Raw genomic sequence first — 56,623 nt, 5'->3', positions numbered from 1 at the left:
GGTGGTCGCTGGTGGTGGTACAGCCGCTCAGCAGCAGCTCTGCCATCGCGATCTGCGTGGACACGCGCACCATCTCGGGCGTGAGCCCGGCCCAGATGGGGTAGAGGCCACGCAGCCAGCTGAAGAGTTCGGCGTCCTGCACGCCGGGAATCGCTCGGGTCAGCGATTGGTACATATGGTGGTGCGTGTTCACCAGGCCCGGCGTCACCAGGTGGCCGCGCGCATCCATCACTTCGTTCGCTTCGTCGCGCAGTTCAGGGGCAAGGTCTGCATCGGCACCGATCCATTCAATGCGGTTGCCGCGCACGAAGATCGAGGCGTCCCTCAGCTCGCGGCCTTGCGCCGGGTCTGCGTGGTCGATGGTGGCGATGCAGGTGGCGTTCTGGATCAGCAGGGTGTTTGCATTCATGTTGAATCACATTGGCATACCGTTCGGGCGGAGCCTGTCGAAGCCTAGACCAGAAATTGGTGAGCCCTTCGACAGGCTCAGGCCCTTCGACAGGCTCAGGACAATCGGAATACGGCCCTTCGACAGGCTCAGGCCCTTCGACAGGCTCAGGATGATCGGAAGTCGGCCCTTCGACAGGCTCAGGACAATCGGAAGTCGGCCCTTCGACGGGCTCAGGGCCAACGGGGGTTGGGGTCGGGGAAACCGGAGGAGTCAACCTCCAAGCCAGTAATTCTGCCGGGCGTACACCTTCTTCAGGTGATCAATGAAGAAACGCACCTTGGCGGGCAGGTGGCGCTGTTGCGGGTACACCGCCAGGATGTCGTAGGCGGGCAGGGCGAATTCGTCGAGCACGGTGACCAGTTCGCCGCGCTGCAGCTGCGCCTGAATCTCCCAGGTGGACCGCCAGCCCAGGCCCAGGCCCTCACTCACCCAGCGGTGCAGCAGCTCGCCGTCGTTGCAGTCCAGGTTGCCTTCGGCGCGAACGGTCACGGTCCTTCCGTCCTGCTGGAAATACCAGCCGCGTTGCTGCCCGCCCTGCAGGTTGAAGGCCAGGCAGTTGTGGTGCTTGAGGTCGTCCAGCGTTCTGGGCTTGCCATGCCGGCGAAAGTAGGCCGGGGTGCCGCACACCACGCGCTGGTTGGTCGCCAGATGCACGGCCACGAAATTCGGGTCGATGGCGCCACCGATGCGCAGGCCCATGTCGTAGCCCTCGCGCACCAGGTCCACCACCCGGTCGGTGAGGTTGAAGGAAACCTTCACCTCAGGATTCGCCTTGAGGAAGGCGCTGGCGTGTGGCGCCACGTGCAACCGACCGAACGCCGCCGGTGCCGACACCACCAGATGACCGCTGGCGCGGTGCTTCTGTGCCGACACCGTGGCCTCGGCCGCTGACCACTGAGCCAGCAGCGTGCGGCACTCGTCCAGGAAGCGCGTTCCATGCTCAGTGAGCGCCAGGCGCCGCGTGGAGCGGTGGATGAGCTGCGTGCCCAGCCGGCGTTCCAGTGCGTCGATGCGCCGTCCCATCATCACCGGCGTGATGCCCGCGTGCGGCGCGGCTGCGGCCAGGCTGCCGTGTTCCATCACCATCACGAAGGCTTCAATTTCCTTGAATCGGTCCATGGCGCCATGGTACTGCGACCGGGTGACGATTGCATACCTGGAGTACCGAATCAAAGTACCTCCATTGGCATTCTCAAGAGTGCGGCTTCTCTCCAGAATGACCACCAGCCCATCAACCTGGTAAGGAATCGAAACATGGCCCGAATGACTGCGGCGCAAGCCGCCATCTGTGTGCTGGAGAAGGAAGGCGTCTCGCAAGCGTTTGGCGTGCCCGGCGCTGCCATCAATCCTTTCTACGCCGCCATGCGCGAGCGCGGCAGCATCGCCCACATCCTGGCGCGTCACGTGGAAGCCGCATCCCACATGGCCGAGGGCTACACACGCGCCAAGGCAGGGAACATCGGCCTGTGCATCGGCACCAGCGGTCCGGCTGGCACCGACATGATCACCGGCCTGTACTCCGCGCAGGCCGACAGCATCCCCATCCTCTGCGTCACCGGCCAGGCGCCACGCTCGCGGCTCTACAAGGAGGACTTCCAGGCGGTGGACATCGAGAGCATTGCCAAGCCGGTGACCAAATGGGCCGTGACGGTGCGTGAGCCCGCGCTGGTGCCGCGCGTGTTCCAGCAGGCTTTTCACCTCATGCGCTCGGGCCGCCCCGGGCCGGTGCTTATCGACCTGCCGTTCGACGTGCAGATGGCGCAGATCGAGTTCGATCCCGACACCTACGAACCGTTGCCGGTCTACAAGCCGCAGGCCAGCCGCAAGCAGGTCGAGAAGGCGCTGGACATGCTGGTGGCCAGCACCAAGCCGCTCATCGTGGCCGGAGGCGGCATCGTCAACGCCGATGCGGCCGACCTGCTGGTGGAATTCGCCGAGATCACCGGTGTACCGGTGATCCCCACGCTCATGGGCTGGGGCACCATCCCCGACGACCACCCGCTCATGGCCGGCATGGTGGGCCTGCAGACCAGCCACCGCTATGGCAACGCGACGATGCTGGCCAGCGATTTCGTGCTGGGCATCGGCAACCGCTGGGCCAACCGCCACACCGGCTCGGTCGAGACCTACACCCAAGGCCGCAAGTTCGTGCACGTGGACATCGAGCCCACGCAGATTGGCCGCGTGTTCGAGCCCGACTTCGGCATCGTCTCGGACGCGAAGTCTGCGCTGGAGCTCTTCGTGCAGGTGGCGCGCGAGCGCAAGGCTGCCGGCCACTGGCCGAGCTACGCCAACTGGGCCGGCCGCTGCGCCGAGCGCAAGCGCCTCATGCTGCGCCAGACGCACTTCGAGCAGATTCCCATGAAGCCACACCGCGTGTACGAAGAGATGAACCAGGTGTTCGGGCGCGACACGGTGTACGTGAGCACCATCGGCCTTTCGCAGATCGCCGGGGCGCAGTTCCTGCACGTGTATGGGCCGCGCCAGTGGATCAACTGTGGCCAGGCCGGGCCGCTGGGCTGGACGCTGCCGGCAGCGCTGGGCGTGGTCGCTTCGGATCCAGCGAAAAACGTGGTGGCGCTCTCGGGCGACTACGACTTCCAGTTCCTGATCGAAGAACTCGCCGTGGGTGCGCAGTTCCGCCTGCCGTATGTGCATGTGCTGGTGAACAACTCTTACCTCGGCCTCATCCGCCAGAGCCAGCGCGGTTTCGACATGGACTACTGCGTGCAACTCGCCTTCGAGAACCAGAACATGGACGACGAAGCCGGCGAACTGCGCGGCTACGGGGTGGACCACGTGGCGGTGGTCGAAGGCCTTGGCTGCAAGGCCTTGCGCGTGACCGATCCCGAGAAGCTGCAAGACGCGTTCCGCCAGGCGCAACATTTGGCCGCGCACCACCGTGTGCCGGTGGTCGTGGAATGCATACTCGAACGCGTCACCAACATCGCCATGGGTACGGAGATCGACAAGATCAACGAGTTCGAAGCGATCGACTGTCGCGCGCCACAAGGCCTCGAGACCGTCGGACTGCTCGATTGAACGACAAGGAGCCGAAGACATGCCGAAGTTCGCCGCCAACCTCTCCATGCTCTGGAACGAGCTGCCGTTCCTGGACCGCTTCGAAGCCGCCGCGCGCGCCGGATTCAAGGCCGTGGAGTTTCTGTTTCCCTACGACTTCATGGCTGAGGAGATTGGCCAACGCCTGAAACAGCACCGCCTGAAACTGGTGCTGCACAACATGCCGCCTGGCAACTGGGCTGCGGGCGAACGCGGCAGGGCTTGCTGGCCGGGCCATGAGGAGGAGTTCATCGCCAACGTGACGATGGCGCTGAAGTACGCCACCGCCCTCGGCACGCCGAATCTGCACTGCATGGCCGGCATCGCGCCCTCGGGCGTGAGCGAAAGCCAGGCACGCGCCACGCTGGTGAGCAATCTGCGTTTTGCAGCCCAAGCCGCGAAGCAGCAGGGTGTGCGTCTGCTGCTCGAGCCCATCAACCACTTCGATATGCCCGGCTTCGTCGTGAACCGGCCGCGCCAGGCCATTGACCTCATGGACGAAGTCGGCTCGGACAACCTCTTCCTGCAGTACGACATCTACCACGCGCAGCGCATGGAAGGCGAGCTGGCCAACACCATCCGGGAGCTGCTGCCGCGCATCGCCCACATGCAACTGGCCGACACGCCCGGTCGCCACGAACCAGGCACGGGCGAGATCCACTACCGCTACCTGTTCGACCACATCGACGCGCTGGGATACACCGGCCACATCGGCTGCGAATACAAGCCGCGCGATGCGGGACCGGGAGGCACGGACAAAGGCCTGGCCTGGCTGGCTGCGCACGGACAAACGCTGTAAGGACCCACACGCATGACATCCACCAACGGACTCAAGGTCGGCTTCATCGGCCTGGGCATCATGGGCGCGCCCATGGCGCTGAACCTGATCAAGGCCGGACACACGCTCTTCGTGGCGAGCCGGGGCAAGATTCCCGCTGATTTCGCGGAGGCTGGCGCCACCCTCTGCACCAACGCCACCGAAGTCGCCAGGCGTGCCGACTTCGTCATCTGCATGGTGCCCGACACGCCGCACGTGGAGGACGTGCTGTTCGGCGAAAACGGGGTGGCCAGGGGCCTGAGCGCGGGCAAGCTCGTGATCGACATGAGCTCCATCAGCCCGATGGCCACCAAGCAGTTTGCGCAGAAGATCAACGCGCTCGGCTGCGAGTATCTGGATGCACCGGTCAGCGGTGGGGAAGTGGGTGCCAGGGCCGCGAGCCTGACCATCATGGTCGGTGGGACGAAGGCCGCCTTCGAGCGCGCGAAGCCGTTATTTGAATCCATGGGCAAGAACATCACCCTCGTGGGCGGCAACGGCGACGGCCAGACCACCAAGGTGGCCAACCAGATCATCGTGGCGCTCAACATCGAGGCGGTGGCCGAAGCCCTGCTGTTCGCCAGCAAGGCAGGCGCCGACCCGGCCAAGGTGCGCGAGGCGCTGATGGGCGGCTTCGCGGCCAGCCGCATCCTGGAGGTGCATGGTGAACGCATGGTCAGGCGCACCTTCAACCCGGGTTTCCGCATCGAGCTTCACCAGAAAGATCTGAACCTGGCACTGCAAGGGGCGAAGGAACTCGGCGTGAGCCTGCCGCACACGGCGAGTGCGGCCCAACTGATGCAAAGCTGCGCAGCCAACGGCATGGCCGCCCTGGATCACTCGGCTCTTTGCCGAAGCCTCGAGTTGATGGCCAAGCACCAGATCGCGTAGCCCGGCCCAGCAACCCCCCCTTCGCCCTGAGCCTGTCGAAGGGCCGTATTCCGATCGTCCTGAGCTTGTCGAAGGGCCTGAGCCTGTCGAAGGGCCGTATTCCGATCGTCCTGAGCTTGTCGAAGGGCCTGAGCTTGTCGAAGGGCCGTATTCCGATCGTCCTGAGCTTGTCGAAGGGCCTGAGCTTGTCGAAGGGCCTGAGCCCGTCGAAGGGCATCCCGCCCAGGTTTCGACAGGTTCAGCCCGAACGGGGGCGGGCACACCGGTCCAGGCGATGGCATGCCAGCACTAAACTTGCCCCATGTCTCAGCCAACCATCCCCAGCCTGACCGACCCACGCGCCCTGCTGCGCCACCTGTACGACGTGGCCGTGAAGCGCGCATTGCCCCTGCACAACACGGCAGACCACCTGCCCAGGCCCCCCAAGGGCCGTACCCTCGTGCTGGGTGCCGGCAAGGCCGGTGGCGCCATGGCGCAGGCCGTGGAAGCGCTCTGGCCCACCGATGCCCCCCTCGGTGGCCTGGTCGTCACCCGTTATCACCACACGCCGCCGCGCCCGGCGGGTGTGCCGCAGCGCATCGAAGTGGTGGAGGCCTCACACCCGGTGCCCGACGCCGCGGGACTCGCAGCCGCCCAGCGCATCCTGCAACTCACCGAAGGCCTCACCGCCGACGACCTTGTGCTCTGCCTCATCTCCGGCGGCGGCTCGGCCTTGCTCACGCTGCCTTGCGATGGCCTCACGCTGGAAGACAAGCAGCGCATCAACCGTCAGCTGCTGGAGAGCGGCGCGCACATTGGCGAGATGAACACCGTGCGCAAGCACCTTTCGCGCATCAAGGGCGGGCGGCTCGCCGCGGCTTGCGCGCCGGCGCGCGTGGTCACGCTCACCATCAGCGACGTGCCCGGCGACGACGTGAGCGTGATCGCCAGCGGCCCCACCGTGGCCGACGCTTCCACCTGCGCCGAGGCACTGGAGATCCTGCGCCGGTATGGCATCGACGTGCCAGCCTCGGTGCGCCTGCAACTGGAGAACGGCGCGCTCGAAACCCCCAAGCCCGGCGACCCGCGCCTGCAAGGCCACGAGGTGCAACTGATTGCCACACCGCAGCAAAGCCTGGAAGCGGCCGCCGAGGCGGCACGCGCCCTGGGGCTGAATGTGCTGCTGCTCAGCGACGAAATCGAAGGTGAGTCGCGCGAGGTGGGCAAGGTGCATGCCGCCCTGGCGCGCTCCACCGCTCTGGGGCGCAGCAGCTTTCAGACACCCTGCGTCATCCTCAGCGGTGGCGAAACCACGGTCACGGTGCGCCCGCGCGCCGAGGGCCAGGCCAGGGGCCGGGGCGGGCGTGCCGGCGAGTTCTGCCTGGGCCTGGCGCAAGCGCTGGGTGGGCAGGCCGGGGTGTGGGCCCTGGCGGCCGATACCGATGGCATCGACGGGGTGGAAGATAATGCGGGCGCGCTGGTCACGCCCGACACGCTCGCTCGGGCCAGCGCACAGGGCCTCAAGGTCACCGACCACCTGGCTCGCAACGACGCTTACGGCTTCTTCCAGCCGATCGGCGATCTGGTCATCACCGGGCCCACGCACACCAACGTGAACGACTTTCGAGCCGTGCTGGTGGTCTGAGCGACCCCGGCCTGCCCCGGGCCGGCGGCGGTGTCCAGCGGCCGGGCGAAGTGTTCCAAAGGAAAAGTGTTTGCGTTTCAGCCATTTCAACCGTTCTCCGCTGGTGCGACAGCTCGCCGCGTGGTGGCCTGTCGAAGCCGATGACTTCCCTCACAGGCGGGACATCGGGGAGCGCCTGGGCGAGTGGCTGAACGTGGCCGATGCGATTGCGCTGCATTCGGCGCACCAGAGCCTGCCCGCGATCAGGACGCTGCGCCGCGCGGGCCCGCCCCCGCATTCGGATGCCGCCCAGGCCGAGTTGCAGCGCGTGCGCGCCACGCTGGCCAAGGCCATCCAAGCCCCGCCCATCCATCCGGTGGAGGCGGCCGACGCCGAATTCGCTCCCCACCACCAGCGCTACCTGGATCAGCAGCGCCGCATGGAAATGGCCATCGACGCCTTTCGTGGCCATCTGCGCCAGATGCTGGCCCAGGCCACGCCCCGGCTGGCGCAGCTCGCGGCACTCGACGCGGTGCTGGACCAGATGCTTGGCGGGCGCGAGCAGAAGTTGCTCGCGGGCGTGCCCGCCTTCCTGAAAGCCCGCTTTCAGCTACTGCGCCAGTCCGATCCCGACGGCTGGCCACCCCATTTCGAACACGACTTCCAGCAGACCCTGCGCGCCGAACTGGAGCTGCGTCTCCAGCCCGTGACGGGTCTGGTCGAAGCGTTGAACCACGACACGAACTGAACACGCACCCATGAGCAGCCCCACCTTGAACCGTTCGTTTCTGATCCTTGCCTTCGTCCTCGGCCTCGTCGCCATCGCCTGGGTGGGCTCGGGTTTTGTGGGCACCAGCGCCATCGCCCTGGCCATGACCGTGCTCATCGGTGCGGTCTACCTGCTCGGCGCACAGGAGATCCGGCGCTTTCGCGCGGTCACCGCATCGCTCGCCCAGGCGCTGAACCATGTACCCCAGCCGCTGGAGCGCCTGGACGACTGGCTTGCAAGCGTGCCGACCGCCTTGCAGAACGCCGTGCGCCAGCGGGTCCAAGGCGAGCGGGGTGTACTGCCTGGCCTTGCACTCACGCCCTACCTGATTGGCCTGCTGGTGATGCTCGGCATGCTCGGCACCTTTCTGGGCATGGTGGTCACCTTCAAGGGCGTGGTGTTCACGCTCGAAGGTTCGGCCGACCTGCAGGCCATCCGCTCGGCGCTGGCCACGCCCATCAAGGGCCTGGGCCTGGCCTTCGGCACCTCGGTGGTGGGCGTGGCGACCTCGGCCATGCTCGGCCTGATGTCTGCCCTGAGCCGGCGCGAACGGCAAGAGGTGGCCCGGCAACTGGACACGCTCACCGCCACCACCTTGCACCCCTTCTCGCTCGCGCACCAGCGGCTGGAAACCTTCAAGGCCTTGCAGCAACAGGCCGGCGCGCTGCCCGCGGTGGTGAACCAGCTGGGCGCGCTGATGGAGCAGATGGAACGCCGTAGCCAGCAACAGGACGAACAACTGCTGGCGCGGCAGGCGCACTTCCACCGCGAAGCGAGCGAGGCGTTCAGCGGCCTGGCCCGTTCGGTGGAGCAATCGCTCAAAGAGAGCCTGGCCGCCAGCGCCCGCGCGGCCGGCGAAAGCCTGCAGCCCGTGGTGACCAGCGCCATGAACGCCATCACGCAGGACACCACCCGCCAGCACCAGCGCGTGAACGACGCGGTGCAGGCACAGATGGCAAGCCTGACCGAGCGTCTGGAGGAGCGACAGGCCGCCTGGGCCGCCTCCCTTCAGACCCTGGCCACCACGCTGCAAGGCGAATGGAAACAGGCTGGCGCGCAGACCTTGCAGCAACAACAGGCGGCCAACGACCAGTTGGCCCAGACCGCCACCCTCTGGCGCAACGAACTCGCCACCTTGCGCAGCGAAGAATCCGCACGCGGCGAAGCGGTCATGCAACGCCTGCTGCACACCGCCGCAGAAGCGCCCCGGGCCGCCGCCCAGGTGATGACGCAACTGCGCAGCGAGATGAGCGCGCTCACCGAGCGCGACAACCGCGCGCTGCAGGAACGCACCGCGCTGATGAGCGAGATCGACGGCCTGCTCAAGAGCGTGGAGCAGGCCACCGGCGAGCAACGCCTGGCCATCGAATCGCTCGTCACATCGGCCGGCGCCGTGCTCGAACAGGTGGGCCGCCAGTTTGCCGAAACCGTGGGCGCGCAGGCCGTGCGGGCTGAAGACATGGCTGCGCAGGTCAAGGGCAGCACCATCGAGCTTGCCAGCCTGGGCGAAGCGTTTGGGCACGGCGTGCAAGGCTTCAGCTCCACCAACGAAAAACTCATTGCGAGCCTGCAAGGCATCGAGGCCGCCGTGAGCCAGTCGATCGCCCGCAGCGACGAACAGCTCGCCTACTACGTGGCCCAGGCCCGCGAAGTGATTGACCTCAGCATCACCTCGCAGCAAGGGATTCTGGAAGACCTGCGGCGCCTGCGCAGTGCCGAACCCGTGGCCAGGGCCGAGAAGAAAGCCGTCGCATGATGACCGGCCTGGACGACCGCCTCCTCGACGACGACGAAGCTACCGACCGCACCGCGCCGGTGTGGGCCGTGTTCGGCGATCTCATGTCCGGCCTGGTCGGCGCCTTCGTGCTCATCCTGGTGGGGGTGCTCGTGGTGCAGATGGACCTGGTGGCCAGCCTGCAGGCCGAGGTGCAGAAACGCCAGCAGGAAGAACAGCGCCGCATGGCGCTGGAAAAAGCGCTCGCCATTCCCCTGCAGAACGGCCGCGTGACGCTGGACAACGGGCGCATCGGGATCAGCGGGAGCGTGCTGTTCGCCTTGAACTCCGACGAACTCCGCCCCGAAGGCCGGCTGATTCTGCAGAGCCTGGTGCCGCCGCTGCAGGTGTACCTGGGCGAACGCGACGAGATGCTGATGGTCAGCGGCTTCACCGACGACCGCCCTGTGCAGGCCACCAACCAGCGCTTTGCCGACAACCTCGAACTCTCCGCCCAGCGCGCCCTCACCGTCACCCGCGCCCTGATCCAGGAAGGCATGCCACCCCAGCGCGTCTTCAGCGCCGCGTTCGGCGCCGAACAACCCGTGGCCTCCAACACCGATGAAAAAGGCCGTGCGCTCAACCGAAGGGTGGAAATGGCACCGGTGCCCAAGGCCACCCCATCGAAGGCCCCGCCCCGTGAGTGACGTTCGCCCTGAGCCCAGACCCCGTTCTCCCCTCGCCGAGCTCAACCATCACATCGCCCAGGTCGCACCCGCACGAAGCGAGCTCAAGAGCGTCCAGGCCTTCCGTGAATCCTGGGCCCGCTTCGCCACCGAAGACCAGGTGACCGAAGCCGTGCAGCGCGGCCCCGAGAACGCAGGCCCGCTCAATTCGCACATGCTGGTGCTGCGCACGCTGGGGCTGCTGCGCGAACTCTCGCCGGACTACCTGCGGCGTTTTGTGGCGCACGCCGACGCATTGCTGTGGCTGGATCAGGCGGGGAGCAGGCTCAAGCAGCCATCGGGAAACCCCAGGGCAGCGCGCAGGAAGCGATGAGCGTGGCCCGCCCTGCTCGACGCGGGCGATGAAGCGTTCCAGGGTTTCGGTGAAGGGCATGGCGTACCTCGCCCATCGTCGTCCGGATCGCCGTGCCCAACGGCCCCCGGTTGACGAATCCCCTGAGCGTGCATCGCCGCGGCGAGCGGTAGATACTCCCGGCCATGAGCAAATATTTCGCAGCGTACGCTGGCACCCTGATCGTCATGATCGTGCTGGACCTGATCTGGCTCGGCGTGATTGCCAAACCGATGTACCAGCAGGGCATCGGGCATCTGATGTCGGAGCGGCCCAACATCGCGGTGGCGGTGGCCTTCTATGCGCTGTATGCCGCTGGTGTGGTGCTGTTTGGCGTGTCGCCGCAGTCCGGCGGCCACGAATGGGGCCACACGCTGCTCATGGCCGCGCTGTTCGGCTTTTTTGCCTACGCGACCTACGACCTCACCAACCTCGCCACACTGCGCGACTGGCCTTGGCAGCTTTCGCTGATCGACATCGCCTGGGGCACTTTCGTGAGCGGGGCGGCGGCGGCGGGCGGCAAGCTGGTCATGGACTGGGTGCCCGCGGCTTGACGCCACCGCGCATGCCGCGCCGCCCGCGATGGTTCGAGCCAGCGGTGCGTTGATCCGTGACACCCGCGACGCCTCATTGGGCGCCCAGCAGGGGGGGACCGCGCCGGCCTTCTGCACCATCGAAAGGCCCCTGTGCCGCGCTCGGCCTTCAGCGTCTCGGGCGGCGCACCGCGCGCACCTTGCCGCTGGGCCCCCCGCCGGCATAGAACAGGTCGGCCCCATCGGACTCGAGCCCGCTCACACCCGCTCCTGCCGGCATCTCCAGCCGTTCGAGCAGCTCGCCGCTGATCGGGTCGATGCGGCGGATGTCGCTTTCGTCGCCTTCCCAGGTGCCATGCCAGAGTTCGCCGTCGACCCAGGTCACGCCAGTGACGAAGCGGTTGGACTCGATGGTGCGCCGGATCGCACCGGTGGCTGGGTCGATCTGGTGAATGGTGCGGTTGCGGTACTGGCCCACCCACAGGCTGCCTTCGGCCCAGGCGAGTCCGGAGTCAGCGCCCTGGCCTGGGGCAGGAATGGTGGCGAGGATCTGGCCCGTCGAGGGGTCGATCTTGTCGATGCGCTGCTCGGCAATCTGGTAGAGGTGCGTGCCGTCAAAGGCGGTGCCGGCGTCGCCCACGCAGGTCAGCGTGCGCGTGGGCTGGCCGCTGGCGGGATCGAAGGCGACGAGGGTGGTGCCCGTGGCGACCCAGACGCGCTGGCCGTCGAAGGTGACGCCATGGGCGAGTTCCGTGTCGGCGAAGGGGCCGTACTCCCGGACGATTTCGGCGGCGCGTGCCTTGGCGCGCGGATTGGCTTGGAGGGTGGTGCTGGTGGTGTCGGGCATGTGGGCTCCTGTGGGTTGGCCTCGGAACGAAGCCATGGCGCCACTCTAGGCAATCGGTGGCACAGCGGGGAGTAACAAGATCGTCGTGAATTCCGTGAAGGGTGGCGCCTGCCAGCGGCGCGCCCTGGCCTGCCCGATGGCGCGAACCCGGCCGGCGGCTTCGAGTTCGGCCAGCGCGCGCTGCACCGTGCGTTGACTGGAACCCAGCGCGAGGGCCAGGGCGGAGGTCGACCAGGCCGCGCCGTCCGAGAGCAGCGCCACCACCGACGCCTGTTCACCGTCGATGGGTGGGGCGAGCACGACCACAGGGCGCTCATCGAGAGGCCTCAACGCGAAGCCGCGCGCCGTGGCCTCGATGCCTGCGAGCGTGGCGATGAGCGCACGCAGGCGACCGATCTCGACCCGCAGCCTCGCGCGGTGGGTCTCGTCGGGGCGGCGGGTGCGGAAGGCCTGTGCAATGAGGCTTTCCCGGTCCACATCGCCGGGCCAGGCTTCGGCCAGCGCGCGCGCCAGCGTGAAAAGGACGGGACGGCGGGCCAGTGGCTGCCATTCGGCGCCAGCAGCCAGCCCGCGACGACAGGCATCGACCACCAGCGCATCCGAGGCCATGAGCGCAGCGACCTCATCGAGCAACAGCGTCTGCTCGCCGCCGGTGCCCAGGCACCGGGCGGCCGGGCGGTCAAGGGTGGCACGCGCCTGCGCCACCTCGACCTGCAGCGCAGGCACACCGGCACGCTCGGCGGCCTCGTGGGCCCGGATGAGGGCTGCGCGCGCCGCGCCCACGCGCAGCGATCGCAGCGCGAGTTCGGCCGCGGTGAGTTCGGCCACCGCCGCCAGCAGCGGCAAAAGGCCCTGCGTGTCGATCCGCTCCAGCAAGTTTGCGGCTTCGTCCAGCCGGCCGAGCAACACCAGCCGGCGTGCCGCGATCAGGCGCGCCTGGAGCGCATTGCGGCGATCGCCGTGCGACGCCAGCGTCTGCGCCGCGGCGGCCAGGGTGTTGACGGAGCCCCGAAAGTCGCGCATGGCCATGGCCACCTCGGCTTCGGCGACCGCGCATCGCGCGCGCGCCAGGGTTTCGTGGCTGCCAAACCGGCGGGCCGCGCGCTGCAGCAGTTCGCGAGCACGTGCGTGCTCGCCCAGCTGCGCCATGGCGATGCCACGCAGCGCCAGCGCCGGTGGATCTTCGCGCAGCGCCACATGTTTCAGGGCAGCCAATGCATCGCCAGCGGCCAGTGCGCGGGCAGAGGCGGCGATGAGCGAATCCATGGCCGGCCTTCAGCGCCGCAGCTTGTACCCCGTCTTGAACACCCACCAGATGAAGCCCAGGCAGGTTGCCATGAAGACCAGCGTCATGCCCGTGCTCACGGCAATATGCACGTCGGCCACGCCATAGAAGGCCCAGCGGAAGCCGCTGATGAGGTAGACCACCGGGTTGACCAGCGACACGGTCTGCCACATCGGAGGCAGCATGCTGATGGAGTAGAACGCACCGCCCAGGAATGTGAGCGGTGTGACCACCAGCAGCGGAATCACCTGCAGCTTCTGGAAGCTGTCGGCCCACAGGCCAATGATGAAGCCGAACAGGCTGAAGGTGACGGCGGTGAGCAGCAGGAAACCGACCATCCAGCCCGGGTGGGCGATGTGGTAGGGCACGAACACGCGGGCGGTGATCAGGATGAGCAGGCCCAGCATGACCGACTTGGTTGCCGCCGCCCCCACATAGCCCAGCAGCACCTCGATCCATGAGACCGGCGCCGACAGCAGCTCGTAGATGGTGCCGGACCACTTGGGCATGTAGATGCCGAAGGACGCATTGGAGATGCTCTCGCTCAGGAGCGAGAGCATGACCAGGCCGGGGATGATGAAAGCGCCGTAGGTGACACCGTCAATGTTGCCCATGCGCGAGCCGATGGCGGTGCCAAAGACGATGAAATACAGCGAGGTGGTGAGCACCGGCGCCATGATGCTCTGGGAGATCGTGCGAAAGGTGCGCGCCATCTCGAAACGGTAGATGGCCTTGATGCCGTGGATGTTGAGGCTCATGCCGGGGTCTCCTGCTTCTTGTGGACCAGGCTGACAAAGATATCTTCGAGCGAACTCTCGCTGGATTGCAGGTCCTTGAAATCAATGCCTTGGCCGGCGAGTGTGCGCAGCAGATCGGCGATGCCGGTTTCTTCCTTCTGCGTGTCGAAGGTGTAGGTGAGCGTAAGCCCGTTGCCCGAGAGTTCGAGCGGCCATCCCGCCAGCGCTTCGGGCAGGCTTCGCAGCGTGTGTTGCAGCGTGAGCGTGAGTTGCTTCTTGCCCAGTTTTCGCATGAGCACGTCCTTGTCTTCCACCACGATGAGCTCACCGTGGTTGATCACGCCGATGCGATCGGCCATGTCTTCGGCTTCCTCGATGTAGTGCGTGGTGAGGATGATGGTGGTACCGCCTTCGCGCAGCTTGCGCACCATGCGCCACATGTCGTGCCGCAGCTCCACGTCCACACCCGCGCTGGGTTCGTCCAGAAACAGGATCTTCGGCTCGTGCGAGAGTGCTTTGGCGATCAGCACGCGCCGTTTCATGCCGCCCGAGAGCGTCATGATCTTGTTGTCTTTCTTGTCCCAGAGCGAGAGATCTTTCAGCACCTTTTCGATGTGGGCCGGGTTGGGCGGCTTGCCGAACAGGCCCCGGCTGAAGCTCACCGTGGCCCAGACGGTTTCGAACGCATCGGTGTGCAGTTCCTGGGGCACCAGGCCGATGGCCTCGCGCGCCAGGCGGTAGTCGCGCTCGGTGTCGTGCCCATCGGCCAGCACCACGCCTTCACTGGGCTTGGCAATGCCACAGACGATGCTGATGAGCGTGGTCTTGCCAGCGCCGTTGGGGCCGAGCAGGGCAAAGATTTCGCCCCGGCGGATGTCGAGGTCCACACGCTTGAGCGCCTGGAATCCGCCCGGGTAGGTCTTGCTGACGCCTCGCACGGACACGATGGGGTCGGCGGTGTTGACCGCCTGTAACGATGGGTTCATGGAGCCTCCTGGATGGCGCACTCTACACTGGTTTTGTGTACAGTGGTCATCTTCATGAAAAGCGTCCACATTCCCATTCAGGCCATCAAGGGCCGCGGCATCGCCCAGCGGCAGCCGCACCGCTTCGAACGCGATGCGCGTGCCGCTTTCGACGACGGCTGGGGCGCGCTCGACGAGACCGCGCTCGCTCGGAACGATGCACCACCGCCCGTCACGGAGCTGAGCTGGGAAGACTGCAAGAGCGCCATCACCCACAACAACTCACCCGACATTGGCTTTCACCTCGGCCTCAATCCCTACCGCGGTTGCGAACACGGCTGTGTGTATTGCTACGCCCGCCCCACGCACAGCTACCTCAACCTCTCGCCCGGGCTCGACTTCGAAACGAAGCTGATCGCCAAGCGCAACGTGGCCGAGGTGCTTCGGCGCGAACTCGCCAGCCCGCGCCACGCGCCGGGCCTGCTCGCCATCGGCACCGTGACGGACGCCTACCAGCCGATCGAGCGCGAACTGCAGCTCATGCGCGGCGTGCTGCAGGTGCTAGCGGACACACGCCATCCGCTGGCCATCGTCACCAAAGGCAGCGGCGTGGAGCGCGACATCGACCTGCTGGCACCCATGGCCGCGCAGGGCCTGGCGGCGGTGTACGTGACCATCACCACGCTGGACGCGAAGCTCGCACGCATCCTGGAGCCTCGCGCGGCCGCACCGCACCGGCGCCTGCGCACCATCCGGACACTGACCGAAGCGGGGATTCCCGTGGGCGTGAGCGTGGCGCCGCAGATTCCGTTCATCAACGACGACATGGAACAGGTGCTGCAAGCCGCACGGGATGCCGGCGCGCGCCGCGCCTTCTACACCGTGTTGCGCCTGCCCTGGGAGCTCGGCCCCATGTTTCGCCAGTGGCTGGAGCAGCACTACCCCGACCGGGCCGCGCGCGTGATGGCGCGCGTGCAAGACATGCGCGGCGGCAAGGACTACAACGCCGACTTCTCGCAGCGAATGAAGGGCAGCGGCATCTGGGCCGACCTGATCCGCCAGCGTTTCGACAAGGCCTGCCAGCGGATGGGTTTCAACCAGGAGCGCGAGCCTCTGGATACCTCGCAGTTCACGCCCCAGGTGGTGCGTGCGCAGCAGGAGCTGTTCTAGCCAGTGCATCCATGCGCCAGTGGTGCAGCGCCTCGTAGAAGCCTTCCCACACACAGCCATTGCAGCCTCGCCCGCAGCAGGTGTCGGGTTCGGGCGGGGGTGGGCGCAGGGCGGTATCGAGGTCGATCCCCTGGCGCCGGGCCAGGCCGCGCAGGTGGGCGATGAGCGCCTGCGCGGTCGGCAGGTCGGCCAGCGGCACCTGCGCCGGGTCGTGCCGTGTGAACCGGGGCTGCTCGCGCCCCTGGAACATGCCCACCTCGGCGAACATCGCAGCTGGCCTGACCCACAAGCCCCAGCCGCCGTACAGCGCTCGGTACAGCGTCATGCCTTGCAGGGATTCGCTGCAACGCACGGTGTCCAGCACCTCATACCATCCACCCTTGTAGTGGCGGTACAGGCCGGGCTCGGTGGCTCGCAGCGGGGGCAGGTCGTCGTCGTTCATGCGGGGAGTTTAGGCGGCGGTCTTCTTCGAGATCCCGTCCACCGGCAGGTAGAACGCGCCACCTGCCGCCCTGAACTCGGCCGATTTTGCTGCCATGCCCTTCTCGGCGTAGTCGCGGACGTCCTGCGTGATCTTCATCGAGCAGAACTTCGGACCGCACATGCTGCAGAAATGCGCTTCCTTGCTGCTGTCCTTGGGCAGGGTCTCGTCGTGAAAATCGCGCGCGGTGTCCGGGTCCAGGCCCAGGTTGAACTGGTCGTGCCAACGGAATTCGAATCGCGCCTTGCTCATGGCGTCGTCGCGCGCGCGGGCACCCGGGTGGCCCTTGGCCACGTCGGCAGCGTGCGCTGCGATCTTGTAGGCGATCAGCCCTTGTTTCACGTCGTCTCGGTCCGGCAGGCCCAGGTGTTCCTTGGGCGTCACGTAGCACAGCATGGCCGTGCCCATCCAGCCGATCATGGCGGCACCAATGGCGCTGGCAATGTGGTCGTAGCCCGGTGCGATGTCGATGGTGAGCGGCCCGAGCGTGTAGAAGGGTGCCTCGTGGCAGTGCTTCAACTGCTCGTCCATGTTGGCCTGGATCAGGTGCATGGGCACGTGGCCCGGCCCTTCGATCATGGTCTGCACGTCGTGCTTCCACGCCAGCTGCGTGAGCTCGCCCAGCGTCTTCAGTTCGGCGAACTGGGCTTCGTCGTTGGCGTCGGCCGCGCTCCCGGGGCGCAGCCCGTCGCCCAGCGAGAAGCTCACGTCGTAGGCCTTCATGATGTCGCAGATTTCCTCGAAGTGCGTGTAGAGAAAACTCTCGCGGTGGTGCGTGATGCACCACTTGGCCATGATGGAGCCGCCGCGCGAGACGATGCCGGTGCGCCGGTTGGCCGTGAGATGCACGAAGGCCAGGCGCAGGCCGGCGTGGATGGTGAAGTAGTCCACGCCCTGTTCGGCCTGCTCGACCAGCGTGTCGCGAAAGATGGCCCAGGTGAGGTCCTCCGCCACCCCGCCCACTTTCTCCAGCGCCTGGTAGATCGGTACCGTGCCGATGGGCACCGGCGAATTGCGCACGATCCAGTCGCGCGTGGTGTGGATGTTGCGGCCGGTGGAGAGGTCCATCACGTTGTCTGCACCCCAGCGAATCGCCCACACCAGCTTGTCCACTTCCTCTTCAATGCTGGAGGTGACGGCCGAGTTGCCGATGTTCGCGTTGACCTTCACGAGAAAGTTGCGCCCGATGGCCATGGGCTCCAGCTCGGTGTGATTGATGTTGGCCGGGATGATGGCGCGGCCGCGCGCCACCTCGTCGCGCACGAACTCGGGCGTGATCACATCGGGAATGCGCGCGCCAACAGGGTTGCCGCGCAGGCGTGCCTCGCGCAGGGCATCGCCCAGGTATTCGGCCATCCATTCGCGCTTGCCGTTCTCGCGCACCGCCACGCATTCCATCTCGGGCGTGACGATGCCACGGCGCGCGTAGTGCATCTGCGTCACGTTCATGCCGGCGCGGGCGCGGCGCGGGGTCCGTTGCAGGCCGGATGCCTGCGCGCGCAGGGCCTCGATGCGCTCGGCGTCCCTGGCTTCGTGCTTCACGCCATCGTCCACCGCCTGGCGCGCGCGGCCGGCGTACGCCTCGGTGTCGCCGCGCGCCTCGATCCACCCACCTCGGACATCGGGCAGGCCGCGGGTCACGTCGATCGCAGCCGTTGGATCGGAGTAGGGCCCCGAGGTGTCGTACACCACCACGCGCTCGCCGTTGGTGAGCGCGATCTCGCGCATCGGCACCTTCACACCCGGCAGCTCACCGGGCACGTACAGCTTGCGCGAGGCGGGAAAGGGCTCGCGGCTCAGAGCCAGCGAGGCCAGGGCGATGGGGTCGGGGGCGTTCATGGGGGCGGTCTCCTGTGGAAATGCATTGAAGAAATGCTCCGGAGTACCGCCCACCCGAGAGGGTGTGCGTGCGCTCTTCTTTCGCCGGTACTAGCCGGATCAAGTTCGCGGGTTCGGCTGGTCAGCCATCTCAGCACCGGACCTTGGCAGGCCCGAGCACCCCGGAGCAGGTCTGGAGTCTATACCGGACGGGCAGGGCTGCGATGACAGAGCGCACGAGTCGCCAGCTGGCCAGCGCCGCACAAGGCCAGCAGTGGCTTCGAAGCTCAGAGCGGATCGGCCAGCAGCTTCGACAGCGCTGCAATGTTCGCAGCGCTGGGCACCTGCGGCTTCATCTCGTCTTCTTCGGCGGTGGCGTTCTCGTGTGCCTGGATGGCGTTGACCATCGCGTACTGGCTTTCCCACGACAGCGTCTTGCCTTCCGGACAGAGGTCGCGCACCGTGCCGAACCAGTAGTAACCGTCCTTGCCGCCAAAAAGCTGGTCGATGCCACCTGCGTCGCCTGGTTTGAGGCCATGGGCCGCCAGGATGAGCTTGAGCTTGTGGTGAGAGACGGAGTAGTGCATGGGGCGGCGGCGGTGTTTGGGCGGGTCGGCGATTGTACTGAGGCCATCTGTGGGCATGCAGGCATAAGATGTCTGGCACTGAGTTTGCTTTGCTTGATCCAGATGGTGGAGCCGTCCAGCCGAGGGCTCTGCCGGTTTCGCCAGCCTGTGGCGCTCTTTTGGGCCTGTTCTCCATGACGTCCGCTGATTCTCCGTCGCCGACTGGCCTTGTGGCCGCCGAAGTCCCGCCCTCGCCCAATTCGCCGCATCCCCGGCACATCCGCCTCACCTCTCATTCCGGAGGGTTCGGGGCGCTGCCCATCCAGTGGGGCGCAGCCACCGCGCGTGAACGCGGACCGGTGGTGGGCACCACGCTGAACCTGCCGCATCGCAACGTGATCGGCACGCACAGCGGCAGCTACAGCGTGTACCGCGCGCTGGCGGTGGCGGCAGGCGCGCTCAGGCGCGAGCACCGCGCCGATCTCACCAACACCTCGCCGACGGACATCATCGGCCCCTACCCGCAATGGGCCGATCCGGAAAAGATCTGCAGCATCGACCCCTGGGGCGCGGTGGTGGCCGACGTCTACGCCACCGAGCTGGCCGCGGGTTACGACATCCGCCCCACCATCGCGGTGACCAAGGCGCATGTGATCCTGCCGGAGGTGATCGACGCCTTGCTGAAAGAACGCCTCAAGCCCGACGGCAAGTTCCTCACGGCGAGCGGCGCGGCCGTGGTGACCAAGGTGGCGGTGGAGCCGGTGTGGTACCTGCCGGGCGTGGCCAGGCGCTTCGGTTGCAGCGAGACCGATCTGCGCCGCGTGCTCTTCGAGGAGACCGGTGGCATGTACCCCGAACTGGTCACGAGATCGGACCTCTCGGTGTTCCTGCCGCCCATTGGCGGGCAGACGGTCTACATTTTTGGCGAACCGCGCGACCTGGCCAACCCCGATGTGACACTGACGGCGCGCGTGCATGACGAGTGCAACGGATCGGACGTGTTCGGTTCCGACATCTGCACCTGCAGGCCTTATCTCACGCACGCCATTGAGGAGTGCATCCTCGGCGCGCAGCGTGGCGGCGTGGGGCTGGTGGCGTATTCGCGCAAGGAAGGCCGCGCGCTGGGCGAGGTCACCAAGTTCCTGGTCTACAACGCACGCAAACGCCAGGTGGGTGGCGACACGGCCGACCAGTACTTTGCGCGCACCGAGTGCGTGGCGGGCGTGCAGGACATGCGTTTCCAGGAGCTGATGCCTGATGTGCTGCACTGGCTGGGCGTGCGCAAGATTCACCGCCTGGTATCCATGAGCAACATGAAGTACGACGCCATCACCGGCGGAGGCATCGAGGTGGGCGAGCGGATCAACATTCCGGACGAACTCATACCTGCCGATGCGCGTGTGGAGATGGATGCCAAGATGGCGGCAGGCTACTTCACGCCAGGCATGGTGCCCGGCGCGGAGGAGCTCAAGATCGCCAAAGGCAGGGGGCTGGGCGCTTGAGCGGCGTTCCATCGACGACTGATGTGACTTCCGCCTCCGGGGCGGTGAATGCGCTGCGGTCCACCGAGGCGATCCGCGAACGCGCCGGAGCCTTGCTGGCGCGTGCCCGTGCCGGTCAATCCGCGTTTTTTGCCATGGACGATGCGGCGCTGAGATCGGCCGCTCGCACCGTGGCCGAACTCACGCGACAGCGCTTTGCCGACCTGCGCATTCCATACCACAGCCGCTGGCGCCACTTTGAGGCCGGGCAGGTGGACCGGCGCGCGCAGCTCGATGCGCTGCTGGGCCCGGTGGACGCGGCGGAACGCGCGCGCACGCAGATCGACCTGGCGTTGGTGAGCGTGCTGCTCGATGCGGGCGCTGGAGCCACGTGGCGTTATGCCGAGGCTGCGAGTGGACAGACCTTCTCGCGTTCGGAGGGGCTGGGGGTGGCGAGCTTTCATGCCTTCACCGCTGGCCTGTTCTCCAGCGACCCCAGCCAGCCGCTGCGCGTGGACGCTGCCGGGCTTGCGGTGCTGACCACCGAAACGCTGGGCACCGCGTTCCAGGTGAGCGAAGAGAATCCGCTCGTGGGACTCGACGGCCGTGTCGATCTGCTGCGGCGCCTGGGAAGCGCGATGCTCGCGCACGAAGGCACTTACGGGCCTGCCGGACGCCCCGGAGCGCTGTACGACGCGCTGCAGGCGCCAATGCTCCAGGCGCACGACATCCTCATGACGCTGCTCGACACCCTGTCCGACATCTGGCCCGCGCAGAACCGGCTGGGCGGCATCGCCGTGGGCGATTGCTGGCCCCATCCGGCGGTACCTGGGTCGGGGCTCACGGCCGGCTGGATGCCGTTCCACAAGCTCTCGCAGTGGCTCACCTATTCGCTGCTGGAGCCCTTCGAGTGGGCCGGCGTTCAGGTCAGCGGGCTGGATGCGCTCACGGGCCTGCCCGAGTACCGCAATGGCGGTCTGTTGATCGACGCCGGCGTGCTGATTCCCTTGCCCTCCCACCACGCCACGCGCACCTGGCAGGCGGGTGACGAATTCATTGTCGAATGGCGTGCCCTCACCGTGGCCCTGCTGGACGAGATCGCGCCGCTGGTGCGTGCCGAGCTCGGTCGGTCAGCCCGACAGTTGCCGCTGGCCTGCGTGCTCGAAGGCGGCACCTGGGGCGCGGGGCGGCTGCTGGCACAGCGCCTGCGTGGCGGCCTGCCGCCATTCCACATCGCCAGTGACGGCACGGTGTTCTGATTTTTTCCACGCTGAAGGGCCATCATCCAAATGAGCAACGTCCACCTCATCAACCATCCCCTGGTGCAGCACAAGCTCACCCTCATGCGCCGCAAGGACGCCAGCACCAACAGCTTTCGCCGCCTGCTCAATGAAATGGCCATGCTCATGACCTACGAGGTCACGCGCGACATGCCCATGCAGGACATCGAGATCGAGACCCCGCTGGAGACCATGCAGGCCAAAGTCATCGACGGCAAGAAACTGGTGTTCGTCTCGATCCTGCGCGCGGGCAACGGCATCCTGGACGGCATGCTCAGCGTGGTGCCGGGCGCGCGCGTGGGCCACATCGGCCTGTACCGCGATCCGAAGACGCTCACGGCGGTGGAGTACTACTTCAAGATGCCGACCCACATGAACGAGCGCGACGTGATCGTGGTCGATCCCATGCTGGCCACGGGCAACTCGGCCATCGCCGCCGTTGATCGCCTCAAGGAGATCGGCCCCAGGTCCATCAAGTTCGTCTGCCTGCTCACCTGTCCCGAAGGCATCGCCGCGCTTCAGCGCGCGCACCCTGACGTGCCCATCTACACCGCCGCCATCGACCGCGAACTCAACAGCCACGGCTACATCCTGCCGGGTCTGGGCGACGCCGGTGACCGCATCTTTGGCACACAGTGAACGCTGATGCTCGACCTGCTCATCACCCACGCCAACCTGCCCGATGGTCGCACCGACATGGCGGTGGCCGTGCAAGGCGGACGCATCGTGGAAGTGACGCCCGGCCTGGATGCGCCGGCCCACGAGACGGTGGACGCGCAGGGCCAGTTGCTCTCGCCGCCGTTCTGCGATCCGCACTTCCACATGGACGCCACCCTCAGCTACGGCCTGCCACGCGTCAACCAGAGCGGCACGCTGCTCGAAGGGATTGCGCTCTGGGGGGAACTCAAGCCCCTGCTGACCGAAGAAGCGCTGGTGAAACGCGCGCTGGTGTATGGCGACTGGGCCGTGGCCAAGGGCTTGCTGGCCATACGCAGCCATGTGGACACCAGCGACCCGAGCCTGCTGCCGGTGCGCGCCATGCTCGAGGCGAAGAAACGCATGGCGCCGTATCTGGACGTGCAACTGGTCGCGTTCCCGCAAGACGGCGTGCTGCGCTCGCCCGGCGGCCTGGACAACCTCAAACGTGCGCTCGACCTGGGGGTGGACGTGGTGGGCGGCATTCCCCACTTCGAGCGCACCATGAGCGACGGCGCAGCCAGCGTGAAGCTGCTTTGCGAACTTGCCGCCGAGCGCGGCCTGCCGGTGGACATGCACTGCGACGAAAGCGACGACCCGCTCTCGCGCCACATCGAGACGCTGGCCTTCGAGACCCATCGCCTGGGTCTGCAAGGCCGGGTGAACGGCTCACACCTCACCTCCATGCACAGCATGGACAACTACTACGTCAGCAAACTCATCCCGCTGATCGCCGAATCCGGCGTCAGCGTGGTGGCCAACCCGCTCATCAACATCACGTTGCAAGGACGGCACGACAGCTATCCCAGGCGGCGTGGCATGACGCGCGTGCCCGAGCTCATGGCCGCCGGTGTGACGGTGGCCTTTGGCCACGACTGCGTGATGGATCCTTGGTATTCGCTGGGCAGCGGTGACATGCTGGAAGTGGCTCATATGGGCCTGCACGTCGCACAGATGACCAGCCAGACGGGCATGCGCCAGTGTTTTGATGCCGTGACCACGAATGCGGCGAGGGTGATGGGCCTGAACAGCCATGGCATCGAGGCGGGCCGGGATGCCAGCTTCGTGCTGCTCCAGGCGCGCGACCCCATCGAGGCGATCCGCCTGCGCGCCACGCGCCTGAAGGTATGGCGCAAAGGGTCGTTGCTTGCGCAGACGGCGCCCGTCACCGCAAGCCTGTACCTGCCCGGACGCGAAGGAGTGTCCCCGTGAATTCATTTGGCAGACGCGCCCAGGGCGAGCGGCTGGAGCGCATGCGGGCGTCGAGCCTCTGGGCGGGCGAAGGCTTTCGCAACCAGCACCCGGTGCTGCCGGCTCTGCGCGACGCCACCGTGCCCCGACCGACGCTCAAGGAATTTCTCAGCTCCGGAGGCCGGCGCACGCCAACTGGACCGCTGCCTGCGATGGATCCCCGACAGGCCTGGAGCCGCCCCGCGCAGAGCGGCCTGCGTGCCACGTGGCTCGGTCACTCCACGGTGCTCATCGAGATCGACGGGCACCGCGTGCTGACCGATCCCGTCTGGGGAACGAGGGCTTCCCCGTTTCGCCTGCTCGGGCCCAAACGCTTCCAGCCCGCTCCCTTGCGGCTGCGGCACATGCCAGAAGTGGATGTGGTGGTGATCTCGCACGACCACTACGACCACCTGGACTACCCCACGATCCGTGCGCTTGCCCGGCACAGCCGCGTGCCTTTCGTCACCTCACTCGGGGTGGGAGCGCACCTTCAAGGCTGGGGCGTGGCGGCCGAGCGCATCACCGAACTCGACTGGTGGGAGTGCCACCGCGTGCCCGGCACGGCCCTGACCATCACCGCCGCGCCCTCGCAGCATTTCTCCGGGCGTGGCTTCAAGGACCGCAACGCCACGCTCTGGTCGTCGATGGTGGTGCAGTCCGATCGGCACCGTGTGTTCTTCAGCGGCGACACAGGTCTGACCACCGAGTACGCCACCATCCGCGAGCGCCTGGGCCCGTTCGATCTGGTCATGCTCGAGGTCGGTGCGTTTCATCCCGCCTGGGGCGACATCCACCTGGGCCCGGCCAACGCCCTGAAAGCGCACGCGCTGCTCGGTGGCGGCGCTTTCCTGCCTGTGCATTGGGGCACGTTCAGCCTGGCCATGCACGAATGGGATGAGCCGGTGGAAACCCTGCTGAAGCTGGCACCTTCCCACGGAGCATCCCTGCTCATGCCCCGCCTGGGGGAAGCGGTCGAGCCCGCACACCATGCAGCCGTGGTGCCCTGGTGGCGCGGGCTGGAGACGGGCGGTGGGGAGCTTCCGCGCGCTGCTGAGCCACCGGCGATACAGCGGCAACTGCCCTGGCCACTGGACTGAACGCGCGAAATCCGACAACCGGGTGCTGCCAGGTCGCTGGACATGCAGTCTCAGCCTTCAACCGACACACGGTGGTGGGCACTGTCCGCGCCACGCGACTTGCTTTGCTCCCGCACCCCTTCCTTGGCCACTGAGGCCACACCTGAAATGCCGGCGAACAGGGCCACGAACACCGCCAGCAAGGCGGCAGTGGCTTTGTAGGGGTGGACGTGGGTGGCTGCGGCGGTGCGGAGCACGTTGGCGCTGAAGTTCAGCCAGAGTCTGGCGATCACGGCCATGGCCAGGGCGATCAGAAAAACCAGGACTGGCAGGAAGGTGGTGTGCATCAGGAAGAAATACCCGCCCAGTTCGATGCCCTCCCCGCGGGGCGACAGGCCCAGAAACACATGGGCCATTTCCCGCACCGAGAGTTCGGATTCGGTGCCGAAAAAGGCGGCCCACACGCTGGCAAAGGCAAACACCGCGGCGGCGGCGAAGCAGCCCGTGAACACGATGAGCACAGAGACGATGCCAGAGGCGCCGCGCGCCGATCGCAACAGCCACGCGAAGACGATCAGCGTGAGCGTGTCGAAGACGAGGTTCGCAGCGACCGCCTGGAGCGAAAGGCGCGGGTTGGGCACAGCCGGTTCGCTGAGCTGGCCAATGGCTAGCGCTGAAACGGTGGCAATGACGCTGAGCCCGAGGCCCAAGGCGCCAATGTAGATGGCGCGGGCTTTCGACGGGGAGGTGTTGACGATGCTGTTGGGCGAGTCGCCAAAGGTGAGGATGGTGTCGGCGATGACCAGCGCCACCGGTGAGGCGGCAAATGCCAGCAGCACACCCAGCCAGGGAGGGTCCAGCGAGACCGCGTATTGCGTGAACGCGAGCAGACCCGCCGCAGCGAAGGCCATGGTGCCGATATCTCCCATGTAGCGAGAGAAGGGATGAAAGAACCGGCGCCAGGGCTTGATCTGAAGCACCACACTCAACGCAATGGGGGAGATGGCGACGTACATCCATTGCTTGCCGAATTGGTTCCAGACCACGAGCACACAGGCGACGGCACCCAGGGTCCCAGCCACCCAGGAGCCTTTGCCCAGGATCAGGTCGAGTGCGCGCTGCTGCATGGCGCCAAGCCAGCTCCCGGCCGAGAGCAGGTTCTCGGCGAAAGCGCTCAGGGGCGAGTTTTGCAGCCGCTCCAGCACGCCGCGCAGTTGGCTTCGAACGGTTTCCACGTGGGTGTCGGACGCAATGGATTCGAAGAAGAGGACGGTGGCCGCCCCCAGACCGAGGACGGCCGCCACGATCGCCGAGAGCAGCTGCACGATGAACCAGTTTTCTGCGGACATCTGGATGCTCCCCGTGTGGTTGTGGTCAGTGGCCTGTCGCCCGAAGCACTTCTTCCGCCGTGGCCGGCGCGTTCATGGCCTCAGGGCGCCCACCGGCCTGTGCCACCGCATCCCGCAGCGCTTCAAACACGCTGATCGCCAGCATGAACGGCGGCTCACCCACCGCCTTGCTGCCGTGCACGTTGTCCTCCCGATTGGCTTCGGGCCACAGCTCGGTCTTAAAGTGTTCGGGGATGTCGCCGGTGGCGGGGATTTTGTAGGTGCTGGGCGCGTGGGTCTGCAGGTAGCCCTTGTCGTTCCAGACGAGCTGCTCGGTCGTGAGCCAGCCCATGCCCTGAACGAAGCCGCCCTCGATCTGGCCCATGTCGATGGCGGGGTTGATGCTGTGGCCCACGTCGTGAAGGATGTCGACCTTGAGCACGCGGCTCTCGCCGGTCAGCGTGTCAATGGCCACCTCGCTCACGGCGGCACCGTAGGCGAAGTAGTAGAACGGCCGGCCGGTGAGGGTGGTCTTGTCGTAGTGGATCTTGGGCGTGCGATAGAAACCGTCGCTCCAGAGCTGGATGCGGTTGGCGTAGGCGGCGCTCACCACGTCTTCGAACTTGCGCGTGGTGGTGGGCGTGACGACCTGCCCGCCTTCAAAACGCACGGCGCCTGCACCGCAGTTGTCCAGGCCCGAGACGAAGGCGGCGAGGTTGTCGCGCACGTGGCGGGCCGCAAACTGCGCGGCGCGGCCGTTGAGGTCGGTGCCACTGCTGGCGGCGGTGGCGCTGGCGTTGGGCACCTTGCTGGTGTCTGAAGCGGTGGAGAGCACCTTGTCAAACGGCACGCCGAGTTCGTCGGCCACGATGGCAGCCACCTTGGTGTTCAGCCCCTGCCCCATTTCGGTGCCGCCGTGGTTCACCTGCACGCTGCCGTCGGTGTACACATGCACCAGCGCGCCGGCCTGGTTGAACAGCGTGGCGGTGAAACTGATGCCGAACTTCACCGGCGTGAGCGAGATGCCTTTCTTGATGACGGGGCTCTGCGAGTTCCATACAGCGATCTGATCGCGACGTTCGCGGTAGCGGCTGGTCAAGGCCAGTCGGGAGATCAGTGGTTCGAGGATGTTGTCCTCCACCTTCATCTGGTAGTGGGTGACGTTGCGATGGGTGGGATGGGCTTCGACAGGCTCAGCCCGAACGGAGGTCGGCTCAGTCCGAACGGAGGTTGCCTCAGCCTGAGCGGATACTTCCCGTTCGCCCTGAGCCTGTCGAAGGGCTTGCGAGGTCGGCTCAGCCTGCACGCCCAATTCCCGTTCGCCCTGAGCCTGTCGAAGGGCTTGCGAGGTAGGCTCAGCCCGCACGCCCAATTCCCGTTCGCCCTGAGCCTGTCGAAGGGCTTGCGAGGTCGGCTCGTCGCTATACAGGTTGCGCAGGCGCACATCAAGCGGGTCCATGCCGAGCGTGCGCGCGATGTCGCTCAGAATGCGTTCAATCACGATCACACCCTGCGGACCACCGAAGCCGCGAAACGCGGTGTGGCTCTGGACGTTCGTCTTGCAGCGGTAGCTGGAGATGGCCACATCTTCCAGGAAGTAGGCGTTGTCGGCGTGGAAGATGGCGCGGTCGGCCACGGGGCCGGAGAGGTCGGCGCTGAAGCCGCAGTTGGCCAGCATTTCCAGCTCCAGCCCACAGAGCAGGCCGGTTTGGTCGAAGCCGGCGCGGTAGTGGTAGGCAAAAGGATGGCGCTTGCCGGTGACCATGAAGTCGTCGTCGCGGTCCAGCCGCAGCTTCACGGGGCGCTTCAGCTTGTTGGCGGCTATGGCGGCCCACACGGCCAGGTGGCCCGCCTGCGTTTCCTTGCCGCCGAAGCCGCCGCCCATGCGCCGGCACTCCACCGTCACGGCGTGGTTGTCCAGCCCCAGCGCGTGCGACACCCAGTGCTGCACCTCGCCCGGGTGCTGGGTGCTGGAGTACACCCACCACTGGTCCTGCTCCAGTGGCAACACGTAGGCCACCTGGCCTTCGAGATAGAAATGCTCCTGGCCGCCAATCTCGAAGTTGCCTTCGATTTTCTGGGGGGCTCGGGCGAGGGCGGCCGCAGCGTTGCCGCGCTTCACGTGCACCGGTGGCAGAACGTAGCTCTGCAACGCGTGCGCCTCATGCACGCTGATGACGGCGGGCAGGGGTTCGATGTTGAACTTCACCAGCCGGGCAGCGCGGCGCGCAGTCATGACATCGTCGGCCACCACCAGCGCGGCCACCTGGCCGAGGAACTGTACGGTGTCGGTGGCGAACACGGGTTCGTCGTGCGCAAAGGCGGCCAGCATCGAGTCGCCTGGAATGTCGGCTGCGCAGAAGACGCCACGCACGCCGGGCACCGCCAGTGCGGCGGAGGCGTCCAGCCCGTGCAGCTTGCCGTGCGCTACGGGCGAACATACCGGGGCGGCGTGCAGCGTGCCGCGCACCTCGGGGATGTCGTCGATGTAGGTGGCGCCGCCGGCCACCTGGGCACGGGCGCTTTCGTGGAAGCGGGAGACGCCGGCCGCGCGCAATGCCGTTTGCGCTGAGCCCACCCCGCCCGTTTGTACTGAGCTCATTCCGCCCGTTCGCACTGAGCTCATCCCGCCCGTTCGCCCTGAGCTTGTCCCGCCCGTTCGCCCTGAGCTTGTCGAAGGGTTGGTGAGGGCTTCGACAGGCTCAGCCCGAACGGAGGTAGGCTCAGCCCGAACGGAGGTAGGCTCAACCCGAACGGTGGTGGCCTCGGCCCGGACGGACTTCTCCCGTTCGCCCTGAGCTTGTCGAAGGGCCCGCGCGGAGGTCTTGCCCGGCGTTGGGGAGGTTTCCGCCACTGCGTCCCCCCGCGAAGACATCACCACCGGCGTATCGGCCGTGTTCTTGTCGCGTGCGTTCATGCCAAAGCCTCCAGGTCGGATGCGGTCAGGCTTTCCAGGTTGATGCGGTCCAGGCCCTGGCTCTCCAGCCAGAATCGCTGAAACAGGTTGCCCAGCACGACGTGCCGGTAGGCCGCGCTGGCGCGCATGTCGGAAATGGGCTGGAACTCGGCGCGCAGCGCGGCGGTGGCGGCCATCACGGTGTCGGCGGTCCAGGGCTGGCCGAGCAGGGCGGCTTCGGTCTGGCGAGCCCGCGCGGGTGTGGCGGCCACGCCGCCAGCGCCGATGGACACGGCTTTCACGGTGCCGCCTTCCACCGTCATGCGGATGGCCAGGCAGACGGCGGAGATGTCGTCGTCGAAGCGTTTGCTGATTTTGTAGACCTTGACCGTCTCACCCTTCACGGGCCGAGGCACCTTGATCCAGCAAAGCAGCTCATCCGCCTTCATCACGTTCTGCCGGTACCCGGTGTACAGATCCTCCAGAGGCATTTCCCGGTGGGTGATGGCGCCGCGTTTTGCATCCCAGCGCATCAGCACCACGTTGGCCCCCAGCGCAATCAGCAGCGGCATCGAATCCCCAATGGGCGAACCGTTGGCCACATTGCCGCCCAGCGTGCCCGAGTTGCGCACCGGCAGACCGGCGAAGCGCTGGGCGAAGGTCTTGAGTGGTGGGCGCTCGCTCACCAAGGCGGCGTAGGCGTCGGTCAAAGTGACGGCGGCGCCGATGGCGATGTGGTGCGGGTAGTTTTCCACGCGGCGCAGCTCGCTGGCGGCCGTCACGTCCAGCACCTGCTCGAAACGCTTGTGCATCTTGGTGACCCACAAGCCCACGTCGGTGCAGCCGGCCACCACCTGGGCTTTGGGGTTCGTGGCGCGGGCCTGCAGTAGCGCTTTCAGCGTGGCGGGGCGCAGGTAGTTGTCGGCCGGCGCGGGCTGGAGTTTCTTCAGCGCGGTCACGGTGGCGGCTTCGTCCACGCCGCAGCCGGCCGGCAGGGGCAGGGCGCCCATCTGCTGCGCCGCATCCAGAATGGGGCGGTAGCCGGTGCAGCGGCACAGGTTGCCCGAAAGCTCCACCTGTGCCTGGGTGCGGTCGATGCCCTTGCCGCCTTTCGTGTTCTGGTACATGCCAAACAGGCTCATGACAAAGCCCGGGGTACAAAAGCCGCACTGGCTGCCGTGGCACTGCACCATGGCCTCTTGCGCGGGGTGCAGCTCGCCGCCGGGGGCGGCAATGTCTTCGGCGGTCCACACCGCCAGCCCCTGAACCGAATGCGCCAGCCGAATGCAGCTGTTGGTGGCCTTGTATTCCAGCTTGCTGCCGCCCACCGCCTCGCCCAGCACCACGGTGCAGGCGCCGCAGTCGCCTTCGCCGCAGCCTTCCTTGGTGCCGGTGCAGTGCAGATCCTCCCGCAGCACCTCCAGCAGGGTCCGGTCGGGGGCGACGTGGTGCAGCGTTACGGGCTGGCCGCGCCGCAGGAAGGTCAGGGTTTGTGCTGATTTTTGGGGTGTCATGCGCGCCAGCATAGCGCCGACCCCATGGCACAACATATGCTCAGCCATATGTCCAGAATGCCCAAAACACCATTCACCAGCATATGACACCGGTATGAAATACGGGGCCATGTTCGACAAGATAGACCTGCACCTGATTCGCGTGCTGCACACCGTGCTCACCGAGCGCAGCGTCTCGCGTGCGGCGCTGCGCCTGGGCATGTACCAGCCGGCGGTAAGCGCAGCCCTGAAACGCCTGCGCGAACTCGCCGGAGATCCCCTTCTGGTGCGTTCGGGCTCGGGCATGGTGCCCACGGTGGCAGGCCTGCGCATGATCGAACCGGCGGCCGACATCCTGCGCAGCGCGGAGGTGCTGTTCTCCGACGCTCGCAGCTTCGACCCCGCCACCGCTCACCACAGCTTCAGCCTGGCCGCCAGCGACTACCTGGACCCGCTGTTCCTCCCGCAGCTCGTCACGCAGATCAAGAGCCTGGCCCCGCATTGCCCGATTGACATCCACCCGCTCTCGCGAGATTCGGATTACCGCAACCACCTGGCCCAGGGCGACGTGGACGTGGTGATTGGCAACTGGGCGCAGCCGCCGGACGACCTGCACCTGGGCCGCCTGTTCGGCGACGAGGTGGTGTGCCTGGTGTCCAACCAGCACCCCGCCGCGCGGCGCGGCTGGGACGTGGAGGCCTGGCTGGGCGCCGAGCACATCGCACCCACGCCCACCCACCCCGGCGCGCGCGGCTTCATCGACGATCACCTGGCCAGCCTCGGCCTGGTGCGCAACATCACAGCGCGCTGCCCGCATTTCGGATTGATTCCCGCGATGGTGGCAGGCAGCCTGCTGGTGCTGACCACCGGGCGCCAGTACTGCGAGCGATTCACCGGCGTGCTGCCGGTGAAGGTGCTGCCCAGCCCGGTGGAGTTTCCCCGGATGATGTACTACCAGCTCTGGCATGAACGCACGCATGCATCCAACGCGGCACGCTGGCTGCGCGAGCAGATCAAGACGGTCGCCGCTTCGCTCAAGCGGCTGGACGCCGAGTCCTGACCCCACCCGAAAAAAGGAGACACATGACCACCCATCGACTTCAACTGAGCGGCATCACCAAGCGATATCCCGGTGTAGTGGCCAACAGCGGTGTCTCGCTCACCGTGCAGCCCGGCGAGGTGCATGCGGTGCTCGGCGAGAACGGCGCCGGCAAGTCCACCCTGATGAAGATCATCTACGGCTCGGTCAAGCCCGATGAAGGTTCGGTGATGTTCAACGGCAAGCCGGTTCACATCCGCAATCCGCAGGAAGCACGCGCGCTGGGCATCAGCATGGTGTTTCAGCACTTCAGCCTGTTCGACACGCTCACCGTGGCCGAAAACGTGTGGCTGGGGCTGGACAAATCGCTGAGCCTGCCGGCGGTGGCTGCGAGCATCACCGCCAAGGCCGCCGAATATGGGCTGGACATCGACCCCGCGCGCCCGGTGCACACGCTCAGCGTGGGCGAGATGCAGCGGGTGGAGATCATCCGTGCGCTGCTGACGAATCCGCAACTGCTGATCCTGGACGAACCCACTTCGGTGCTCACGCCGCAGGCGGTGGAAAAGCTCTTCGTGGTGCTGCGCAAGCTCGCTTCGGAAGGCTGCAGCATTCTCTACATCAGTCACAAGCTGCACGAAATCCGCGAACTGTGCAACGCCTGCACCGTGCTGCGCGGCGGCAAGGTCACCGGTGTGTGCGACCCGCGCCAGGAAAGCAACGCCTCGCTCTCGCGCCTGATGATCGGCGCCGAGCCGCCCGCGCTGGATGTGCGCGAGCTGCACGCGGGCGCGACCGTGCTGGAGGTCAGCGGCCTTACGCTCGCCAGCGACGATCCCTTCGGCACACAGCTTCACGACGTCGCGCTCACCGTGCGCGCCGGCGAGGTGGTAGGCATTGCCGGGGTGTCGGGCAACGGGCAGAGCGAACTGCTCTATGCGCTCTCCGGCGAAGACCGCCGCGCTCCCGCAGGCAGCATCCGCGTGGGTGGTCAGGACGCTTCACGCTACGGGCCGGGCAAGCGCCGCGCGCTGGGCCAGCATTTCGTGCCCGAGGAACGCCTGGGGCGCGGTGCCGTGCCCACCCTCTCGCTGGCCCACAACCTGCTGCTATCGCGGCGTGACGCGCTGGGTGCAGGGGGCTGGATCAAGGTGAGCGCGCTGAAAAAGCAGGCTGCTGACGTGATCGCTCGCTACAACGTGAAGGCCAACGGGCCGGACGCGGCGGCCAAGTCGCTCTCGGGCGGCAACCTGCAGAAATTCATTGTCGGCCGCGAGATCGAAGCCAAACCCAAGCTGCTCATCGTGAGCCAGCCCACCTGGGGTGTGGACGTGGGCGCCTCGGCGCAGATTCGCGGCCAGATCCTGGCGCTGCGCGACGCGGGTTGCGCGGTGCTGGTGGTCAGCGAAGAGCTCGACGAACTCTTCGAGATCAGCGACCGCCTGCACGTGATCGCCAAGGGCCGCCTCTCGCCCAGCATGGACCGCAAGGACGCGACCATCGAGCGCATCGGCGAATGGATGTCAGGCCTGTGGGACACATCGACAGAACACCACAAAGAGGAGACCGCCCATGCTGCGGCTTGAAGTTCGTCCCCAGCCCTCGGCGCGCTGGGGCTACGCATCCCCGTTGCTGGCGCTGCTTATCACGGTGGTGGTCGGGGTCATTCTTTTCGCGGTGCTCGGCAAGGACCCGGTGCGCGGACTGCAGGTGTTTTTCTGGGAACCCATCAAGAGCACGTACGCGCTCTCGGAACTCATGGTCAAGGCCACGCCGTTGCTCATCATCGCGCTGGGGCTGGCGGTGTGTTTCCGCTCCAACGTGTGGAACATCGGCGCCGAGGGACAGTACATCGTCGGTGCCATCTGCGCCGGTGGCATGGCGCTGCTGGCCACCAAAGACACGGGGATGTGGATCGTGCCCGCGGTGCTGGCGGCCGGTGTGCTGGGCGGCATGCTGTGGGCCGGCATCACGGCGCTGCTGCGCGACCGCTTCAACGCCAACGAGATCCTGGTCAGCCTGATGCTGGTGTACGTGGCGGTGCAGGTGCTGAACTTCCTGGTGTATGGACCGTGGAAGGACCCGCAGGGCTACAACTTTCCTCAGACCAAGACCTTCGAGTCGGTGACACAGATTCCGCGGCTGATGAGCGGATCGCGCGTGAACATCGGCCTGCTGCTGGCGCTCGCCGGCGTGGCTGCGGTGTGGGTGTTTCTGTTCCGTACCTACTCGGGCTATGCGCAACTGGTGGGTGGCCTGGCACCGGCGGCGGCGCGCTATGCGGGCTTCTCCTCGCGCAAGGCGCTGTGGATCGCGCTGCTCACCTCGGGCGGCGCCGCCGGCCTGGCCGGTGCGCTGGAAGTGGCCGGGCCCATTGGCCAGCTCACGCCGTATGTGCCGGCGGGTTACGGCTTCGCGGCCATCATCGTCGCCTTCGTGGGGCGGCTGCACCCGGTGGGCATCGTGTTCTCGGCCATCCTCATGAGCATGTTCTACATCGGCGGCGAGCTCGCGCAATCGCGCCTGGGCTTGCCCAAGTCGATCACCGGGGTGTTCCAGGGCCTGCTGCTGTTTGCGCTGCTGGCCTGCGACACGCTCATTGCCTACCGCCTCGTGTGGAAGAAATGACTGCCCCCACGCTCCACCGCTTCGCGGGTCGCTGCCCCCCAGGCAGGCGTGGGCCTTCCTTGGGGCGGCCCGGCGGAAGCCCATTCACGTTGAACGACAAGGTCTATTGATATGGAATCCATCGCACTGCTATTCGCCGCCTCGCTCAACGCGGGCACCGTGCTGGCCATTGCCTCGCTGGGCCTGTTGATCAACGAGAAGGCCGGCATCGTCAACCTGGGTGCCGAGGGCATGATGCTGTGCGCTGCGCTCGCTGGTTTCGCCACCGTGGTGCACACCGGCAGCACCACGCTGGGGTTTCTGGCCGGGATGGGCGCGGGCGCTTTGCTCGCGGCCATCTTCGGCGGCCTGGTGATCTGGCTCAACACCAACCAGTACGCCACCGGCCTGGCGCTCAGCCTGTTCGGTGCGGGGTTTTCGGCGTTTGCGGGCAGCAGCTACGTGCAGGAAAAACTGCCCGAGCAAACCCGCTTCGCGATTCCGCTGCTCGGCGACATTCCACTGATCGGCCCCGCGCTGTTCCGCCACCACCCCATGGTGTACGCCTGCGTGGCGCTGGTGCTGGGGCTGATCTGGTTCCTGTACCGCACACGCTCGGGCCTGGTGTTGCGCAGCGTGGGCGAGAGCCCGGAATCGGCGCACGCGCTGGGGTACCCGGTGCGCCGCATCCGCCTGATGGCGGTGATGGCCGGTGGCGCGCTGTGCGGACTCGCGGGTGCGTACGTGTCCACCGTGTACACGCCGCTGTGGGTGGAGGGCATGATCGCCGGCAAGGGCTGGATTGCGCTGGCCCTCACCACATTTGCCACCTGGCGCCCGGCCCGTGTTCTGCTGGGTGCCTATCTGTTCGGCGGCGTGACCATGCTGCAGTTCCACCTGCAGGGCATTGGCGTGAACGTGCCCAGCCAGTTCCTGACGATGATGCCCTACGTGGCCACCATCGTCGTGCTGGTGCTGATCTCCCGCAACCCGACCTGGATAAGGATCAACATGCCGACTTCGATCGGAAAACCCTTCTACCCGGGTGCCTGAATGTGGACCCCCACGCTCCGCCGCTGCGCGGGTCGCTGCCCCCCGAGGGGGCTGGCCTCGCTTGGGGCGGCCCGGCACTTCGGCCTTCTTGCCCCCACGCTCCGCCGCTGCGCGGGTCGCTGCCCCCCGAGGGGGCTGGCCTCGCTTGGGGCGGCCCGGCACTTCGGCCTTCTTGCCCCCACGCTCCGCCGCTGCGCGGGTCGCTGCCCCTCGAGGGGGCTGGGCCTGCCTTGGGGGCGGCCCGGCGGCGTCCCGACTTCTCTCCGGAAGCGTCCATGCCTCGTGCCGCCGTTTCTCTCCTTGTCCCGATGTTTTGCGGTTCGCAATTCATTAAGATGTGTCAGTTCGCTTAAACCCTTACCCCTACCACCAATCCAAAGGTTCATCCATGACAGACCTGAACAAACGCTCCCTGATGAAGGTTGCCGCGTTGACCGCGTTGACCAGCGCCGTGCTGATCGGCTGCGGCAAGAAGGAAGAGGCCGCTGCGCCCGCCGCTGCTTCCGCGCCGGCTCCGGCCGCCGCCCCGGCACCGAAGCCTGAGCCGCTGAAGATCGCGTTTGCCTATGTCGGCCCGGTGGGCGATGGTGGCTGGACCTTTGCCCACGACAACGGCCGCAAGGCGGTGGAGAAGGAGTTCGGCGACAAGGTGGTCACCAGCTTCGTGGAGAACGTGCCCGAGAGCGCCGATGCCGAGCGCGTGCTGCGCGACATGGCCAGCCAGGGCAACAAGCTGGTGTTCGGCACCACCTTCGGCTACATGGAACCCATGCTCAAGGTCGCGCCCGATTTCAAGGACGTGAAGTTCGAGCACTCCACCGGCTACAAGACCGCCGAGAACATGCGCACCTACGACAGCCGCACGTATGAAGGTGCGTACATGGCCGGCATCATCGCGGGCAGCATGACCAAGACCAACACGCTGGGCGTGGTGGCCTCGATTCCAATTCCTGAAGTGATCCGCAACATCAACAGTTTCACGCTGGGCGCGCAGTCGGTGAACCCCAAGGTCAAGACCAAGGTGGTCTGGGTGAACGGCTGGTTCGACCCGCCGAAGGAAACCGAAGCCGCCACCTCGCTGATCAACGGCGGCGCCGACGTGCTGATGCAGAACACCGACTCGTCGGCCGTGCTGCAGACCGCCGAAAAGCTGGGCAAGCGCGCCTTCGGCTGGGACTCGGACATGACCGCCTACGGCCCCAAGGCCCACCTGGGCTCGGCCGTGATCAACTGGGCGCCTTACTACATCAAGGCCACCAGGGACGTGCTGGAAGGCACCTGGTCCACCGGTGGCGTGTGGTGGGGCGTGAAGGAAGGCGCTATCGACATGGTCTCCGTGGCCGAAGACGTGCCCGCCGAGGCCAAGGCCAAGGTCGATGAAGTGCGTGCAGGCCTGAAGGCTGGCACCTACAACATCTGGAAGGGCCCGATCCTGGGCCAGGATGGCAAGGAAGTTCTGGCCAAGGACGCGGTTGCTGACGACAAATTCCTCGGCGGCGTGAAGTTCTACGTCAAGGGCGTTGAAGGCAAAGTGCCCAATTAAGCTCACCCCCGCCGCGCTTCGCGCGACTCCCTCAAGGGGGCGGTACCTGCGGCCCGGCGGAGCCGGTTCCGCGGTACCTCTGGACAAAGGGCTGCCTCCGGGTGGCCCTTTTTCGTTGGGTCGAAGGGGAGTTGCGCCCTCTCCCTCAGGGAGAGGCTTGGCCTGTCCTGAGCTTGTCGAAGGAGGGTGAGAGCCCCGCGCGGATTTGCAGGATGGAAAGCAAGTGATCGAACAGCAACTCTGGCACCCGGTCATCGCCGCGCACGAACTGCGCGACGAACCCCTGGGCTGCACCCTTCTCGGCCAGCGGCTCGTGCTCTGGCGCGAGCACACCCACGGCACCAGCCAGGTGCATGCCTGGGCCGACCGCTGCCCGCACCGGGGCGCCAGCCTTTCGCTGGGCCGTGTGCTCATCGGCTTGCACGGTGCGCGGCTGGAATGCCCGTACCACGGCTGGCAGTTTGAAGCCGGTGGTCGATGCAAGCATGTGCCGGCTGCGCCGGAGTTCGATCCGCCCGCCAGCCATGTGGCCACGGTGCATGAAGCGCGCGAGCGCTATGGCCTGGTGTGGGTGCGCCTCGGCCAACCCACGCAAGCCCTGCCGGATCTGCCGATGTTCGAGCCCGGTGACAACCCGGCCTGGCGTCAGGTGCTGTGCGGCCCCTACGAACTCAACACCAGCGCACCACGCCTGGTGGAAAACTTTCTGGACCTCAGCCATTTCGGCTTCGTGCACGAAGGATGGCTCGGGGAGCGAAGCCATGCGCAGGTGGGCATTGGCCAGGTGGAAGAGGGCGTCGATGGCGTGCAGGTGAACGGCGCACGCGCCTGGCAACCGCGCGCTTACGCCGGTGCCGAGGGCGGAGCCTGGATCGCCTACCGCTACACCGTGCCCCATCCCTTTGCGGCCATCCTGCGCAAGGATGCGGCGGAAGGTGACCCGGTGAGCAACGCCATTGCGCTCTTCGTGCGACCCGACGGGCACGAGAGTTGCACCGCCTGGTTCGCCATGGCCACGCAGGGCGACGGCTCCAGTGACGAAGCCCTGCGCGAATTCCAGGACGCCGTGTTTTCGCAGGACCGGCCTGTGGTGGAATCACAGACACCGCGCGCCTTGCCGGTGGGCCGGCTGGCGCCGGTCACCGAAGTGCACGGCCCGGCGGACCGCGTCTCCAGCGCGTACCGCCGGTACCTGAAACGCCTGGGCATTTCGCTGGGCACGTGTTGAACACGGGAGAGAACATGACCACCGCCGCCGAACTGGCCACCGCCATCCCCAAGGCTGAGCTGCACATCCACATCGAAGGCTCGCTGGAACCCGAACTGATCTTCGCGCTGGCCGAGCGCAATGGGCTCGCACTGCCCTACGCCAGCGTGGAAGCCCTGCGCGCGGCCTACGCCTTCACCGACCTGCAGAGCTTCCTGGACATCTACTACGCCGGCGCCAGCGTGCTGCTGCACGAGGCCGATTTTCACGACATGGCCTGGGCCTACTTCCTGCGCGCCAGGGCCGACAACGTGGTGCACAGCGAAGTGTTCTTCGACCCGCAGACCCACACCTCGCGCGGCGTGCCCATGGCCACCGTCATCCAGGGCCTGGCCAGCGCCTGCGAACGTGCACGCGGTGAGCTGGGCATGAGTGCCGAACTCATCCTTTGCTTCCTGCGCCACCTCAGCGAAGAAGACGCGTTCGCCACACTGGAGGCCGCCTTGCCCTACCGCTCGCACTTCATCGGCGTGGGCCTCGATTCCAGCGAAGTGGGGCACCCACCCTCGAAGTTCTCGCGCGTGTTCGCTCGTTGTCGAGAGCTGGATCTGCGGATCGTGGCCCACGCGGGCGAGGAAGGACCGCCCGACTACATCTGGGAAGCGCTCAACGACCTGAAGACCGAGCGCATCGACCACGGTGTGCGCAGCCTGGAAGACCCGAAGCTCGTCGCCGAACTCGCCCGCCGCCGCATGCCGCTCACCGTGTGCCCGCTCTCCAATCTCAAGCTCTGCGTGGTGAGCGACTTGACGGATCACCCCATGAAGCGCCTGCTCGACGCCGGCCTGTGCGCCACCGTCAACAGCGACGACCCGGCCTACTTTGGTGGCTACATGAACGCCAACTTCGTGCAGACCGTGCAGGCATTGCAGCTCTCGCGCGAAGACGTGATCACCCTGGCCCGCAACAGCATCGAGGCGAGCTTTGTGAATGAGACGCGCCGCGAAGAAATGACCGCCATGCTGGATGCCGCCATCAGCGGCTGAAGCGCGTGCGGCGAATGCGCGTGCTATTCGCCGCATATTCTGCGGTGAATACGGGCGGCTTGCGGCGAATGGCGGCATAATCGCCGCATGAAAAGCGGCGAATACAGACCCGATGTCCGTTATGTCTGGCAGTCACCCGACTGGCCGGCGCTTCACTACGATCTCCCGGCATTGAGTGAATCCGTGGGCGAGGTGAGCCGCGCCCAGGGCTTGCTGCTGGGGCGCATGGCCGATGCAGGGCCTGCCTCGCGCGACCGCGCCGCGCTGAGTGCCTTGACCGACGATGTGCTCAAGACCAGCGCCATCGAAGGTGAGCAACTCGATGAGGATTCCGTGCGTTCGTCCGTTGCACGTCGTCTCGGTGTGGACATTGGCGCGCTCGCGCCAGCCGACCGGCATGTGGACGGTGTGGTCGACATGGTGCTGGACGCCACAGGAAATTGCCAGGCGCCCTTGAGCGCCGAGCGGCTGTTTGGCTGGCATGCGGCCTTGTTCCCCACGGGTTTTGGCTCACTCACCCGAATCCGGGTGGGCGCATGGCGCAACGATGCCAGCGGCGCCATGCAGGTGGTGTCCGGGCCTGTGCAGCGACAGCGGGTTCACTTCGAAGCGCCGCCCGCGCAGCGGCTGGAGCGGGAGATGGGCGAATTCCTGGCGTGGGCCAATGCCTCCACGGGCGAGTCTTCCGTCATCAAGGCAGGTCTGGCGCACCTGTGGTTCGTCACGTTGCATCCTTTCGACGATGGCAATGGCCGCATCGCGCGCGCCGTGGGCGACTTGTTCCTGGCCCGTGGCGACGGCAGCCCGCAGCGCTTCTACAGCCTTTCTGCGCAGATACAGCGTGAGCGCAAGGCCTATTACCAGGTGTTGGAGCGCACGCAACGGGGCCGACTGGATGTGACGGAATGGCTTGCGTGGTTCATCACGACCTTGAGGCGAGCCATTGACAGCGCGCACGCGACGCTGGATTCGGTGTTGCAGAAGGCTTCCTTCTGGCAGCGCTGGGCGCAAACACCGCTCAACGATCGACAGGTCGCCATGCTGAACCGCGTGCTCGACGGTATGGAGGGACGTCTGACCAGTGGGCAGTGGGCCAGACTGACCCGATGTTCGTCGGACACCGCGTTGCGCGATATCCAGCATCTCGTGTCTCTCGGTGCGTTGCGCAAGACTGAGGAGGGCGGACGCAGCTCGGCTTACGAACTGGTGACAGGCGACCCCGGGTAAAATCTGCGCCCAGCGAGCCCGGTGCTTCCCCGGCTCGCTTTTTCATTCACGGAAGCCATGTAGAGGAACACCATGTACAAAAACCTCGTGACCCGGCGCGCCTTGTGCGTGCTGGCAGTTGCCAGCTTTTTATCTCCCCTGTCCATCACCCGGGCACAGACGTCGCCGCCACCATTGAAGGTCGGCTTCGTCTATGTGGCGCCGCTCACCGATGCCGGCTGGGTGCGTCAGCATGAGCAGGGGCGCCTCGCGGTGCAGGCCGCGCTGGGTAACCGGGTGGAGACGCGCTATGTGGAGAACGTGCCCGAAGGCGCGGACGCCGAGCGCGTGATCCGCGATCTGGCGCAACAGGGTCACCGCATCATCTTCACGCCCAGCTTCGGCTACATGGAACCCACGCTGAAAGTGGCTCGCGAGTTTCCGGACGTGAAGTTCGAGTCCGTCACCGGCTACAAGACGGCGCCCAACGTGGCCACGGCCAATGCGCGCTACTACGAAGGTCGTTACCTGGCCGGTGTGGCCGCCGGCCGCATGGCCACGCAGGCCGGCTATGTGGCGGGCTTTCCCATTCCGGAAGTGATCCAGGGCATCAACGCCTTCACGCTGGGCATGCGCTCGGTGAATCCACGTGCCACGGTGAAGGTGGTGTGGCTGGGCGAGTGGTTCAACCCGCCGCGCGAGCGCGATGCCGCCATGACGCTGATGAACCAGGGCGCCGAAGTGCTGGCCTTCCACACTGGCTCCACCGCCGTGATGACCGCCGCGCAGGAGCGCGGCAAGCTGGCTGTGGCCTACCACTCCGACATGCGCAAGGTCGCACCCGATGCGCAGGTGGTGGCGGTCACGCACCTCTGGGGCGACTACTACACACGCCGCGTGCAGGCGGTGCTGGACGGCACCTGGCAAAGCGGCAGGGTGTGGGGCGGCGTGAAAGACGGGATGATCCGCGTCGATGCCTTCGGCAGCAAGGTGCCCGCCGCCGTGCGCGACGAAGTGCTGGCGCGCCAGGCCGACATGGCTGCGGGCAGATGGCCGGTGTTCGCCGCAGCGCGCACCGCGCCGGTGCGCGACAACCAGGGCAAGACCGTGATCGAAGCCGGGCAGGGCCTGAGCGACGCGCAGATTCTCGGCATGAACTGGCTGGTGGAAGGCGTGCAGGGTTCTGTAGACCGTTGACCCTCGGCGGCGGTATGGGTCCTATCGGCAGGGCGTTATGCCGTCGCGCGCATGAGGCGTTAAGCTCGTTCAAATGAGAGCCTACCGCGCCGCCATCCTCCGTTTTGCCGACGATCAGAGCCCCGTGTACGAGGCCGATGGCCTGCTCGTGGTGGGCCCCGATGCTCAAGGTCGGCGTGTGGTGCGTGCGGTGGGCGACCACGACACGCTGATCGGGAACTTTCCCGGCGTCTCGGTGGAAGACCTCCGCGGCAAGCTGATTGCACCGGGGTTTGTGGACATGCATGTTCACTACCCGCAAACCGATGTGATTGGTGCGCCGGCAGCGGGCCTGTTGCCCTGGCTGGAAAACTACACATTTCCGCACGAGACGCGTTTCTCCGACCCCGAGCATGCGAGCGAGGTGGCGGGCTTCTTCTTCGACGAACTCGCGCGCCACGGCGTGACCACGGCGCTCACATTCGCCACCTCGCACCCCGCCTCGGTGGACGCAGCGTTCGAGGCGGCGCGCGCTCGCGGCCTGCGCTTCATCACCGGCAAGGTGCTGCAGGACCGGCACAGCCCGGACGGCGTGCGCGATGAGACCGAGCAGAGCCTGATCGACACCGAATCGTTGATTCAGCGCTGGCACGGTGTGGACCGCCTGGGCTACGCGATCACGCCGCGCTTTGCGCCCACCAGCACGCCGGCGCAATTGCGCGGAGCGGGGGAACTGGCGGCGAAGTACGGCGACGTGTGGATCCAGTCGCATGTGGCGGAAAACCGCGACGAGGTGCGCTGGGCGGCGGAGCTGTTTCCCGACTCGCGCAGTTACCTGGGCGTGTACGACGACTTCGGGTTGCTCCGAAAGCGCGCGGTGTACGCCCACTGCATCCATCTGGACCAGGCCGACCGCGAGCTGATGGCGCGCACTGCCACGGTGGCGGCGGTGAGCCCGACGAGCAACCTGTTCCTGGGCAGCGGGTTCTTCGACTACGCAGCGGCGAACGCGGCGGGCATGGGCTATGGGCTGGCGAGCGATGTCGGTGGCGGCACCAGTTTTTCGCCCTTTCACACCATGCTGGCCGCGTACTGCGTGGGCCGAGAGGGCCACACCAAGACCGGCCTGAGCCTCACACCGGGGCAGTTGTGGTGGCAGCACACGGCGGGTGCCGCGAGGGCTTTGGGTCTTGAAGGTGTGGTGGGGAATCTGCAACCGGGCAACGAGGCCGATTTTGTGGTGCTCGATCCGCAGGCCACGCCTTTGCTGGCGCGCAAGACGTCGCAGGCCAGCAGTCTGGATGAATTGCTGTTTGCGTTGATTGTTCTGGGAGATGACCGGGTCGTCGAACGCACGGTGATCGCCGGACAGTAAGGTCGCCCCGTCGACTACCAGGGGCAACAAGGGTCCGGCTCCGCCGACCCGAGATGCCGTCCCCCCCTCCAAGTGCCGAAGGCGCGCCAGAGAGGGGGGAAGCCGCAACAGCGGCGCAGGGGGGCTACGTATACGTCAAGGCCCGCGCTTTCCCCCAGAACACCCGGTACATGTAGATCGTGTACACGATGATCACCGGCAAGGTGATCGCCACACCCACGAACACGACGGTGAGCGACTCGGTGGAAATGGCGGCTTCCCACACTGTCATGCGGCCGATCACGATGTCCGGAAAGATGCTGTAAGCCAGACCGAAGAAGGCCAGGATGAAGATCAGCACCGTGGCCGCAAACACCACCCAGCCGTAGCCCGCCTTCACCACGTTCGGGTGCGTCACCACCCAGCGCACCGCGAAGAAGGCGATGGCGCAGCTCAGCGGAATCGGCATCAGGCCGAACACCTCCGGCACGCTGAACCATTTCGCCACCACGCCGGGGTTCACCAGCGGTGTCGCCGCCGAGATGGCCACCAGCGCAAAACCCATGGGCCACAACACGCGGGCTGCCCAGCGCACCGCGTGCGCCTGCAGTTCACCCTCGGTCTTCATGATCAGCCAGCCCGCGCCGAGCAACACATACGCTGCCGGCAGCGTGATCGCTATGCCCAGGCTGAACGCCAGGCCGATCCAGCCGCTGTCGAACCCCGTGATGTAGCTGCCCAGCATCCAGCCTTGCGAGCTGCTCGCCAGCAGCGAACCCACGAAGAACGAGCGGTTCCAGAACGGCACGTATTTCGTGGGCGCCTTCACTCGGAAGTCGAACGCCACGCCGCGCAGGATCAGGCCGATCAGCATCACCGCCACCGGCAGGTACAGCGCCTGCAGCACCAGGCCGTGTGCCATGGGGAAGGCCACCAGCAGCACGCCCACCCCCAGCACCAGCCAGGTCTCGTTGGCGTCCCAGAACGGGCCGATGCTGGAGATCATGGTGTCTTTCTCTTCCTTGCTCTGCGCCAGCGGCAGCAGCAGGCCCACGCCGAGGTCGTAGCCGTCGAGGATGACGTACGCGAGCAGCGCCAGGCCCATCACGGCGAGAAAGATCAGAGGCAGGATTTCGGCCCAGGTGGTCATGTGGTGTTCCCCTTGATCAGACGCCCGCCTTGCCGAGCGCCGCGCCGGCCGGGGCTTCGGGTGCGTGCTTGAAAGGATGCTCGGCCATGTACTTGAGCACGCCCACATAGGTGATGAGCAGCAGCCCATAGACGATGAGGTAGGCCGTGAGCGTGAGCGCGATCATGGGCGGCGCGATCTGTGTGGCCACATCCGCCGTGCGCAGGTGACCGTAGACGACGAAGGGTTGGCGGCCGATTTCGGTGACATACCAGCCCGCGAGCGTGGCCAGCCAGCCCGAGAAGGTCATGCCCGCCAGCGTCCACAACAGCGGGCGCGGCAGCTTCACGCGGCCATCGGGGTGCGCACCTTCCCTGCGCTGGCGCCAGAGCATCCAGGCACCCCACCAGGCCACCACCAGCATCAGAGAACCCACGCCCACCATCACGCGGAACGCCCAGAAGATCGGCGCCACCGGCGGATGCGCGCCGGGAAATTCGTTCAGGCCCTTCAGCTCCGCGTCCATGTCGTGCGCCAGGATCAGGCTCGCCATCTTCGGAATCTTCACGGCGTAGTGCGTGGTGCGTGCCGCTTCGTCGGGAATGCCGAACAGCGTGAGCGGCGCGCTCTTCTCGGTGTGCCAGATGCCTTCGAGCGCAGCGATCTTGGCGGGCTGGTGCTCCAGCGTGTTCAGACCATGCATGTCGCCAGCCACGAACTGCAGCGGCATGGCCACCGCGGCGGCAACCAGGGCCGTGCGCAGCGCCTTGTGCGTGCCGTGCGTGGCGCTGCCCTTGAGCAGCTGCCAGGCGCACAGGCCAGCGATGAGGAAGGACGCGGTGAGTGTGGAGGCCAGCAGCTTGTGCGCGAAGCGGTAGGGGAACGAAGGGTTGAACACCACGGCGAGCCAGTCGACCGGAATGAACTTGCCATCCACGATCTCGAACCCGGCGGGTGTCTGCATCCACGAATTCAGGCTCAGGATCCAGAACGCCGACATGGTGGTGCCGAACGCGACCAGCATGGTGGCAGCCAGGTGCACACGCTCGCTCACACGCCCACGGCCGAACAGCATGATGCCCAGGAAGCTGGCCTCCAGGAAGAAAGCGGTGAGCACTTCATAGCCCAGCAGCGGGCCCGAGATGTTGCCGGTCTTTTCCATGAAGCCCGGCCAGTTGGTGCCGAACTGGAAGCTCATGACAATGCCCGACACCACGCCTAGCGCGAAGGTCAGCGCGAACACCTTGGTCCAGAAGTAGTAGGCCTCTTCCCAGGCCGGGTCGCGCGTCTTGAGGAAGCGCAGCCGGAAAAACACCAGGAACCAGCACAGCGCGATGGTGATGGTGGGGAACAGGATGTGAAAGCTGATGTTGGCGGCGAACTGGATGCGGGAGAGGATCAGGGCGTCCATGGGGTTGATCTCCGGTTCAGGCGGCGTCGGGCAGCTTCTCGGGCCGCGCGCCTCGCGCACCCTTGCCGGTCAGACGGTCCTTGAGTTCGAGCACACGCGTCACCGTGGCGCCCATGCCCATGAGCTGCATGGCGGTCTCGGGCGCGAGCTTCTGCACGTCGTCAAACCACGTCATGAGCCGGTCGATCAGATCGTGCATCTGCCGCATGCGCTCCTGGGCATGGCGCTCGGCCTCGGTCTTGGGCGTTTCCAGCAGCGCGGTGCGCAACATCGACAGCGTGGGCTCCACCTCACGGCGGCGCCGCTCCTCGGCCAGCACGCGAAAGATTTCCCACACATCGGCCGGCGCCTCGAAGTACTCGCGCCGGTCGCCCGGCTGGTGGCGCAGGCGCACCAGTCGCCACGCCTGTAGCTCCTTCAAGCCCATGCTCACGTTTGAGCGCGAGAACTCCAGCGTCTCGGCAATCTCGTCGGCATTGAGCGCGTTGGGCGAAATGAAGAGCAGGGCGTAGATCTGCCCCACGGTGCGGTTGATGCCCCAGCGGCTGCCCATCTCCCCGAAGTGGGCGACGAATTCTCGGTTGAGCGGGGGGAGGTGGTCTTGCAGCGGCATGGGCGTCACTGTAGCGGCTTCAGCCTGAATTTTCAGTAATTACTGAAAATTCGCAAACTACGCAGGGTTATTCAGCGGAGCACGATCCGCCGCCGGGCCGCCCCAAGGCGGATCAGCCCCCTCGGGGGGCAGCGACCCGCGCAGCGGCGGAGCGCGGGGGCCCTATGCATACAATCGCGCCCCATGAGCATCAAAAGCGACAAGTGGATCCGCCGCATGGCCGAACAACACGGCCTTATCGAACCCTTCGAGCCCGGCCAGGTGCGCGAGGTGGATGGCCGCAAGGTGATCAGCTATGGCACCAGCAGCTACGGCTACGACATCCGCTGTGCGCCCGAATTCAAGGTGTTCACCAACATCCACAGCACGGTGGTGGACCCGAAGAACTTCGACGAAAACAGCTTCGTCGACATCAACAAGGACGTGTGCGTCATCCCGCCCAACAGCTTCGCGCTGGCGCGCACCATGGAGTACTTCCGCATCCCGCGCAATGTGCTCACCATCTGCCTCGGCAAGAGCACCTACGCGCGCTGCGGCATCATCGTCAACGTCACGCCCTTCGAGCCCGAGTGGGAAGGCTATGTGACGCTGGAGTTCAGCAACACCACGCCGCTGCCGGCCAAGATCTATGCCGGCGAAGGCTGCGCGCAGGTGCTGTTCTTCGAGAGCGATGCAGACGACGTCTGCGAAGTCAGCTACAAAGACCGCGGCGGCAAGTACCAGGGGCAGACCGGCGTGACGCTCCCCAAGGCCTGAAGGCTTTCCGGTTCTTGACCTGCGTCAAGGCCATCGGGGGAGGTCGGGTCTAGCATCCCGGCCCATGTCCAGTCTCCCTCCCTCCTTCACACTCCCCGACCCCGTTCCCGCTGGCCAGCCGCTGCCACACCGCAAGGTGATTCGCGGCTGGCTCGCGCCCATTGTCGAGCGCCGCACCGTGCGCGCCATCGCCCTGCTGGCGTTCGACTGGCTGGTGTTCGCCGCATGGATGAGCGGCACGGTGCTGCTCGGCGCGTGGTGGGCCAAGCTGCTGTGCGGCCTGGGCGCGGGCTTCATGATCGGCCGTCTCTTCATCATCGGCCACGACGCCTGCCACCAGAGCTACACGCCGCACCGGGGCTTGAACCGCGTGCTGGGTCGCATTGCCATGGCGCCATCGCTCACGCCCTACAGCCTGTGGGAAGTGGGGCACAACGTGGTGCACCACGGCTACACCAACCTCAAGGGCGTGGATTTCGTCTGGGCGCCGCTCACCCGCGAGGAGTACGAGGCCCTGTCGCCTGCTCGCCGTGCCATGGAGCGCGCCTACCGCAGCGGCTTTGGCCCGGCGCTGTATTACCTGGTGGAGATGTGGTGGCACCGCATGTTCTTTCCGCGCAAGACCTACATGGGCACGCGCCGCGCCGAGTTCGTCTGGGACGGGGTTTTCGTGGTGGCCACGGCGGCGGTGTGGATCGGTGCGCTGGTGGGCGCTGCGTTCGCCACCGGCCAATCGCCGTGGTTGCTGCTGGGCACGGGCTTCGCGGTGCCCTTCCTGTTCTGGAACGCCATGATCGGCTTCGTGGTGTACGTGCACCACACCCACACGGCGGTCCAGTGGCACGACGACAAGGCCGCCTGGGCGAAGGCCGCGCCCTTCGTTTCCACCACCGTGCACCTCACCTTCCCCCTGCGCATCGGTGCGCTGCTGCACCACATAATGGAGCACACCGCACACCACGTGGACATGAGCATCCCGCTCTACAAGCTCAAGGGCGCGCAGAAACTTCTGGAAGGTGCGCTGCCCGGGCGCATCATCGTGCAGCGCTTTTCCTGGCGCTGGTATTTCGACACGGCGCGGCGCTGCAAGCTCTACGATTTCAGCCGCCGCTGCTGGACCGATTTTCAAGGCCGGGCGACCGGCCCTGTGCCTTCAGCAACGGCCTGAGGCGCCCCCCCATAATGCGGATACTTGTGGCCGTATTCGGGCCGCAGAGGAGCCGCGCATGAAATGGGAAAACAACCGCCAGTCGGACCAGGTGGAAGACCGTCGCTCGCGGCCGGGTGGCGGCGGACTTGGCGGCCTGGGTGGAGCAGGACGCGGGCGCGGCATCGGGATCGGCACCATCGCGGTGGCGTTGGTGGCGGGCTGGATCTTCGGCATCAACCCCCTGACCATCCTGGGTGCCCTCAGTGGCGGCGACATGGCGCCTTCGGCCCAGGTGGAGCAGGCGCAGGGCCCGGCCCAGGCGCCCAGCGACGACATGGGCAAATTCGTGGCGTCCGTGCTGGGCGGCACCGAGGATGTGTGGGGCCAGGTGTTCCAGCAGGCTGGCGCGCAATACCAGAAACCGCGCCTGGTGCTGTTTCGGGGGGCCACGCCCACCGCCTGCGGCACCGGCCAGTCGGCCATGGGACCGTTCTACTGCCCGGGCGACCAGAAGGTCTACATCGACCTGAGCTTCTACGAGACCTTGCGCCGCCAGCTCGGCGCCCCGGGCGACTTCGCGCAGGCCTATGTGATTGCCCACGAGGTGGGCCACCACGTGCAGAACCTGATGGGCATCACCGACCAGATGGAGAAACTGCGTTCGCGTGTGAGCGAGCGCGAATACAACGCCATGTCGGTTCGGCTGGAGCTGCAGGCCGACTGTTTTGCCGGCCTCTGGGCGCACCACAACCACAAGTCCAAGGCGATTCTGGAGCCGGGCGACGTGGAAGAGGCACTGACCGCAGCCGCAGCCATTGGCGACGATGCCTTGCAGCGCAAGAGCCAGGGCCAGGTGGTGCCCGACAGCTTCACCCACGGCACCAGCGCGCAGCGCCAGCGCTGGTTCAACGCGGGCTTGCAGAGCGGCCAGGTGCAGTCTTGCGACACCTTCAAAGCGACGTCGCTTTGACAGATCCCGGGCACTTTTGGGTCAAAAGTCGTCAAAGTGAGACAATACCCGGCTAACTTTGAAGTCCATGACCCAATCCTTTTCCGAACTTTCCCTCTCGCCCACCATTGAGCGCGCCGTGGCCGAAATGGGCTACGAGACCATGACGCCGATCCAGGCACAGGCCATTCCGGTGGTGCTGGAGGGCCGCGACGTGATGGGCGCCGCCCAGACTGGCACTGGCAAAACCGCCGCGTTCACCCTGCCGCTGCTGCAGCGCATGCTCAAGCACGAGAACGCTTCCACCTCGCCAGCCCGCCATCCCGTGCGCGCCCTGGTGCTGCTGCCCACACGCGAACTGGCCGACCAGGTGGCCGATCAGGTCAAGCTCTACGCCAAGTACACCAACCTGCGCAGCACGGTGGTGTTTGGCGGCATGGACATGAAGCCGCAGACCGCCGAACTCAAGAAGGGCGTGGAGGTGCTGGTGGCCACGCCAGGGCGCCTGCTGGATCACATCGAAGCCAAGAACTGCGTGCTCAACCAGGTCGAATACGTGGTGCTGGACGAAGCCGACCGCATGCTCGACATCGGCTTCCTGCCTGACCTGCAGCGCATCCTGAGCTATCTGCCCAAGCAACGCACCACGCTGCTTTTCTCGGCCACGTTCTCGCCCGAGATCAAGCGCCTGGCCAACAGCTACCTGCAGGACCCGGTGACGATCGAGGTGGCGCGCTCCAACGCCACCGCATCCACCGTGGAACAGCATTTCTACCGCGTGGAAGACGACGACAAGCGCACCGTGCTCAAGCAGATCCTGCGCGAGCGCGGCCTGAAGCAGGCCTTCGTGTTCGTCAACAGCAAGCTCGGCTGCGCGCGCCTGGCGCGTTCGCTGGAGCGCGAAGGACTCAACACCACCGCCTTGCACGGCGACAAGAGCCAGGACGAACGCCTCAAGGCGCTCGATGCCTTCAAGACCGGCGCGGTCGACCTGCTGGTCTGCACCGATGTCGCTGCGCGTGGCCTGGACATCAAGGACGTGCCGGCGGTGTTCAACTTCGACATCCCGTTCAACGCCGAAGACTACGTCCACCGCATCGGACGCACGGGGCGTGCCGGTGCATCGGGCCTGGCGGTATCGTTCGTCAGCGGGCGCGATGCGCGACTGATGGGCGATCTGGAGAAGTTGCTGGGCAAGAAGCTCGAACTCGAAGCGCTGGAATTCGAGGCCGACCGCCGGCCTGCGGGGCGTTTCAACGACGGCCAACGCGCCTGGCAGGCACCGGACGACGGCGAGGAACGGCGCGAAGCCCGCGCCAGGCGCGAGCGCCCGGAACGTGCCGTTTCACCGGACCGCCCGCCCGCGCGCGCGCCGCGCGCCCCGGCCGATCCGCTGTTCGACAAGCCCTATGAGCCGTCGGCCACCAGCGACGCCCCGCCGTCGTGGGAAGTCGCGCAACGCGCCACCACGCGCAGCGCATCGCCCAACATCAAGACCCGCAAGAAGGTGCCTGCGCTGTTCAAGAGTGCCCCCGCACCGGCACCAGTGCAGGAAGAAAGCTGAGGGCAGCGCCCTTGCCCGACCCTGCCAGGCGGCCCTCGCCGCCGCCCTTGCCTCAACGCTTGCCGGGCCTGCTGGCCTGTTCGCAGCGCACCGAAATTCTTTCCACTTCGCCCGGACGTTGTTCGTCGATGCGAGCGGCTGTGAGGCATCCGCCCCACACACACCCCGTGTCCAGCGCCTGCAGGTTCGCCCGGTCCACTGTGCCCAGCGTGGACCAGTGTCCAAACGCGATCGGCACGCCCTCGGTGCGCCTGCCCGGCACGTCGAACCACGGCATGAAGCCTTCGGGCGGCACGGCCGCGCTGCTCTTGACTTCGAACTCCATCACGCCCTGGGCGGTGCAGAAGCGAAGCCGGGTCAACGCGTTCACCACCACGCGCAAGCGCGAAGTGCCGCTGAGCGATTCACTCCACAGGGCTGGTTCGTTGCCGTACATCGTGTGCAGGAAACCCACCCAGTCCGTTCCTTGCAGCACCGCGTGCAGTTCGTCAGCCAGCGCCAAGGTTCGATGCACATCCCATTGCGGCAGCACACCGGCATGCACCATGAGCCAGCCGTGCGCATGGATCGCCATGCGCCGCGTGCGCAGCCAGTCCAGCAAGGTGTCGCGGTCTGGTGCGCTCAGGATGTCGTCCAGCGTGTCGCTGCGATGCAGCCTGCGCACGCCGTGCGCCACCGACAGCAGAAACAGGTCGTGGTTGCCCAGCAGGCAGTGCGCCGAGGTGCCGAGCGCCATCAGGCGGCGCATCACCGCCAGGGACTCCGGACCGCGGTTCACCAGATCCCCCAGCAGGTACAGCGTGTCGCGGCTGGGCGAGAAGCCGATTTTGTCGAGCAGGTGGCCCAGCGCCGTGTCGCAGCCCTGCACGTCACCGATCATGTAAATTGACATCCACGCATTATGGATATCCTGCTCATCGTCTTTCTCACCGTGCTCAACGGCGCGTTCGCCATGTCCGAACTGGCCCTGGCCTCCAGCCGCAAGGCACGCCTGGCGGCGATGGCCGAGGCCGGCGACAAGGGTTCGATCACCGCGCTCAAGCTGCTGGAAAATCCCACGCAGTTCCTTTCCTCCGTGCAGGTCGGCATCACCTCCATCGGCATGCTCAACGGTATCGTGGGCGAGGCCGCCTTCAGCGACGACCTGGGGCGCTGGCTGGAGGGCCACGGTTTCACGGTGGCCACCGCCAATGTTCTATCCACCGGGATCGTGGTGGTGGTGATCACCTTCATCACCATCGTGTTTGGCGAGCTGGTGCCCAAGCGCATCGGGCAGCTCTACCCGGAAGCGGTGTCGCGCTGGGTGTCTCGGCCCATGGCCTTCGTGGCCAAGGCCGCCAAGCCGTTTGTGTGGCTGCTCACGCACACCACGCAATGGGCGCTCAAGCTGCTGCGCATCGACACCAACGCGGTGCAGCACGTGACCGAGGAGGAGATCAACGCCAGCCTGGAGGAGGGCGTGGACGCCGGCATCATCGAAGAACACGAACACCAGATGGTGCGCAACGTGTTCCTGCTCGACGACCGGCAGCTCACCTCCATCATGGTTCCTCATTCCGAGATCAAGTGGCTCGATGCGCAGGACAGCATCGACATCGCGGTGCAGAAAGCCTGGACCACTGGCCATTCGTGGTACCCGGTGTGCCGGGGCGGCCTGGACGACGTGGTCGGCGTGATTCACCTGCCTCGCATGCTGGCGCTGCAAGCCGAGGGCGACAACGAACCGCTCATGCGCCATGTGCAGCCTGCCGTGTTCGTGCCGGAGACGCTCTCTGGCATGGAGTTGCTCGAGCAGTTCCGAGAGCGCGCCACGCGCATGGTGTTCGTGGTGGATGAATACGGCGTGGTGCAGGGCCTGCTCACGCCGCTGGACATGCTGGAGGCCATCACCGGTGAACTCTCGCCACGCGCGGCGGTGGATGCCTGGGCCACGCAACGCGAAGACGGTGCCTGGCTGGTGGACGGCGCCATGCCAGTGGCCGAACTCAAGTCTCGGCTGGACATTGAAGAGCTGCCGGATGAGGACAAGGGCCGCTACAACACCGTGGCCGGGCTCATGCAGACCGTGGCGGGCGACCTGCTGGAAAAGGAAGACAGCGTGGACTGTGCGGGCTGGCGTTTCGAGGTGCTGGTGCTCGACGGCCGGCGCATCGACCAGGTGCTGATTTCGCGCCTGCCGGAGATCGACCCAGCGATCGACGCAGGCATCTGAGTTTCAAAGGCCCCACCAGGCGGGCAACAGTCGCCGTACCTCGGGACGGCGGTAACGATCGTCCATCAGCACCACCACGCCTTCGTCCTGTGGTCCTCGAATCACGCGGCCAGCGGCCTGCACCACTTTCTGCAGGCCGGGAAAGAGGTAGGCATAGTCGTACCCCTGTCCGAAGCGAGCCTGCAGCCGCAGGCGCAGGTGCTCGTTCACCGCATTCCACTGCGGCAGGCCGAGCGTGGCAATGAAGGCGCCGATCAGCCTGCGGCCCGGCAGGTCGATGCCTTCGCCAAAGGCGCCACCCAGCACCGCGAAACCGATGCCCTGGCCTTCCTCGGCGAAGCGGGCCACGAAGGCTTCGCGATCGGGCTCGCACATGGCGCGCGACTGCGCCCACACGGAAATGGTCGGGTGCCGTTGCTTCAACCGGTCCAACGCCTGCTCAAGGTAGTCGAAACTGCTGAAGAAGGCGAGGTAGTTGCCGGGACGTTCGGCATATTGCATGGCCATCGCGTTGACCAGGTGGTCCAGCGAGGCGGTGCGGTCGTGGTACCGCGTGGAAATGTCCTGCGCGATGCGCACGCGCAGCCTGGAAGGATCGAAGGGTGAAGGCACTTCCAGCCGTGCGGTGTCCTCGGGCAGGCCTAGCAACTGGCTCACGTAGTCCATGGGGCGAAGCGTGGCCGAAAACAGCGCCGCGCTGTGCGCAGCCTCCCAGCGGGGCTTGAGCAGCGGGCCCGGATCGAGGTTGCGGATGTTCAGCGTGGGCATGCGCGCGCGGCCACGCATCGGCGGCGTGCGCGTGAGATCGACCATGGAGTGGTCGGCGAACACCTCAGCCACGCGCAACACATGCAGCACCTCGAACAGCCAGGCTTGCAGGTCGCCGTGGGTGTCGCCCGGTTCCTGGGCGATGTGGTCCGAGAGCTCGGCGCCATGGCGCTGCAGCGCGCCCATGAAAGCACTGGGCAGCTCGGGCAACACCTCGTGGTCCTGCGTCTGCGAACGGGCCAGTGCCCCCCATTGCCGGTGCAGCCGGTCCATCGACTTCTTCAGCGCGGCGGGGGCCGACTTGCGCACCGTCTGGAAGACCACCGGTCGCAGCTCGGCGCTGTACATCTGGCGTGCGCGCTCGATCAGGTTGTGCGCTTCGTCCACCAGCAGGCCCACGCGCAATTCATCGTTCACCGTGAGGGCCCAGGTGCTGGCGCTGAGATCGAAGAAGTGGTTGAAGTCGCCCACCACCACGTCGCTCCAGCGAAGCACCTCCTGGCCCAGGTGGTAGGGGCACACCTCGTGTTTCAGCGCGATGTCGCGCAGCGAGGGTTTGTCCAGCCAGCCCGCTTGTGCCGCATCTTCGCGGGCCTTCGGCAGGCGGTCGTAGAAGCCACGTGCGAGCGGGCAGGACTCGCCGTGGCAGGCCTTGTCGGGATGCTCGCAGGCTTTCTCGCGGGCCACCAGTTCGAGCACGCGCAGCGGTTGAACTTTCAGGTGCTGCAGCGCGTGCAGGGCCAGCCGGCGGCCTGGGGTTTTGGCCGTCAGGTAGAACAGCTTGTGCGTGCCTTGCGCCGGCGCAGCGCGAAGCGCCGCGAACAGTGTGGCCATGGTTTTGCCGATGCCGGTGGGCGCCTGCGCGAGCAGGTGGCGCCCCGAGCCGTGGGCGCGGTACACGGCGGCGGCCATCTCGCGCTGGCCGGGCCGAAACGCCGGGAACGGAAATGCCAGTGCCTGCAAAGCCTGGTCGCGCGCGATGCGATGGCGGCGTTCGGCACCGGCCCAGTCGGCGAAGCGGGCGCACAGCGTTTCAAAGAAGGCCTTCAACTCCACTGCGCTGTGCCACACCGGCAGCACGGTTTCCTGAGCGGTGTCGATGTTGAAGTACACCAGCGCCAATTCGATGCGATCCAGGCCGAGCTGCTCGCACAGCATCCAGCCGTACACGCGGGCCTGTGCCCAGTGCAGGGCGCGGTGGTTGTCGGGGATGTGATCCGCCTCACCCCGATGGGTCTTGATCTCTTCCAGGCGCGGGATGGCGGGGTCGAAGCCGTCGGCGCGGCCCTGCACCAGCAGCTCGCCGCAGCGCGCGCTGAGCGAGACCTCGCGCTGGTAGCCCGCACCGCGCCGGGCCGTGACGGTGTCGTGACCCAGGATGCCTTCCTGTGCGCTCGGCGAGGGGGTGAAGCGCAGGTCAAGGTCGCCGGTCTTGGCCGCGAACGCGCACAACACGCGCACCGCCACCGCGGTGGGCGCAGGCATTTCGTCGGGCATTGGAACGGCGGGCATGACGCGGCATCGTACTGGATATATAGTCAGTGAATGGACGCCAGCACCGCTTCCCTCACCCGACGCCACCATCGGCGCCTGCGCGAAATCCACCGCTCTGCGGGCTGGCCTTGCCACGACATGCTGGAGGTGGAACTGCTCGCCGCCGGCCTGCTGGAACGGCGGCTCGCGCCCGATGGGTGCGAGACCCTGCGCGTGAGCGACGCGGGCATCCGGTGCCTGGCCGAGGTGTTTGCGCACAACAAGGCCGTGCGCACGCCACACGAGGCATTGGTGGAGCGTGTGGCGGTGGCCATGGCGCAGGCTGGTCGGCTCACCTGGCGCGGCCTGATGCTGCGTGTGCCCCTGCCACGCGAGCTGTTCGAGGTCGAGGCACGCGAAAATTTGCCCGGCGCACCTTTGCATCAGCTGGCCGCTTTCGAATCCGGACCGGTGGCTTCCGCACCGGGCCATGTCTGGTGCATGGCCAGTCCTGATGTGTTCTCGGTGCGCCACACCACGGTGGAGGCCTACCTGGAGCCCGTGGTGCACGAAATCAAGGTCAGCCGCGCCGATCTGCTGGGCGACCTGCGGCGGCCCGCCAAGCGCGCGGCCTACCTGGGTCTGGCAAGCGCCTGCTGGTACGTGCTCGGGCAGGATGCCAGGGGGCGTCCGATTGCGCAGCCGGAAGAGGTGCCGCCCGAATGTGGCGTGCTGCAACTCGAAGGCGAGCGGCTGGTCGTGGCCCGTGAGGCGCCACGCCGCGCCATGGCGCAATTGCCGTTCCACGTGTGGATGGCGCTGGCGCGGACCGGGCCGGCCGTGCGCCTGGAGGACGACGCGCAGTCGCTGTTGTGACGGGCGTTCGTGCTTTTCCGCTGGCGTGCCCGGGCGACTCTGGCGATGATGTTCTCCTGTGCCGAGTTTGCAGGAGACACATGATGAAGACCCTCAACGACCAATTGAGCAACTACGCCGCCTACCACCGCGACCGCCGCAACATCCTCACGCACTTCGTCGGCATTCCCGTGATCGTGCTCGCGGTCGTGGTGCTGCTGGCGCGCCCCGTGTTCGATGTGGGCGGACTGTCGTTGACGCCTGCCACCCTCGCGGTGATCACCGCCACCTGGTACTACCTGCGGCTGGACCTTCGCTACGGCGCGGTCATGGGCGTGCTGCTCGCGGCCTGCCTGGCGTTCGCCCATGCCACCGCACCCATGTCCACCGGCACCTGGGCCACGCTGGGCGTGGGCCTGTTCGTCGTGGGGTGGGTGATCCAGTTCGTGGGCCACATCTTCGAAGGCCGCAAGCCTGCCTTTGTCGACGACATCATGGGCCTGATCATCGGTCCGCTTTTCGTGGTCGCCGAATTCGGTTTCCTGCTGGGTTGGCGCCGCGAGGTGGAGACCGTGATCGAGTCGCGCGCGGGCGCGGTGCATTCGGGCCGCACGCTGGCGAAATGATCAGGTGGCACGCGCCACGTCGAGGCGCGTCGCGAGCTGCAGTTCAAAGGCCTGATTCGATGCTGCGTGGTCCCATTGTTCGACCACGCAGACGCCATCAACGGCCGACCAGTGCAACACGTTCACCGAATTGGGCACGCCACGCCGCACACGGCTTGACACGGCGGTGCCCGCTTGCACCGCCCACATGCGCCGCGCCAGACCCGGCAGGGCCAGCACATACGGCAGATGGATGTGACCGCCCAGAACGATGTCGGCACCCGCAGCCGCCCAGGCCTGCTGCGCCGACGTGTGGCCGATCAGGCGATCCGGTTCATCCTGCGGTCGCATCACTTCAATGGGTTGATGCACCACCACCACGCGCAGCTGATCGGCACGGGCTTTGTTCAACCGCTCTGCCACGCGCTGCACCTGGGTGAAGGACACCTCGCCGTTCTTGTGGCGCAGCGCGCGCGTGGTGTTCACCGCCAGCACCATCAGGTCGCGGGATTCGAACGCAGGCTCAAGCTCCCGACCAAATGACCTCTGGTGATTCGCATAGGGGTGCGCCAGCCGCGCCCAAAGGTTCATCAAAGGAATGTCGTGGTTGCCGGGTACCGCCAGCAGCGGCGCGTCGATG

At 66.5% G+C, this 56,623-nt stretch carries 50 protein-coding genes, 1 pseudogene and 1 riboswitch (2 of these 52 running past the window's edge); of the genes and pseudogenes, 32 read left to right on the top strand and 19 right to left on the bottom strand.

The window, feature by feature from the left end:
- On the bottom strand, positions 1-409 hold the start of the coding sequence (locus tag AB7F11_RS01290) for an 8-oxoguanine deaminase (protein ID WP_428299802.1). 1,046 nt of this gene lie to the left of the window's left edge; 409 of the gene's 1,455 nt are visible here — the first part of the coding sequence; it begins with the start codon at positions 407-409; its stop codon lies off the left edge, out of view.
- A 252-nt stretch (positions 410-661) separates the two neighbouring features.
- Entirely contained in the window at positions 662-1,570 is a 909-nt protein-coding gene (locus AB7F11_RS01285) for a LysR family transcriptional regulator (protein WP_428289882.1), read from the bottom strand.
- 135 nt (positions 1,571-1,705) lie between these two features.
- Between AB7F11_RS01285 and gcl the strand changes: the two genes are divergently transcribed.
- The 9 genes from gcl to AB7F11_RS01240 all read left to right on the top strand — a co-directional run bounded on the left by gcl (position 1,706) and on the right by AB7F11_RS01240 (position 10,936).
- A complete protein-coding gene (gene gcl, locus AB7F11_RS01280; protein WP_428289883.1) occupies positions 1,706-3,493 on the top strand; it encodes a glyoxylate carboligase in 1,788 nt (595 codons plus the stop codon).
- Positions 3,494-3,512: 19 nt separating this feature from the next.
- Positions 3,513-4,310, top strand: coding sequence for a 2-oxo-tetronate isomerase (gene otnI / locus AB7F11_RS01275; protein WP_428289884.1), 798 nt, complete (start codon positions 3,513-3,515; stop codon positions 4,308-4,310).
- A 12-nt stretch (positions 4,311-4,322) separates the two neighbouring features.
- Entirely contained in the window at positions 4,323-5,219 is an 897-nt protein-coding gene (locus AB7F11_RS01270; RefSeq protein WP_428289885.1) for a 2-hydroxy-3-oxopropionate reductase, read from the top strand.
- 301 nt (positions 5,220-5,520) lie between these two features.
- Positions 5,521-6,843, top strand: a complete 1,323-nt coding sequence (locus AB7F11_RS01265) for a glycerate kinase type-2 family protein (RefSeq protein WP_428289886.1) — start codon at positions 5,521-5,523, stop codon at positions 6,841-6,843.
- Between the two features lie 70 nt (positions 6,844-6,913).
- Entirely contained in the window at positions 6,914-7,570 is a 657-nt protein-coding gene (locus AB7F11_RS01260; protein ID WP_428289887.1) for a DUF3348 family protein, read from the top strand.
- A gap of 10 nt (positions 7,571-7,580) precedes the next feature.
- A complete protein-coding gene (locus AB7F11_RS01255; RefSeq protein WP_428289888.1) occupies positions 7,581-9,347 on the top strand; it encodes a hypothetical protein in 1,767 nt (588 codons plus the stop codon).
- Entirely contained in the window at positions 9,347-10,012 is a 666-nt protein-coding gene (locus tag AB7F11_RS01250) for an OmpA family protein (protein ID WP_428289918.1), read from the top strand. Before AB7F11_RS01255 ends, AB7F11_RS01250 begins: the two co-directional genes overlap by 1 nt.
- A complete protein-coding gene (locus tag AB7F11_RS01245; protein ID WP_428289889.1) occupies positions 10,005-10,364 on the top strand; it encodes a DUF2894 domain-containing protein in 360 nt (119 codons plus the stop codon). Before AB7F11_RS01250 ends, AB7F11_RS01245 begins: the two co-directional genes overlap by 8 nt.
- A gap of 164 nt (positions 10,365-10,528) precedes the next feature.
- A complete protein-coding gene (locus tag AB7F11_RS01240) occupies positions 10,529-10,936 on the top strand; it encodes a DUF2177 family protein (RefSeq protein ID WP_428289890.1) in 408 nt (135 codons plus the stop codon).
- 148 nt (positions 10,937-11,084) lie between these two features.
- Here the strand turns inward: AB7F11_RS01240 and AB7F11_RS01235 are convergent, their stop codons facing one another.
- Genes AB7F11_RS01235 through AB7F11_RS01220 form a run of 4 tightly spaced genes read right to left on the bottom strand, consistent with a single transcriptional unit; the run spans position 11,085 to position 14,770 of the window.
- The gene (locus tag AB7F11_RS01235) at positions 11,085-11,762 is read right to left on the bottom strand and encodes a hypothetical protein (RefSeq protein WP_428289891.1); all 678 of its coding nucleotides are present in this window, start codon (positions 11,760-11,762) and stop codon (positions 11,085-11,087) included.
- 45 nt (positions 11,763-11,807) lie between these two features.
- The gene (locus tag AB7F11_RS01230; protein ID WP_428289892.1) at positions 11,808-13,028 is read right to left on the bottom strand and encodes a helix-turn-helix domain-containing protein; all 1,221 of its coding nucleotides are present in this window, start codon (positions 13,026-13,028) and stop codon (positions 11,808-11,810) included.
- A gap of 9 nt (positions 13,029-13,037) precedes the next feature.
- The gene (locus AB7F11_RS01225) at positions 13,038-13,805 is read right to left on the bottom strand and encodes an ABC transporter permease (protein ID WP_428289893.1); all 768 of its coding nucleotides are present in this window, start codon (positions 13,803-13,805) and stop codon (positions 13,038-13,040) included.
- Positions 13,802-14,770, bottom strand: a complete 969-nt coding sequence (locus AB7F11_RS01220) for an ABC transporter ATP-binding protein (protein WP_428289894.1) — start codon at positions 14,768-14,770, stop codon at positions 13,802-13,804. The genes AB7F11_RS01225 and AB7F11_RS01220 overlap by 4 nt, the downstream gene beginning before the upstream one ends.
- Before the next feature lie 54 nt (positions 14,771-14,824).
- Here AB7F11_RS01220 and AB7F11_RS01215 point away from each other — a divergent pair, with 54 nt between their 5' ends.
- Entirely contained in the window at positions 14,825-15,919 is a 1,095-nt protein-coding gene (locus tag AB7F11_RS01215) for a PA0069 family radical SAM protein (RefSeq protein WP_428289895.1), read from the top strand.
- Here the strand turns inward: AB7F11_RS01215 and AB7F11_RS01210 are convergent.
- The 4 genes and pseudogenes from AB7F11_RS01210 to AB7F11_RS01195 form a co-directional block, all read right to left on the bottom strand.
- Positions 15,879-16,118 (bottom strand): oxidoreductase-like domain-containing protein, encoded by a 240-nt coding sequence (locus tag AB7F11_RS01210; RefSeq protein ID WP_428289919.1) that lies wholly within the window; start codon positions 16,116-16,118, stop codon positions 15,879-15,881. The genes AB7F11_RS01215 and AB7F11_RS01210 overlap by 41 nt on opposite strands.
- Before the next feature lie 15 nt (positions 16,119-16,133).
- A pseudogene (locus AB7F11_RS01205) lies at positions 16,134-16,361 on the bottom strand (DUF1653 domain-containing protein); the annotation flags it as partial.
- A 9-nt stretch (positions 16,362-16,370) separates the two neighbouring features.
- Positions 16,371-18,239: a phosphomethylpyrimidine synthase ThiC gene (gene thiC, locus AB7F11_RS01200; RefSeq protein ID WP_428289896.1), complete on the bottom strand. Its 1,869-nt coding sequence runs from the start codon at positions 18,237-18,239 to the stop codon at positions 16,371-16,373.
- A 59-nt stretch (positions 18,240-18,298) separates the two neighbouring features.
- Positions 18,299-18,413, bottom strand: a riboswitch (TPP riboswitch).
- A 92-nt stretch (positions 18,414-18,505) separates the two neighbouring features.
- Positions 18,506-18,805, bottom strand: a complete 300-nt coding sequence (locus AB7F11_RS01195) for a hypothetical protein (protein ID WP_428289897.1) — start codon at positions 18,803-18,805, stop codon at positions 18,506-18,508.
- Positions 18,806-18,978: 173 nt separating this feature from the next.
- Between AB7F11_RS01195 and AB7F11_RS01190 the strand changes: the two genes are divergently transcribed.
- Genes AB7F11_RS01190 through AB7F11_RS01170 form a run of 5 tightly spaced genes read left to right on the top strand, consistent with a single transcriptional unit; the run spans position 18,979 to position 24,571 of the window.
- Entirely contained in the window at positions 18,979-20,286 is a 1,308-nt protein-coding gene (locus AB7F11_RS01190) for a GTP cyclohydrolase II (protein WP_428289898.1), read from the top strand.
- A complete protein-coding gene (locus tag AB7F11_RS01185; RefSeq protein WP_428289899.1) occupies positions 20,283-21,524 on the top strand; it encodes a URC4/urg3 family protein in 1,242 nt (413 codons plus the stop codon). Before AB7F11_RS01190 ends, AB7F11_RS01185 begins: the two co-directional genes overlap by 4 nt.
- Positions 21,525-21,554: 30 nt before the next feature.
- Positions 21,555-22,184: a uracil phosphoribosyltransferase gene (gene upp, locus AB7F11_RS01180; protein WP_428289900.1), complete on the top strand. Its 630-nt coding sequence runs from the start codon at positions 21,555-21,557 to the stop codon at positions 22,182-22,184.
- Positions 22,185-22,190: 6 nt separating this feature from the next.
- Entirely contained in the window at positions 22,191-23,453 is a 1,263-nt protein-coding gene (locus tag AB7F11_RS01175) for an amidohydrolase family protein (RefSeq protein WP_428289901.1), read from the top strand.
- The gene (locus AB7F11_RS01170; RefSeq protein ID WP_428289902.1) at positions 23,450-24,571 is read left to right on the top strand and encodes an MBL fold metallo-hydrolase; all 1,122 of its coding nucleotides are present in this window, start codon (positions 23,450-23,452) and stop codon (positions 24,569-24,571) included. The genes AB7F11_RS01175 and AB7F11_RS01170 overlap by 4 nt, the downstream gene beginning before the upstream one ends.
- A gap of 50 nt (positions 24,572-24,621) precedes the next feature.
- On the opposite strand, the gene AB7F11_RS01165 is transcribed toward AB7F11_RS01170, so the two are convergent.
- The 3 genes from AB7F11_RS01165 to xdhA all read right to left on the bottom strand — a co-directional run bounded on the left by AB7F11_RS01165 (position 24,622) and on the right by xdhA (position 30,288).
- Positions 24,622-25,899, bottom strand: coding sequence for a hypothetical protein (locus AB7F11_RS01165; protein WP_428289903.1), 1,278 nt, complete (start codon positions 25,897-25,899; stop codon positions 24,622-24,624).
- Positions 25,900-25,924: 25 nt separating this feature from the next.
- Positions 25,925-28,480, bottom strand: a complete 2,556-nt coding sequence (locus AB7F11_RS01160; protein WP_428289904.1) for a molybdopterin cofactor-binding domain-containing protein — start codon at positions 28,478-28,480, stop codon at positions 25,925-25,927.
- Between the two features lie 311 nt (positions 28,481-28,791).
- Positions 28,792-30,288: a xanthine dehydrogenase small subunit gene (xdhA, locus tag AB7F11_RS01155; RefSeq protein WP_428289905.1), complete on the bottom strand. Its 1,497-nt coding sequence runs from the start codon at positions 30,286-30,288 to the stop codon at positions 28,792-28,794.
- A gap of 94 nt (positions 30,289-30,382) precedes the next feature.
- Between xdhA and AB7F11_RS01150 the strand changes: the two genes are divergently transcribed.
- The 10 genes from AB7F11_RS01150 to guaD all read left to right on the top strand — a co-directional run bounded on the left by AB7F11_RS01150 (position 30,383) and on the right by guaD (position 42,519).
- On the top strand, positions 30,383-31,327 hold the full coding sequence (locus AB7F11_RS01150; RefSeq protein WP_428289906.1) for a LysR family transcriptional regulator: 945 nt from the start codon (positions 30,383-30,385) through the stop codon (positions 31,325-31,327).
- 23 nt (positions 31,328-31,350) lie between these two features.
- Positions 31,351-32,892 carry an ABC transporter ATP-binding protein gene (locus AB7F11_RS01145; RefSeq protein WP_428289907.1) on the top strand — a complete coding sequence of 514 codons (1,542 nt, stop codon included), beginning with the start codon at positions 31,351-31,353 and terminating at the stop codon, positions 32,890-32,892.
- Positions 32,879-33,934 (top strand): ABC transporter permease, encoded by a 1,056-nt coding sequence (locus tag AB7F11_RS01140; protein ID WP_428289908.1) that lies wholly within the window; start codon positions 32,879-32,881, stop codon positions 33,932-33,934. Before AB7F11_RS01145 ends, AB7F11_RS01140 begins: the two co-directional genes overlap by 14 nt.
- A 111-nt stretch (positions 33,935-34,045) precedes the next feature.
- Positions 34,046-34,966, top strand: a complete 921-nt coding sequence (locus AB7F11_RS01135; protein ID WP_428289909.1) for an ABC transporter permease — start codon at positions 34,046-34,048, stop codon at positions 34,964-34,966.
- A gap of 388 nt (positions 34,967-35,354) precedes the next feature.
- The gene (locus AB7F11_RS01130) at positions 35,355-36,509 is read left to right on the top strand and encodes a BMP family ABC transporter substrate-binding protein (RefSeq protein WP_428289910.1); all 1,155 of its coding nucleotides are present in this window, start codon (positions 35,355-35,357) and stop codon (positions 36,507-36,509) included.
- Between the two features lie 223 nt (positions 36,510-36,732).
- The gene (locus tag AB7F11_RS01125; protein ID WP_428289911.1) at positions 36,733-37,737 is read left to right on the top strand and encodes a Rieske 2Fe-2S domain-containing protein; all 1,005 of its coding nucleotides are present in this window, start codon (positions 36,733-36,735) and stop codon (positions 37,735-37,737) included.
- 14 nt (positions 37,738-37,751) lie between these two features.
- Positions 37,752-38,762 carry an adenosine deaminase gene (locus AB7F11_RS01120; protein WP_428289912.1) on the top strand — a complete coding sequence of 337 codons (1,011 nt, stop codon included), beginning with the start codon at positions 37,752-37,754 and terminating at the stop codon, positions 38,760-38,762.
- A gap of 87 nt (positions 38,763-38,849) precedes the next feature.
- Positions 38,850-39,989: a Fic family protein gene (locus tag AB7F11_RS01115; RefSeq protein ID WP_428289913.1), complete on the top strand. Its 1,140-nt coding sequence runs from the start codon at positions 38,850-38,852 to the stop codon at positions 39,987-39,989.
- Between the two features lie 72 nt (positions 39,990-40,061).
- Positions 40,062-41,165, top strand: coding sequence for a BMP family ABC transporter substrate-binding protein (locus tag AB7F11_RS01110; RefSeq protein ID WP_428289914.1), 1,104 nt, complete (start codon positions 40,062-40,064; stop codon positions 41,163-41,165).
- Positions 41,166-41,238: 73 nt separating this feature from the next.
- Positions 41,239-42,519, top strand: a complete 1,281-nt coding sequence (gene guaD / locus AB7F11_RS01105; protein ID WP_428289915.1) for a guanine deaminase — start codon at positions 41,239-41,241, stop codon at positions 42,517-42,519.
- Between the two features lie 124 nt (positions 42,520-42,643).
- On the opposite strand, the gene AB7F11_RS01100 is transcribed toward guaD, so the two are convergent.
- From AB7F11_RS01100 to AB7F11_RS01090, 3 genes are read right to left on the bottom strand one after another with little or no spacing between them, the layout of a single operon-like run.
- Positions 42,644-43,648: a cytochrome d ubiquinol oxidase subunit II gene (locus AB7F11_RS01100; RefSeq protein WP_428289916.1), complete on the bottom strand. Its 1,005-nt coding sequence runs from the start codon at positions 43,646-43,648 to the stop codon at positions 42,644-42,646.
- Positions 43,649-43,664: 16 nt separating this feature from the next.
- Positions 43,665-45,038: a cytochrome ubiquinol oxidase subunit I gene (locus AB7F11_RS01095; protein ID WP_428299803.1), complete on the bottom strand. Its 1,374-nt coding sequence runs from the start codon at positions 45,036-45,038 to the stop codon at positions 43,665-43,667.
- A 16-nt stretch (positions 45,039-45,054) separates the two neighbouring features.
- The gene (locus tag AB7F11_RS01090; RefSeq protein ID WP_428291493.1) at positions 45,055-45,651 is read right to left on the bottom strand and encodes a GbsR/MarR family transcriptional regulator; all 597 of its coding nucleotides are present in this window, start codon (positions 45,649-45,651) and stop codon (positions 45,055-45,057) included.
- Positions 45,652-45,834: 183 nt separating this feature from the next.
- On the opposite strand from AB7F11_RS01090, the gene dcd reads away from it, so the two are divergent.
- From dcd to AB7F11_RS01070, 4 genes are all read left to right on the top strand, one after another.
- Positions 45,835-46,407 carry a dCTP deaminase gene (gene dcd, locus AB7F11_RS01085; protein WP_428291492.1) on the top strand — a complete coding sequence of 191 codons (573 nt, stop codon included), beginning with the start codon at positions 45,835-45,837 and terminating at the stop codon, positions 46,405-46,407.
- Between the two features lie 64 nt (positions 46,408-46,471).
- Positions 46,472-47,575 (top strand): fatty acid desaturase, encoded by a 1,104-nt coding sequence (locus AB7F11_RS01080; RefSeq protein WP_428291491.1) that lies wholly within the window; start codon positions 46,472-46,474, stop codon positions 47,573-47,575.
- 58 nt (positions 47,576-47,633) lie between these two features.
- Positions 47,634-48,527 carry a KPN_02809 family neutral zinc metallopeptidase gene (gene ypfJ / locus AB7F11_RS01075; RefSeq protein ID WP_428291490.1) on the top strand — a complete coding sequence of 298 codons (894 nt, stop codon included), beginning with the start codon at positions 47,634-47,636 and terminating at the stop codon, positions 48,525-48,527.
- A gap of 67 nt (positions 48,528-48,594) precedes the next feature.
- A complete protein-coding gene (locus tag AB7F11_RS01070; protein ID WP_428291489.1) occupies positions 48,595-50,070 on the top strand; it encodes a DEAD/DEAH box helicase in 1,476 nt (491 codons plus the stop codon).
- Between the two features lie 52 nt (positions 50,071-50,122).
- Here the strand turns inward: AB7F11_RS01070 and AB7F11_RS01065 are convergent, their stop codons facing one another.
- Positions 50,123-50,962: a symmetrical bis(5'-nucleosyl)-tetraphosphatase gene (locus AB7F11_RS01065; protein WP_428291488.1), complete on the bottom strand. Its 840-nt coding sequence runs from the start codon at positions 50,960-50,962 to the stop codon at positions 50,123-50,125.
- Between the two features lie 9 nt (positions 50,963-50,971).
- On the opposite strand from AB7F11_RS01065, the gene AB7F11_RS01060 reads away from it, so the two are divergent.
- Complete coding sequence (locus tag AB7F11_RS01060; protein ID WP_428291487.1) at positions 50,972-52,282, top strand: hemolysin family protein; 1,311 nt, start codon at positions 50,972-50,974, stop codon at positions 52,280-52,282.
- 3 nt (positions 52,283-52,285) lie between these two features.
- On the opposite strand, the gene AB7F11_RS01055 is transcribed toward AB7F11_RS01060, so the two are convergent.
- Positions 52,286-54,562, bottom strand: coding sequence for a helicase C-terminal domain-containing protein (locus AB7F11_RS01055; protein WP_428291486.1), 2,277 nt, complete (start codon positions 54,560-54,562; stop codon positions 52,286-52,288).
- A 33-nt stretch (positions 54,563-54,595) separates the two neighbouring features.
- Here AB7F11_RS01055 and AB7F11_RS01050 point away from each other — a divergent pair, with 33 nt between their 5' ends.
- Both AB7F11_RS01050 and AB7F11_RS01045 read left to right on the top strand, forming a co-directional pair.
- A complete protein-coding gene (locus tag AB7F11_RS01050) occupies positions 54,596-55,399 on the top strand; it encodes a hypothetical protein (RefSeq protein ID WP_428291485.1) in 804 nt (267 codons plus the stop codon).
- A gap of 83 nt (positions 55,400-55,482) precedes the next feature.
- Complete coding sequence (locus tag AB7F11_RS01045) at positions 55,483-56,004, top strand: DUF962 domain-containing protein (protein ID WP_428291484.1); 522 nt, start codon at positions 55,483-55,485, stop codon at positions 56,002-56,004.
- Here the strand turns inward: AB7F11_RS01045 and AB7F11_RS01040 are convergent, their stop codons facing one another.
- A protein-coding gene (locus AB7F11_RS01040; RefSeq protein ID WP_428291483.1) for a metallophosphoesterase family protein crosses the window boundary here: on the bottom strand, positions 56,005-56,623 show its 3' portion. Its footprint extends 176 nt past the window's final position; only the last 619 of its 795 coding nucleotides appear in the window; its start codon lies beyond the right edge, outside the window — the gene reads right to left on this strand; its stop codon occupies positions 56,005-56,007. It abuts the gene before it with no gap.

The organism is Hydrogenophaga sp., from assembly GCF_050250835.1.
GTDB lineage: Bacteria > Pseudomonadota > Gammaproteobacteria > Burkholderiales > Burkholderiaceae_C > Hydrogenophaga.
The sequence above is the reverse complement of the archived record's forward strand: the minus strand, read 5'-3'. Positions and strand labels throughout refer to the sequence as shown.

What these genes read in the sequence shown, in the direction of transcription:
- AB7F11_RS01285 (WP_428289882.1), bottom strand. Translation starts at nt 1,570, where the DNA reads ATGGACCGATTCAAGGAAATTGAAGCCTTCGTGATGGTGATGGAACAC.
- gcl (WP_428289883.1), top strand. Translation starts at nt 1,706, where the DNA reads ATGGCCCGAATGACTGCGGCGCAAGCCGCCATCTGTGTGCTGGAGAAG.
- otnI (WP_428289884.1), top strand. Translation starts at nt 3,513, where the DNA reads ATGCCGAAGTTCGCCGCCAACCTCTCCATGCTCTGGAACGAGCTGCCG.
- AB7F11_RS01270 (WP_428289885.1), top strand. Translation starts at nt 4,323, where the DNA reads ATGACATCCACCAACGGACTCAAGGTCGGCTTCATCGGCCTGGGCATC.
- AB7F11_RS01265 (WP_428289886.1), top strand. Translation starts at nt 5,521, where the DNA reads ATGTCTCAGCCAACCATCCCCAGCCTGACCGACCCACGCGCCCTGCTG.
- AB7F11_RS01255 (WP_428289888.1), top strand. Translation starts at nt 7,581, where the DNA reads ATGAGCAGCCCCACCTTGAACCGTTCGTTTCTGATCCTTGCCTTCGTC.
- AB7F11_RS01250 (WP_428289918.1), top strand. Translation starts at nt 9,347, where the DNA reads ATGACCGGCCTGGACGACCGCCTCCTCGACGACGACGAAGCTACCGAC.
- AB7F11_RS01240 (WP_428289890.1), top strand. Translation starts at nt 10,529, where the DNA reads ATGAGCAAATATTTCGCAGCGTACGCTGGCACCCTGATCGTCATGATC.
- AB7F11_RS01235 (WP_428289891.1), bottom strand. Translation starts at nt 11,762, where the DNA reads ATGCCCGACACCACCAGCACCACCCTCCAAGCCAATCCGCGCGCCAAG.
- AB7F11_RS01230 (WP_428289892.1), bottom strand. Translation starts at nt 13,028, where the DNA reads ATGGATTCGCTCATCGCCGCCTCTGCCCGCGCACTGGCCGCTGGCGAT.
- AB7F11_RS01225 (WP_428289893.1), bottom strand. Translation starts at nt 13,805, where the DNA reads ATGAGCCTCAACATCCACGGCATCAAGGCCATCTACCGTTTCGAGATG.
- AB7F11_RS01220 (WP_428289894.1), bottom strand. Translation starts at nt 14,770, where the DNA reads ATGAACCCATCGTTACAGGCGGTCAACACCGCCGACCCCATCGTGTCC.
- AB7F11_RS01215 (WP_428289895.1), top strand. Translation starts at nt 14,825, where the DNA reads ATGAAAAGCGTCCACATTCCCATTCAGGCCATCAAGGGCCGCGGCATC.
- thiC (WP_428289896.1), bottom strand. Translation starts at nt 18,239, where the DNA reads ATGAACGCCCCCGACCCCATCGCCCTGGCCTCGCTGGCTCTGAGCCGC.
- AB7F11_RS01195 (WP_428289897.1), bottom strand. Translation starts at nt 18,805, where the DNA reads ATGCACTACTCCGTCTCTCACCACAAGCTCAAGCTCATCCTGGCGGCC.
- AB7F11_RS01190 (WP_428289898.1), top strand. Translation starts at nt 18,979, where the DNA reads ATGACGTCCGCTGATTCTCCGTCGCCGACTGGCCTTGTGGCCGCCGAA.
- upp (WP_428289900.1), top strand. Translation starts at nt 21,555, where the DNA reads ATGAGCAACGTCCACCTCATCAACCATCCCCTGGTGCAGCACAAGCTC.
- AB7F11_RS01175 (WP_428289901.1), top strand. Translation starts at nt 22,191, where the DNA reads ATGCTCGACCTGCTCATCACCCACGCCAACCTGCCCGATGGTCGCACC.
- AB7F11_RS01165 (WP_428289903.1), bottom strand. Translation starts at nt 25,899, where the DNA reads ATGTCCGCAGAAAACTGGTTCATCGTGCAGCTGCTCTCGGCGATCGTG.
- AB7F11_RS01160 (WP_428289904.1), bottom strand. Translation starts at nt 28,480, where the DNA reads ATGAGCTCAGTACAAACGGGCGGGGTGGGCTCAGCGCAAACGGCATTG.
- xdhA (WP_428289905.1), bottom strand. Translation starts at nt 30,288, where the DNA reads ATGACACCCCAAAAATCAGCACAAACCCTGACCTTCCTGCGGCGCGGC.
- AB7F11_RS01150 (WP_428289906.1), top strand. Translation starts at nt 30,383, where the DNA reads ATGAAATACGGGGCCATGTTCGACAAGATAGACCTGCACCTGATTCGC.
- AB7F11_RS01145 (WP_428289907.1), top strand. Translation starts at nt 31,351, where the DNA reads ATGACCACCCATCGACTTCAACTGAGCGGCATCACCAAGCGATATCCC.
- AB7F11_RS01140 (WP_428289908.1), top strand. Translation starts at nt 32,879, where the DNA reads ATGCTGCGGCTTGAAGTTCGTCCCCAGCCCTCGGCGCGCTGGGGCTAC.
- AB7F11_RS01135 (WP_428289909.1), top strand. Translation starts at nt 34,046, where the DNA reads ATGGAATCCATCGCACTGCTATTCGCCGCCTCGCTCAACGCGGGCACC.
- AB7F11_RS01130 (WP_428289910.1), top strand. Translation starts at nt 35,355, where the DNA reads ATGACAGACCTGAACAAACGCTCCCTGATGAAGGTTGCCGCGTTGACC.
- AB7F11_RS01120 (WP_428289912.1), top strand. Translation starts at nt 37,752, where the DNA reads ATGACCACCGCCGCCGAACTGGCCACCGCCATCCCCAAGGCTGAGCTG.
- AB7F11_RS01115 (WP_428289913.1), top strand. Translation starts at nt 38,850, where the DNA reads ATGAAAAGCGGCGAATACAGACCCGATGTCCGTTATGTCTGGCAGTCA.
- AB7F11_RS01110 (WP_428289914.1), top strand. Translation starts at nt 40,062, where the DNA reads ATGTACAAAAACCTCGTGACCCGGCGCGCCTTGTGCGTGCTGGCAGTT.
- guaD (WP_428289915.1), top strand. Translation starts at nt 41,239, where the DNA reads ATGAGAGCCTACCGCGCCGCCATCCTCCGTTTTGCCGACGATCAGAGC.
- AB7F11_RS01100 (WP_428289916.1), bottom strand. Translation starts at nt 43,648, where the DNA reads ATGACCACCTGGGCCGAAATCCTGCCTCTGATCTTTCTCGCCGTGATG.
- AB7F11_RS01095 (WP_428299803.1), bottom strand. Translation starts at nt 45,038, where the DNA reads ATGGACGCCCTGATCCTCTCCCGCATCCAGTTCGCCGCCAACATCAGC.
- AB7F11_RS01090 (WP_428291493.1), bottom strand. Translation starts at nt 45,651, where the DNA reads ATGCCGCTGCAAGACCACCTCCCCCCGCTCAACCGAGAATTCGTCGCC.
- dcd (WP_428291492.1), top strand. Translation starts at nt 45,835, where the DNA reads ATGAGCATCAAAAGCGACAAGTGGATCCGCCGCATGGCCGAACAACAC.
- AB7F11_RS01080 (WP_428291491.1), top strand. Translation starts at nt 46,472, where the DNA reads ATGTCCAGTCTCCCTCCCTCCTTCACACTCCCCGACCCCGTTCCCGCT.
- ypfJ (WP_428291490.1), top strand. Translation starts at nt 47,634, where the DNA reads ATGAAATGGGAAAACAACCGCCAGTCGGACCAGGTGGAAGACCGTCGC.
- AB7F11_RS01070 (WP_428291489.1), top strand. Translation starts at nt 48,595, where the DNA reads ATGACCCAATCCTTTTCCGAACTTTCCCTCTCGCCCACCATTGAGCGC.
- AB7F11_RS01065 (WP_428291488.1), bottom strand. Translation starts at nt 50,962, where the DNA reads ATGTCAATTTACATGATCGGTGACGTGCAGGGCTGCGACACGGCGCTG.
- AB7F11_RS01060 (WP_428291487.1), top strand. Translation starts at nt 50,972, where the DNA reads ATGGATATCCTGCTCATCGTCTTTCTCACCGTGCTCAACGGCGCGTTC.
- AB7F11_RS01055 (WP_428291486.1), bottom strand. Translation starts at nt 54,562, where the DNA reads ATGCCCGCCGTTCCAATGCCCGACGAAATGCCTGCGCCCACCGCGGTG.
- AB7F11_RS01050 (WP_428291485.1), top strand. Translation starts at nt 54,596, where the DNA reads ATGGACGCCAGCACCGCTTCCCTCACCCGACGCCACCATCGGCGCCTG.
- AB7F11_RS01045 (WP_428291484.1), top strand. Translation starts at nt 55,483, where the DNA reads ATGAAGACCCTCAACGACCAATTGAGCAACTACGCCGCCTACCACCGC.